Genomic DNA, 57,481 nt, shown 5'->3' on the forward strand with positions numbered 1-57,481 from the left:
AAAGTTTCCTTTGCAACTTCAACCACTTGCGCTTCCGATCTCTCGTTAGCGGGAGGCGAATTCTACAGCGTTACTCGCTGCTGTCAACACCTCTTTTTCTCCGCTTTCGACCGAGAAGATCGAACCGCCAAAAGAGCCACACAACACCGCTCTTTCAACTCCTTCTGGGCTTCGATGAACTGAAGCAACTCGCCGTCGAAAACTGCGTAACTCTTTGTTTACCAAGGAGTTTTCCGTTTCGACTGCGCCGGAAGTGGGGCGAATTATAGACTTCCAGAATCTGCCGTCAACACCTAATTATGCTTTTCTTTCAGAAGATGTCTTTTTAGCTATTAAACGTGGAATTCGACGAGCGACAGGCGGTAACCGCAACACCAATAGCAGTGCGCCTATAGAGGCATAGACAGCCCACTCCTTCAGATCTGCACGCACGATCCACAACATATGCAGCAAGCCAAGACCGAGAACCCCATAAGCCAGTCGATGCAGTTTCTTCCAGCCAGCCCCCAGCCGACGTTGACTGTAGCGGTTGGAGGTTATCGCCAACGCCAGCAAACAAAGGAACCCCAGCACACCGACAATAATGTATGGCCGCTTGCGTAACTCGACCCCCAGCTGCGACCAATCAAAGCCAAGAATGAACGCTATATAGCCACTCAGATGGAGAACTACATAAGCGAAGCACCACAAACCCAGCTGCCGTCGGACAGCAATCCACCCCGCCCAACCGGTGAGCTTCAGCAACGGCGTGAAACTCAATGTAATAAGCAGCAGTACAAGCGTCCCCAACCCCAACCGATCAACCAGCACCTTGCCCGGATCCGGCCCCAGCACATCCGCCCAAGCCTGATAGAGCCAGAGCAGCGGCCATACCGCAGCAGCGATGAAGACACTCACTCGCCAGAACGGATATCGCATCAGTAGTTCTTCCGCAGATCGAGCCCTGTATATAGAGAAGCAACTTCGTCCGAGTAGCCGTTGAACATCTGCGTGTCACGCACATTGGGCTTGAACAGACCGCTCGGTAAACGACGCTCCCGAGCCTGCGTCCAGCGCGGATGATCGACTGTCGGATTTACGTTGGCATAGAAGCCGTACTCGTCCGCAGCAATGCTTTGCCAGGTGGTTTTCGGTTGCTCGCTGACCAGACTGATCCGCACGATGGATTTGACGCTCTTGAAGCCGTACTTCCACGGCACCACCAGGCGCAGAGGCGCGCCGTTCTGGTTAGGCAACTCACGCCCGTACATGCCCACTGCAAGAATCGCCAACGGATTCATCGCCTCGTCCAGACGCAGCCCTTCTACATAGGGCCAGTCGATCAGGGCAAAACCAGAGCGCTGCCCTGGCATGGTCTTAGGGTCCTGCAGCGTTTCGAGGCGAATGAATTTTGCCTTGGAGGTTGGCTCAACAACATTGAGCAACGCAGAGATGGGAAATCCGATCCATGGAATGACCATCGACCAGGCCTCTACACAGCGAAGACGATAGATGCGCTCCTCCAGCTGATAGGGCTTCATGAAGTCCTCCAGCGCATATCGCCCCGGCTTACCCACCTCCCCGTCCACCACCACGCTCCACGGTTCGGTTTTCAGAGAACCGGCGTTGGCGGCCGGATCACCCTTGTCGGTACCGAACTCATAGAAGTTGTTGTAGTGGGTCGCGTCCTTGAACGGCGTGATCGCCTCATCCTTGACGGTGACCGCCCCCCACTTGGTAGAAGGCAGTTTTTCGGCAAACCAGGACGGCGCGTTACCCGCCTCGACATCCGCGTATCGCGCGGCATCGTCAGCACTGGCCCAACGCGGCAAGCTGCTCACAGCCAAGCCGGCAACGGCGGCGCCCAATACATTACGACGAGATAGATAGAGGGATTCAGGCGTGACATCCGACTCATGGCAGTCGGATGACTTGGGGACTTTGATCAGCATGGCAACTCCGCAGCATTGGAGGACAGATGCACCAATAGACTGCGGAGTATGAGGGAAATTACACGCTTTTGTGCCGACGAAGACGTAACAGGTATTGAACCGGGCCAGACGCTGCATAGGCGAGGAAAACCAGCAGCAGGATGCGCGGCGGATCACTGAACACGACGGCAAACACCAGCACCACGGCAAGGATCGCCACGAAAGGCACACGCCCTTTCAGGTCCAGCTCCTTGAAGCTGTTGTACTTGATGTTGCTGACCATCAGCATGCCGGCAGCCGCAACCATCAGCGCGACCAGGAAAGACATCTTGGAACCCTGAATGCCGTAATCGCTGAACGCCCAGACAATACCCGCAACCACACCCGCCGCAGCCGGACTGGCCAGGCCGATGAAGTAGCGCTTGTCGGCGGTGCCCACCTGGGTGTTGAAACGTGCCAGGCGCAACGCAGCGCCGGCGACATAAATGAAGGCGACCATCCAGCCGACCTTGCCCATATCACCCAAGGCCCAACCAAATGCCAGCAGTGCCGGCGCGACACCGAAGGCGACCATATCGGACAGCGAGTCGTACTCGGCACCGAAGGCACTCTGGGTGTTTGTCATACGGGCAACGCGACCGTCGAGACCGTCGAGCACCATGGCGACAAAAATGGCGATCGCGGCAAACGCAAAATACTTGCTCGCGCCAATCGCATCACCGGCACTCAAGGCACTCTGGGCACTCATTGAATTGATGATGGAGTAGAACCCTGCGAACAGGTTCGCAGTGGTGAACAGATTCGGCAGAAGATAGATACCACGATGCCGGACTTTACGGCCTTCAGCGTCATGCCCTTCTTCGACGTGTTCATCGATGGGCAGCAGGCTTTCGGCGTCAGAAGCCTGGTTTGGCTCTTCGGGACGTTCGCTCATGGACATTACCTTGCAACGGGGTGGAAAGTTTCGACAGGTGTCTGGGACGACGGTTCGGCCACAAACGATGCAGCTTTATACCAGAACCGGCCTCCTAAACGAAAAAACGCGGCCTAGGCCGCGTTTTCCGTACAAGTGTGCGACTTAGTTTTTGGCTTTGTCGACGATCTTGTTGGCACCGATCCACGGCATCATGGAGCGCAGTTGCTCGCCGATGATTTCGATACCGTGAGCGGCGTTGTTACGACGCTTGGCGGTCATCGAAGGATAGCCGGTTGCGCCTTCGCTGATGAACATCTTGGCGTATTCGCCGTCCTGAATACGTTTCAGGGCGTTGCGCATGGCCTGACGGGATTCGGCGTTGATCACTTCCGGACCAGTCACGTACTCGCCGTATTCAGCGTTGTTGGAGATCGAGTAGTTCATGTTGGCGATACCGCCTTCGTACATGAGGTCAACGATCAGTTTCAGTTCGTGCAGGCATTCGAAGTAGGCCATTTCCGGCGCGTAGCCAGCTTCAACCAGGGTTTCGAAACCGGCTTTGACCAGTTCAACGGTACCACCGCACAGAACGGCTTGTTCGCCGAACAGGTCGGTTTCGGTCTCGTCCTTGAAAGTGGTTTCGATGATACCGGTACGACCGCCACCAACGCCGGCAGCGTAGGACAGTGCAACGTTTTTGGCGTTGCCGGAAGCATCCTGATAGATAGCGATCAGGTCAGGGATACCGCCGCCTTTGACGAACTCGGAACGCACGGTGTGGCCCGGTGCTTTCGGCGCGATCATGATCACGTCGAGGTCAGCGCGCGGAACAACCTGGTTGTAGTGGATCGCGAAGCCGTGGGAGAAGGCCAGGGTGGCGCCTTTCTTGATGTTCGGCTCGATTTCGTTTTTGTACAGGGAGGACTGGAACTCGTCCGGGGTCAGGATCATGACCAGGTCGGCAGCCGCAACAGCGGAAGCAACGTCGGTCACTTTCAGGCCGTGAGCTTCGGCTTTGGCAACGGTCGCCGAACCTTTACGCAGGCCAACAGTGACGTCAACGCCGGAGTCTTTCAGGTTGCACGCTTGAGCGTGGCCTTGGGAACCGTAACCGATGATGGCAACTTTCTTGCCCTGGATGATCGACAGGTCGCAGTCTTTATCGTAGAAAACTTTCATGAATTTCCCCTATATATCCAGGCCGTTCAGGCCATTCGCTAATTTGGTTTAGATGCTGAGTACTTTGTCGCCGCGAGCAATACCGGTTACGCCGCTGCGGACGGTTTCCAGGATCGACGCGGTGCCGATGGACTGAATGAAGCTGTCGAGCTTGTCGCTGGTACCGGTCAATTGAACGGTATACACGCTAGCGCTGACATCGACGATCTGCCCACGGTAAATATCGGTAGTGCGCTTGATCTCGGCGCGCTGGGCGCCGGTGGCCTTGACCTTGACCAGCATCAGTTCGCGCTCGATGTGAGCACTTTCCGACAGGTCGACCAGTTTGACCACTTCGATCAGCTTGTTCAGGTTCTTGGTGATCTGCTCGATGATCTCATCGTGACCCACGGTGGTCAGCGTCAGACGCGACAAAGTCGGGTCTTCGGTTGGCGCCACGGTCAGGCTTTCGATGTTGTAGTTGCGCTGCGAGAACAGGCCGACTACACGCGACAGAGCACCGGGTTCGTTTTCCAGAAGCAAGGAAATAATGTGCCGCATGATTAAGTACGCTCCGTCTTGCTCAGCCACATATCGCGCATGGAGCCGTCTTTGATCTGCATCGGATAGACGTGCTCGCTGGTGTCGACTGCAATATCGATGACCACCAGGCGATCCTTCATGGCGAATGCTTCTTCCATCTTCGACTTCAAGTCTTTCGAGTCGGTGATGCGCACGCCGACATGGCCATAGGCCTCTGCCAGCTTGACGAAGTCAGGCAACGATTCCATGTAGGAGTGCGAGTGACGGCTACCGTAGCTCATGTCCTGCCACTGACGAACCATACCCAGAACGCCGTTGTTCAGGATGACGATTTTGACCGGCAAGCCATATTGCAGACAGGTGGACAGTTCCTGAATGTTCATCTGGATACTGCCCTCGCCCGTTACGCAGGCGACGTCGGCATCCGGAAAGCTCAACTTGATACCCATGGCCGCCGGGAAACCGAAGCCCATGGTGCCCAGGCCACCGGAGTTGATCCAGCGGTTCGGCTTGTTGAACTTGTAGTACTGCGCCGCGAACATTTGGTGCTGACCCACGTCGGAGGCAACAAAGGCATCGCCCTTGGTCACTTCGCACAGGGTTTCGATCACGGTCTGCGGCTTGATGACACTGCCGTCGCCCTTGTCGTAAGGGAACAGGCCGCGATCACCGCGCCACTCATCAACTTGCTTCCACCAACTGGCAACGGACTCCTTGTTCGGGGTCTCGCCGATTTCCTTGAGGATCGCGACCATTTCGGTCAGGACGCTTTCCACCGGACCAACGATCGGCACGTCGGCCTTGATGGTCTTGGAGATCGAAGCCGGGTCGATGTCGATGTGAATGATCTTGGCATTCGGGCAGAACTTCGACGCGCCGTTGATGACACGATCGTCGAAGCGTGCGCCGACTGCGAGGATCACGTCAGCATGGTGCATCGCCAGGTTGGCGGTGTAGCTGCCGTGCATGCCGAGCATGCCGATGAACTGACGGTCGGTGCCAGGGTAGGCACCCAGACCCATCAGGGTATTGGTCACTGGCAGGTTGAGCATCTTCGCCAACTCGGTCAGCGGCGCGGAGCCACCACCGAGAATCACACCGCCGCCTGCGTACATCACAGGGCGCTTGGCCGCCAGGAGCATTTCGGCTGCCTTGCGGATTTGTCCGGAGTGACCGCGAACGGCCGGGCTGTAGGAACGCAGCTTGGCTTTTTTCGGGAAGATGTATTCGAACTTCTCGGCCGGGTTGGTCATGTCTTTCGGGATATCGACAACGACCGGACCAGGACGACCGGATTGCGCCAGGTAGAACGCTTTCTTCATGACTTCCGGGATTTCCGACGCGTGCTTGATCATGAAGCTGTGCTTCACGATCGGCCGGGAGATACCGATCATGTCGGTTTCCTGGAACGCATCGGTGCCAACCATGTTGCTAGGCACCTGGCCGGAAATGACCACCATCGGAATGGAGTCCATGTAGGCCGTGGCAATACCGGTAATGGCGTTGGTTGCGCCCGGGCCGGAGGTCACCAGTACCACACCGGCTTTACCGGTGGCACGGGCGTAGCCGTCAGCCATATGGGTCGCAGCCTGCTCGTGACGAACCAGGATGTGGGTCACTTCCGGTTCTTTGAACAGGGCATCGTAAACATGAAGAAGAGCACCACCCGGGTACCCGTAGATGTACTTGACGCCTTCGTCACGCAAAAAGCGGACGAGCATCTCACCGCCAGATAAAAGCTCCACGTTGTTCACCTCTAAAACGCCAGAATACCGCCCACATACAAGAGGACGGGTCTTAATAGGTTTACTTCTCGGCAGAGCATGAGCGACGGTGGTCGCCGACTACGTCAGCACTGACTGAGCAAGTATTGGGATCGTCCCAAGTGTTGCGGGGCTTTCCCACCCAGCGCGAGGTAACGCGTTGCGGGTGTAACAGGTCGGCGCGGATGTGCGCCTCATGATCTGCCGAGTGGGTCTGCTTCTGGCAGTCCCTCTACAGCGGACTTTGGATTCTTCTGTTTCGTCCCCTGCAAGTCAAGTCGTCAATGTGCTTTATTGAAGTAAGCACATGAGAAAGCAAGAAAAAACCGCTAAACAGCAACTGTGTTAGCTTCAATTGCGCAACCCAATACAAGGAAATGGCATGCGAACGTTTTTCCTGACCGCCAGCCTGCTGATCAGCATCAGCCCTTTGTGCATGGCCGCTCAGATTTACACGTGGGTCGATGAACAAGGCGTTACCCACTTCGATGCGCAACCGCCCCAGGGCCGGCAAGCCACGACCGTTGTCACGCCCTCCTCTGCGAACAAGCCGGCTACGCTGCCCCGCAGTAACGCCATTGGCGATCAACAGGCCATCGATAGGACCGTTAAAAAACAGGTCGCCGAGCAGCAAGCGCAGCTAAAGGTATTCTGCGAGCAGGCGCGGACGAACCTGGCTCAACTGCAGAACAATCCGCGGATACGGGAGGATGTCGAGGGTGAGATGCGGCGCCTGACCGACGAGCAACGTCAGGAACGAACTGCTGAAGCGCAAAGACAGATCGCTGAAAACTGCCAGTAGGAGCAGAGCTTGCTCCGGGCGGCGTTCCGACGAAGGCGGCCTAACATTCAAAAGATATGTTGAATGTTAGGCCGCCTTCGCGAGCAAGCTCTGCTCCTACAGAAAGGGACCGGGGTCAGCGGGAGGCGGTGATCAGTTGGTCGAACTCTTTGAGCAGCACCTGCAACTGCCGATCCTTGCCTTGGACATTGCGGCTGGCGAAGACCATTTCCGCCATCTCCTGAATGCCCGAGGCATTGGGCAACGGCAAATCCTGCTCGAGGATCGCTTTCATGCGCGGCAGGAAGATCCATTGCAGCCACTGCTCGAAATCCAGCGTATCGACCGAGAACGGCTCGACACTGGACAGCGCTTCAACCGATGGCGAGACCTCGTCCCACCATCCCTGAACCCGCAACTCGCGCTCGATCAACAACAGCTGCTCGGCAATTTTCGGAAAGCGTGCGTCCATCACAGCGAAACCTTGGCCTTCTGACGGGCCAGTGCAGCGCCAGCGGAATCACCCTGCTTATCACGTGCCTGACCGATCAACTCCCACAGACTGGCCTGAAGTGCCGGACGCCCATTGGCGAGGGTCAGACCACGACGAGCGAACTGCTCGGCTTGTGCCGCATCACCTTGGGCCATGCGAACCTGCGCCAGACGATAAAGCACTTGCGGCTCACGCGGTGCAACACGCTGGGCGCGCTCCAGACTGGAAGAAGCACCGTTGAGGTCACCGCCAGCCTGTTGCTGCTGAGCAGTGGTCAGCAGCGCCAATACCGGACCGTCCAGCTGTTCATCAGCTGACAGACCACCGGCGCTCGACGAAGGAATGCCGCTTGGCGTCGATGGCATGCTGTAGCTGCCCTGATTGATCGGGGCCGACTGGACTGGCGAAGTGTCGATCGGACCCGAAGTGATCGGGCCTGGCGTAATCGGCGAAGTGCTGATCGGTGCCGATGCAACTGCACCGCCACCCGGCACCATCACCACGACGCCGGTGTCACCTTGCGGGATCGCCTGGGTCTGGGATTGCACAGGACGTTTAACCGTCGTTTGACGAAAACCGCCATTGGCCGAAACACGTTCACTGTTGGAAACGGCGCTACCGGAATCCACAACCGGGATCGAACCACGCTGTACGCTGGAGCAACCGCTGAGCAAAGCCACGGCGGCAACCGCTGGAATCAACCATTTGTTCACTTGAAACCCTCTTTGCTTAATTCATCCAGCCCTTGACCCAATCCATCACCGTTTCACCGTTAATAGGGCTTTCGCCACCACAAGCAGCGCCGGGAGGCGGTTCGCTGCCGCGAATATACGGCATCTGTACGGCGCCTGGGCAGTTGGCATCAGAGCCTTGTCCGGTATGTGAATCGACCCAAGCCTGAACCACATTATCCGGCTGCGGCATGTCCAGCGGCAACGGATCGGCCTTGCGCATGAAACTGGTCCAGACCTGCAACGCCCCAGTGGCACCGGTAAACGGTGTCTTGCCGTTGTCATCACGACCCAGCCACACCACCGCCAGCAAATCCTGACTGAAGCCGGCGAACCAGCTGTCTCGCGAATCGTTACTCGTACCGGTCTTGCCCGCCAGCGTCAGGGTTTTCGGTAACACGTTGTAAACCGAACTGCCGGTGCCTTCGCGCATGACCCGCTGCATGGCGCTCTGGATCAGGTAAATGGACGCCGGATCGAAACGCTGCTGAATCTGGAACGGATACCGCTTGAGCGGTTCGCCTTCCGCCGTCAGCACGCTACGAATCCCGCGCATCGGCGTATTGAAGCCACCGTTGGCGAGGGTCTGGTACATGGTCGCCACTTCGATCGGGGTCATGCCGCCGGCACCCAGCAGCATCGACGGGAATGCCGGAAACTCGCGACTGACACCCAGGCGCGCCAGCGTCTTCAAGACATTCGGCACGCCCACCGCCAACCCGAGACGCGCGGTCGACAGGTTGTAGGAGTGCGCCAGGCCCTGATAAAGGAAAACAGTGCCATGGGAGCGGCGATCATAGTTTTGCGGTTTCCAGACCTGCCCGTCCGCGCCTTTTACCGAGAAGGATTCGTCTGACAGCCAACTGGTCAACGTGTACTGGCTAGGTTTCTCAAGGGCTGTCAGATAAACCGCCGGCTTGATCAACGAACCGATCGGTCGCACAGCATCCAGCGCCCGGTTGAAACCGGCGAAGCTCGCCTGGCGACTGCCGATCATGGCCTGGACCTCACCGGTTTCCGGGTTGGTCACGACCATCGCGGCTTCAACGTCATCGGAACCTTTACGGCCGGACAAGCGCTTGAACGTATCGTTGACCGACGCTTCCGCTTTCATCTGCAAAATAGGATCGAAACTGGTGAAGATCCGCAGGCCTTCTTCGGTCAAGTCTTCGTCGCGATAGTCTTCGCGCAGTTGACGTTTAACCAGGTCGAGAAACCCAGGGAACGAACTGTCGGCCAGTTTGCCGCGCGTCGTCACGCCCAAAGGCATTTTCTTCGCCGCAGCGACCTGCTCGGCGGTGGCGACGCCTTGCTGCTCAAGCACATCGAGCACCAGGTTGCGCCGCTCGAGCGCCCGCTCCGGATTGCGACGCGGGTTGTAATAGGACGGTCCCTTGACCATGCCCACCAGCATCGCGACTTGATGCAGTTTCAGTTCGGACAACGGCTGCCCGAAGAAGAACTGGCTGGCGAGGCCGAAACCGTGCACCGCGCGCTGGCCATCCTGACCGACGAACACTTCATTGAGGTAGGCCTCAAGAATCTCCCGCTTGTCGTAATGCAGCTCAAGCAGCATCGCCATCATGGCTTCGGTGAGTTTGCGGCTCAGGCTGCGTTCGCTGGTCAGGTAGAAGTTCTTGACCAACTGTTGCGTCAGGGTACTACCGCCCTGGGTCATCTTGCCGCCAGAGGTGTTGACCCAAATGGCGCGGACAATCGACTTCGGCGACACGCCCCAGTGGCTATAGAAGTCCCGGTCTTCTACAGCGACCAGGGTTTCCAGCAGATACGGCGGCACCTGATCGATGTTGATCAGAATGCGGTCTTCGAGATTCTTCGGATAAATCCCGCCGATCAGCAGCGGTTCCAGCCGCACCACAGAAAGCTTCGAACCGTTGGTCGCCGAAAGTTCGGCCACGTAGTCGCCGGAGAAGCGCACGCGCACGGGCTGGGCGTTCTCCATGCCTTCATAGAACTGGAAACCACGGGTATTCAAGTCAACGGTGTTGCCGTTAACCGCTGCTGCGCCGGGGCCGTTGCTCACGCTTTCGCGGCGATAGCCCAGGGCGTCGAGTTCGGTGAGGAAGTCTTCCTTGCTCAGCTTCTGGCCGGTGAACAGCTCGAGCGGGCGCGCATACACCTTGGCCGGGATAGTCCAGCGCTTGCCGGAGAACTTCTCCTGGACAATAGCGTCGAGGTAAACCGCGAACCCGGCGAGCACCACAAGGCCGACCAGACTGAGTTTAAGGGCCCAGCCCAGCCAAGGGCGCAGGCCCCTGGAAGGTGGTTTTTTGGGGGTACGGGGGGATCGAGTACGAGTCATGGCGCCGGATTATACGCACTTTATTCATACTCAACAGGAGCCCGCCGAGGTTTGCGTCGGGCGGACTTGCGGCCATAATGGCGGCCGTGAATTTTCCCAGACTCTGAAGGAACGCCTGTGAGCCAGTCCCTGATCGCCGCCCTGCAAAACCCGGCCCTCTACCCGCACCCGGTAGACGGGTTTCAGCTCATCGAAACCCACATCTCCTGGGTCATTCTCACAGGCGCTTTCGCTTATAAAGTGAAGAAGCCAGTCAACTTCGGCTTCCTCGACTTCACCAGCCTCGATGCCCGTGAGCATTTCTGTGGTGAAGAACTGCGCCTGAACCAGCGCCTGACCAATGATTTGTATCTCGAAGTATTGCCGATTACCGGCAGCGCCGAAGCGCCACAACTGGGCGGCGACGGTCCGGTCATCGAATACGCGCTGAAAATGCGTCAGTTCCCACAGAGCCAACTGCTCAGCACGCTGCAAGCCAACGGCGAATTGACCACCGCGCACATCGACGAGATGGCCGCACAGATCGCGCAATTCCACCTCACCGCACCAAAGGTGCCTGCGGAACACGAAGCCGGCACGCCGGACAGCGTCATGGCGCCAGTGCGGCAGAACTTCGAGCAGATCCGCCCGTTCCTGAGTGACAAGGCAGACCTGCTGCAACTCGATGCCTTGCAAGCCTGGGCCGAAAGCAGCTTCGAACGCCTCAAGCCACTGTTTGCCCAGCGTAAGGCTGAGGGGTTCATCCGCGAGTGCCACGGTGATATCCACCTGGGCAACGCCACCGTGATCGATGGCAAGGTCGTGATCTTCGACTGCATCGAATTCAACGAGCCGTTCCGCTTCACCGACGTCTATGCCGACACCGGCTTCCTGGCGATGGACCTTGAAGACCGCGGCCTGAAGAGCCTGGCCCGTCGCTTTATCAGCCAATACCTGGAGTTGACCGGCGATTACCAGGGCCTGGAACTGCTGAACTTCTATAAAGCCTACCGTGCGCTGGTTCGCGCCAAGGTCAGCCTGTTCAGCATGCCGGCCGAGGCCGACCCGGTGCAGCGCGCCACGACCCTGCGCCAGTACCGCAACTATGCAAATCTGGCGGAAAGCTACAGCACCATTCCTTCGCGCTTCATGGCCATCACCCACGGCGTTTCCGCTGTTGGCAAAAGCCACGTGGCCATGCGTCTGGTGGAAGCGCTGGGCGCAATTCGCCTGCGTTCCGATGTCGAGCGCAAACGCCTGTTCGGCGAACAAACTGTCGCCAACGATCCGCAAGCCGGCATTTATAGCGCCGACGCCAGCGCCGCAACCTACACTCGCCTGCATGAAATCGCCGCGGTAATCCTGCGCGCCGGTTTCCCAGTGGTGGTCGATGCCACTTACCTCAAGCGCGACCAGCGTGACGGCGCGGCGAAAATTGCCGAAGCCACCGGCGCGCCGTTCCTGATCCTTGATTGCAACGCGCCACAAGCGGTGATCGAAAGCTGGCTGGCCCTGCGCCAGGCAGACAAAAAGGATCCATCCGACGCCAATCTGGCCGTTATCGAAGCGCAGCAAGCCAATCGTGAAGCCCTGACGCCAGAAGAGATTCTGTGCAGCAAACGCGTGCAGACCAATGAAAGCGGGACCCTCGACACCGTCGTTGCGCAAATTCGCCAACGCCTGCCGGGCCTGTAAGAAAGTATTTCAGCCGTGGAGCCTTCGCTGGCTTCACGGCTGTCAAATAGTGGCACTATACTGGCGTCATAAAACCAACAGGTGATGTGACATGAGCCAGCCGAAACTTCTCGACACCCCGCTTTATGCCTTACTGCACAAAGACGACATCACAGGTTTCAACAACGAACGTCCAAAAGACGGACCTATCGACATGGTCGGTGGTGACTTCCGAGGCCTGGACCTGCGTGAACTGAATGCCGACGGCATCGACTTTACCGATGCTTACTTCCGCTCTGCCGACTTGCGCGGCATCGATTTCAGCAACTCAAACCTGGAAGGCGCAAGCCTGGCCCACGCGCAGATCTCCGGCGCCTACTTTCCACGAGAGCTGAGTGCCGACGAAATTCTGATGTCGATGAATTTCGGTACACGCCTGCGTTATCGAACCCGTTAAAAACGACCGATAACTGACATGTCCAGTGCTCAGCCTTGGCGCCCCCCCGCCTTGCGCTGGACTGTGGGTGTTTTCAGCTTGAGAACTTGACGCCCTTCCGCCTTTTCCTACCTTGCTCGCGTATTTTTACGCTGCACATCGGAGTCGCTTCTTAGAAGCATTTGCTCCGAAACCGACCAAACAATCACGCTTTTCCTACTGATGGCTACACTCCTCAGAAGCTTGCCCACGCACCGTTCGGCCGTCGCAAGGAGGCTTGATGAATGATGAACTGCAGCACCTGAAGAATCTTGGCAAGACATCGGCGCAGTGGCTGCATGCCGTGGGCATCCACAGCGCCTCAGACTTGCGTCGCCTGGGGGCGGTGGATGCCTATCGGGCTGTGCGCACGCGCGGGTTCCGGGCATCCAAGGTGTTGTTATATGCGATCGAAGGCGCGCTGATGGATGTGCATTGGAACGACATCCCCGCCGAGCGCAAGGAAGCCCTGAATAAACAGTTGGAAGCGATCTCGTCACGCCACAAGAATTGAACGGGAGCGAAGGAGAGTTTCTCAGCCTCACTCAAGGCAATCCGAAGATCGCCCACAGCCTGATCGAGAGCGTGGACCGACGCATTGACCTGCTGAACAAGCACACCACGCAGCTGAGCTCATCAGGAATGTAGTCTGAAGCCCAATGATTTCAGGGCTTCTCGCCAAGCAACTGACAATTTTCGAGGAAATGAAAAATCAGCGGTTGACTTGGTAATGAGAATCGCTATGATTATCACAACTGGTCGCGAGACTGGTCGATATTTGAAAAGCCCTTGGTTCGGACTCTCAGATATCTCCTCATCAGGCTAATCACGGTTATTTGACCCGGCTCTTGCCGGGTCTTTTTTTGCCTGTGCAAAAGTCCCCTGGCAAAACCGATCCCCTGTAGGAGCCGGCTTGCCGGCGATAGCGGTGGGTCAATCACTAAATGCGTTGACTGATACATCGCTATCGCCGGCAAGCCGGCTCCTACAAGGGATCGGTTTAGCCGTGGCTTAGGGTTTTGATTTTGGCTGGCCCTTGCGCATCTCTGCACAGTAATCCGGCGTCGGCGTGGCAGGCGTGTACCAGACGTAATCGGCCATCGCCGCTGTGACTTCGCCGCCCTGCTGCGCCAGCATTAAAACCACGGGGGCTTCGGGCGCTCCCAGATCAAGCGCATGGATCGGCACACCGACATCCTTTCGCGCGTGGTAAGCGCCGGCGAACAGCAATGCAGGAGTGGGTGCAGCCAACAGCCGCTCGGCCATGCGCCGGTCACGTTGCTGCTGGACGGCGAGCATCGCCGGCATTTGCGATTCGGGCAGCAGGCCGCAATGGGAACCGCTGATCTGTGCCAGCAACTCATCCTTGACCGACGTGGCATTGGAGCGAGCGCCGCTTAATGTCGGCGGCCGGGCGTAAAAAGCACGCACCTCAACAGTGTCCAGATTGGCAGCCAGCAGCGGATACGGTTGAGCCAGGGCGAAACGAACGATCGGCCCATACAGATTCCAGTCCCACCCAGATTGCCAGGCTAATGCACCTGGCAAATCCGAGGGCAGCGTCGAGGCGTGGCGAACGTCATCGACGCGCAGCTGTTGATCCGGCGTGAGCATTTCCAGCAGCAGGCTGCCTTGCGGGCGTCGTTCTCCCAGCGCCTGCAATAACCAGCGTTGCAGTTCATGGTGATCGCGATTGTCATGCTGCTCCCCCACGATCAATCGCGACGGCTTGGCCAGACGCGCCAGCAGCTCCTGCGCCGTCAGCGTCTGACCACTGCGCAAGTCGCGAATCTCGCCGGTGACCGGCGGCGTCGAAACATGCTGACAAGCACTCAGCATCAGCACCGCCAGAATCACCATCACACGCATGCCCACACCCTCTATCAATGACTCAGCGGGCGATGATCAGCGGATGCCCACGCTCCGGGTGCTGCTGCACCAAGACGTCCAGCCCGAATACCGCCTTGAGCGGTTCCGGACGCAACACTTGCTCCGGGGTATCGAGCGCGACCGGCCGCCCGCCTTCGAGCAGTAACAGGCGATCACAATAGCGCGCCGCCAGGTTCAGATCATGCAGGATCACCAACACGGACGCGCCGCGATCGGCGAACTCGCGCACCGCTTGCAAGGTGGTGTGTTGATGCAGCGGATCAAGCATCGAAGTCGGCTCGTCGAGCAACAGCGTTTGCCCCGCCTCGCCCGGCCAGAGTTGCGCCAGCACCCGCGCCAGATGCACCCGCTGGCGTTCGCCGCCGGACAACGCCAGATAGCTGCGACCACTCAAATGCCCGGCATCGGCGGCCTGCAATGCGGCGGCGACGATTTCGTCATCGCGGACCCGGCCGGTCTGGTGCGGCAAGCGCCCCATGCCGACGACTTCCTCGACGCGAAAGGCGAAGTTCAAGGTCGATACTTGTGGCAATACCGCCAGGCGTTGCGCTCGTTGCGCGCCAGTCCAGTCACGCAACTCGCGCTCATCGAGCCACACGCTGGCATGATCAGCCTGCAACTCGCCGCACAAGGCGCCCAACAACGTACTTTTGCCCGCACCGTTAGGCCCCAGCACGCCGAGGACCTCTCCCGGTTTGAGCTCAAGCGTAATATCCATCAGGACAATCTTGCGGCCTCGGCGGATGTGCAGATTTTGCGTTCGCAACATCAGGCACGCCCTCGCAGCAATAGATAAAGAAAGACCGGCGCACCGATCATCGCGGTGACGATTCCGATCGGCAACTCCGCCGGCGCCAAGGCCAGTCGCGCCACCAGATCCGCGAACAACAGGAGACTGGCGCCCGCCAGCACCGAGGCCGGCAGCAACACCCGATGATCGGGACCGGCCAGCAGACGCACCAGATGCGGCACCACCAGCCCGACAAAGCCGATCATCCCCGCCGCTGCCACCGCCGCGCCGACACCCAACGCCGTGCAAAGCACCAACTCACGCTTGAGCTTTTCGACGTCGATGCCCAGGTGTCCGGCCTCCGACTCGCCCAGCAACAACGCATTCAACGCCTTGGCGCGACGCGGCAACCACAGCGCCACGCCGGCACTGATCAACAGTAACGGCCAGAGTCGCGAATAACTGGCACCGTTCAGACTGCCCAGATTCCAGAAGGTCAGCGTTCGCAAAGTCGTGTCGTCTGCCAGGTAGGTAAACAGCCCCACGATCGAGCCGGCCAGCGCCGTCAAAGCGAGACCCGCCAACAGCATGGTTGCGACATCGGTTTGCCCGTTGCGCCGACCCAGTCGATACACCATCGCTGTCACGCCGAGCCCGCCGAGAAACGCGCACAGCGATAAAAGGTACGGCCCGAGGAATTCCGGCAACCCACCAAACGCCGCGCCGCCGACAATTGCGATGGCCGCGCCTAATGCCGCGCCACCAGAAACGCCCACCAACCCCGGATCGGCCAATGGGTTGCGAAACAAGCCCTGCATCGCCACACCCGACAATGCCAGCACACCACCCACCGCCAATCCCAACAAGGTACGCGGCAGGCGAATCTGCCCGAGGATCAGCTCGGCCTGCTCCAGTCCGTCAGGCGCAAAAGGCAGGCCGATCATGCGTAACGCTGCACGCAAGGTATCGAGCAACGGCAGGCTCACCGGACCGAGCGCCAACGACAGCCAGATCGCCAGCAAACACAGCAGGCTCAGGCCGATGAACAACGCCCGGGGTTTTACCAGGACGGTCATTGAGCAGCAGTGCCGGGATAGAAACCGTCACTGATTTTTTTCAACGCCTCGGGCAACCGCGGGCCAAGCCCACCCACCAGCAACGTTGGATCGAGCTCCATGACGCGCCCGTCCTTGGCGGCGCGGGTGGAAGACAGAATCGGGTTTTCCTTGAACAGCGCTGCGCGCGCCGCTTCACCGGTCAATGCGCGGTCGGCGAACACCAGCACCTCGGGGTCCAGGCTGATCAAGGATTCATTGGAAAAAGGTTTGTAACCGGTGTGCGTCGCCAGGTTGTGCCCACCGGCCTTTTGAATCATCCAATCAGCCGCGGTGTCCTTCCCAGCGATAAGAGGCTTGCCGCCCGCATGACCGAGCAGCACCAGCACACCCGGTGAGGGCTGCGTCAGCTGCGCATTGGTGACCCGAACCTTTTGCTGATCGAGTTGCTGTTGATAGCCCTGGAACAGTTGCGCAGCCTTGTCCTCGGCGCCGAGCAATTTGCCCAACTGCTGCAAGTTCGCGTGCAACGTCGGCAGGTCCGGCTGAGCCGAGAACAGTTCGACTTGCACCCCCGCCGTGCGAATCTGCGAAATCACCGGCGGCGGCCCCATTTCTTCGGTGCCGACCAGGATCTGCGGGCGTAAGCTCAAGATGCCCTCCGCCGACAGCTGCCGCTGATAACCGATGCTCGGTAACGCCTTAAGCGATTCCGGGTGCTGGCTGGTGGTGTCGACACCGACCAGTTTCGATTCGCCGCCGAGCGCGCTGACCCACTCCGACAAGGCCCCACCGGCGCTGACCCAGCGTTGTGGCAACTCGGCCGCTGCGGCGTGGTGGCTGACGAGAAGTCCGGCACAGAGCGCAGCAACGCGGGTACTCAGGCGCATAAACAGCTTCCTTTAATGGTTTTCCCAGGCATTGAAGTGACAGGCCAAGTATCCTCGGCATCCGGCACCTGCACCCGACGGGCGAAGCGGCCATTTGATAATTGTTTGCATTTGAACGTCAAGCTCGGACATATCCAGTCACGAGCCGCCGCACTTGAGGATAGACATGAAGTTTCTTTGCGCAGGCGCTGAGCTGGCCGAATCCAGCAGCCGCGGTTTCGAGATCGACGGCGAGAAGCTATTCGCCGTACGCCGGAACGATCAGGTCTACGTGTATATCAACCGTTGCCCGCACCGTGGCGTCGGGCTGGAATGGACACCCGACCGGTTTCTCGACCCCAGCAACAGCCTGATCCAGTGCGCCACCCACGGCGCACTGTTCCTGATCGAAGATGGCGAGTGCGTCGCCGGCCCATGTGCCGGGCAATCCCTGACCACCATTGAATGTCGCGAAGACGCTCAAGGAATCTGGGTCAGCCTCTAACCGTTGAGCAACACCTCAAGACGCCGCTCGACCCGCATTTCCTCGTGGGTCAACCGCACGCCGTAAGCCAGGACTTCAACACCGCACGCCACCGCCTCTCGCAAAGCAGCCGCGTAGGCCGAATCGATTTCCTCAGCAGGACGCACGGCATCGATGCCGGTGAGGTTCACGCAATACAACTGCACCGCACGAATCCCGTCCCGCGCCAGATGCGCCAGTTCCCGCAAATGCTTGGCACCACGCTGGGTGACCGCATCGGGAAACGCCGCCACCGATGAGCCATCGAAGCCCAACGTGACACTTTTGACTTCCACATACGCCGGCCCGCTTGGGTAATCGAGGCGAAAGTCGATGCGACTGTTCTCCTGCCCGTAGGCCACTTCGCGTTTCAGTTCGGTGAAGCCGTTGAGCTCAGTAATGACGCCGCCCCGCAGTGCTTCCTCAATCAAACCGTTGGCGCGCCCGGTGTTCACGCAGAACAAGCGACCTTGAGGGGTCTCGCCGATTTCCCAAGTGCCGGGTAATTTGCGCTTGGGATCATTGGAGCGACTGAACCAGACCTGCCCGCCCTCCACCTGACAATTGAGCATCGAGCCGGTGTTCGGGCAGTGAATGGTCAGCAACTCGCCGTGAACGGTTTCGATATCGGCGAGAAAACGCTTGTAACGTCGAATCAGTCGACCTTCTTCGAGGGGAGGATTGAACCGCATCAGCCTTGCCAGCTCTTCAAGCCGCGAGCGATGCGTTCGACCGCTTCCTGCAAACGCGGAAGGCTTTGTGTGTAGGCAAACCGCACGTGATGGCCGGCCTGAAAACGCCCGAAGTCGAGGCCCGGCGTAATCGCCACGTGCTCGGTTTCAAGGAAATGCCGGCAGAACGCGAAGGCATCTCCTCCGAACTTGCTGATATCGGCATACAAATAGAATGCGCCTTCGGGTTCAACGGCGATGCCGAAACCCAACTCTCGCAATGCAGGCAGCAGGAAATCCCGGCGCCGACCAAACTCGGCGCGACGCTCTTCAAGAATGGCGATGGTCGCAGGCTCGAAACAGGCCAGCGCAGCATGCTGGGCCATGCTCGGGGCGCTGATGTAGAGGTTCTGTGCGAGTTTTTCCAGTTCGCCGACCGCCGCTTCCGGCGCCACCAGCCAACCGAGTCGCCAGCCGGTCATGCCGAAATACTTTGAAAAACTATTCAGCACGAAGGCGCTGTCATCGACTTCCAGCACGCTGGCGGCATCGGTGCCGTAGGTCAGGCCGTGATAGATCTCGTCCACCACCAGATGGCCATGCCGCGCCTTGATTGCAGTCGACAGCCCCGCCAGTTCGTCGCGGGTCAGAATCGTCCCGGTCGGATTGGCCGGCGACGCCACCAGCGCGCCGACGCTGTCGTGATCCCAATAACGCTCGACCAGATCCGGTGTCAGCTGGTAACGCACCTCCGGACCGACAGGAACAAGCTGCGCCGCGCCTTCCACCAACCGCAGGAAATGCCGGTTGCAGGGGTAACCCGGGTCCGCCAGCAGCCAGTGTTTGCCCGGATCCACCAGCAAGGCACTGGCCAGCAGCAACGCACCGGAACCGCCGGGGGTGATGAGGATTCGCCGCGGATCGATGTTCAAACCGTAACGCTGCTGATAGAAGCTGGAAATGGCCTCACGCAGCTCGGGAATGCCACGGGCGGCGGTGTAACGGGTTTTTCCCGCCGTCAGCGCGGCCTGGCCGGCCTGGATGATCGGCTCGGCGGTGGTGAAATCCGGTTCGCCGATTTCCAGGTGGATAACGTCGTGGCCGGCAGCTTGCAGTTCATTGGCCCGCGCCAGCAGCGCCATGACATGGAACGGTTCGATCGCGCGACTGCGGGCACTGTAGGACTGAGCCATTAGCCTTCCTTCAACAGGGTAAAAAAACCGATTCTACCCAAGCGCAGGAACGAGCGAGAACCTAAAGCGGTCAGACGCGTTAAGACCCTGGCCACAAACGACCCATGCGAGTGCGCAAGGTTTGACTAAAATCATTAATTGATCAGGTCTCCAGCACCACCGGTCAAGGCTTTGCAATCATTTGCAAGCCCTTCGGGCCACTACCTCGACATCCGGGAGTAGCGCGGCCCGATTTGATCTGGTAAGTTCGCCCGCTTGCAGCCGCAGGGCCGGCAGGTGTCGGTGATGGAGCAATCCTGCGCAGATGGATTACAAGAGTAGAGGCGGTCCATTTCATGCCCACCCAAGCAAAGCAGCAAAATCAGTCGATCAGCGGCTTCGAACCCTACAAAGAAGTAAAGGGCGAGGAGTACATGGGCAAACCCATGCGCGCTCACTTCACCAAGATCCTGAACAAGTGGAAACAGGACTTGATGCAGGAAGTCGACCGCACGGTTGATCACATGAAAGACGAGGCGGCCAACTTCCCTGACCCGGCAGACCGTGCCAGCCAGGAAGAAGAATTCAGCCTTGAATTGCGCGCCCGTGACCGCGAGCGCAAGTTGATCAAGAAGATCGACAAGACGCTGCAATTGATCGAAGACGAAGAATATGGCTGGTGCGAGTCCTGCGGCGTCGAGATCGGCGTCAAGCGACTGGAAGCACGCCCTACCGCCGACATGTGCGTTGACTGCAAGACCCTGGCGGAAATCAAGGAAAAGCAAGTCGGCAAGTAATTGCGACTTGAACGAAGAACGGAGCGTGCGAACGCTCCGTTTTTGTTTCTGATATTTGCTGATGTTTATTGCGTCTTCGGAATCGCCTTCGCGAGCAAGCTTCGCTCCTACAGGAGATTGCGCCGGCCTTTGTAGGAGCGAAGCTTGCTCGCGAAGACGGCTTCAAGCCATGCTCGAAACGATTGGACAGCCTGAAATCGCCTTATGACCGCCATCGCCCCCGCCTATATCGGACGCTTCGCCCCTACGCCAAGCGGCCATCTGCATTTCGGTTCGCTGGTCGCAGCGCTGGCCTCGTACCTCGACGCGCGCTCGGTGGGCGGGCGCTGGTTGATGCGCATGGAAGACCTCGATCCGCCACGGGAAGAACCCGGTGCCCAAGCGGCCATTCTCAAGGCGCTGGAAAGCTACGGTTTCGAATGGGACGGCGAAATGGTCCGACAGAGCGACCGTCACGATGCCTACGCCGAAGTGCTCAATCGCCTGTTCAATCACGGCCTGGCCTACGCCTGTACGTGCTCGCGCAAACAACTGGAGCCGTATCACGGCATTTATCCGGGTTTGTGTCGCAATGCAGGCCATGGCACTGAAGATGCCGCCATTCGCTTGCGCGTGCCTGAGCTGGAATACCACTTCATCGACCGCGTGCAGGGCGAGTACCGTCAACACCTGGGGCGGGACGTCGGTGATTTCGTGATCCGCCGCCGCGACGGGCTCTACGCCTATCAACTGGCGGTGGTGCTTGATGATGCCTGGCAAGGCATCACCGACATCGTCCGTGGCGCCGACCTGCTGGACTCCACGCCACGCCAGCTCTATCTGCAAGAACTACTGGGTTTTTCGCAACCGCGCTATCTGCACATCCCGCTGATTACCCAGCCTGACGGCAACAAGCTCGGCAAGTCCTACCGTTCGCCGCCGCTGACCGAAGACCAGGCAACACCGTTATTGCTGCGCGCATTGCGCGCACTTGGGCAAAATCCCGGCACAGAGCTGGCGTACGCCACACCACGGGAAGTGCTGAACTGGGGCATTGCCCACTGGGACGCGCTGAAGATCCCGCGCACACTCAACCTGCCCGAAGCGCAACTACAGTGATCAGACTTGCAGTGGCGCGCCCATCCGTTACCATCGCCGCACGTTTTCGGGCACGCGCATAAAAAAGAGAGGCCGGGATGTACATCTATCGCTTGGTCCTGCTCCTGGTAGTGGGGATTTACCTGTTTTCCCCGGCCATCATGGATTGGTGGATCGACGCCACTGGCGCCTGGTATCGCCCGTATCTGCTCTGGCTGATTCTGATCGTCGTGACCTTCATCCTGCAGAGCCAAAAAGATGCCGATGAGCTTTAGCCTGACCCAGATGATCCTGATCAGCGCCGCGTACCTGGCGGTGCTGTTCGGCGTCGCCTGGATCAGCGAACGGGGCATGATCCCCCGGGCGATCATTCGCCACCCCCTGACTTACACCCTGTCGCTGGGCGTTTACGCCAGTGCCTGGGCGTTTTACGGCACGGTGGGCCTTGCCTATCAGTACGGCTACGGCTTTCTCTCCAGCTACCTTGGGGTTTCCGGGGCATTTCTGCTCGCGCCGGTGTTGCTGTATCCGATCCTGAAGATCACTCGCACGTATCAACTGTCGTCGCTGGCCGACCTGTTCGCGTTTCGCTTTCGCAGTACCTGGGCCGGCGCACTGACCACGATCTTCATGCTGATCGGCGTGCTGCCGTTGCTGGCCTTGCAGATTCAGGCCGTGGCGGACTCCATCGGCATCCTCACCCGCGAACCGGTGCAACATCGCGTGGCCCTGAGCTTTTGCGCGCTGATTACGCTGTTCACGATTTTCTTCGGCTCGCGCCACATCGCCACCCGCGAGAAACACGAAGGCCTGGTGTTTGCCATTGCCTTCGAGTCGGTGATCAAGCTGATCGCCATTGGCGGCGTTGGCTTGTATGCGCTGTACGGCGTGTTCGACGGCCCGCAACAGCTGGAACTGTGGCTGCTGCAAAACCAGACCGCCCTCGCCGCGCTGCACACGCCATTGCAGGAAGGCCCGTGGCGCACGCTGTTGCTGGTGTTCTTCGCCTCGGCGATTGTGATGCCGCACATGTACCACATGACCTTTACCGAAAACCTCAACCCGCGCTCGCTGGTCAGCGCGAGCTGGGGCTTGCCGTTGTTCCTGCTGTTGATGAGCCTGGCGGTGCCGCTGATTCTCTGGGCCGGCCTGAAACTGGGGGCCACGACCAATCCGGAATACTTCACGCTGGGCATCGGTATTGCCGCCAACAGCAAAGCCTTGGCGCTGCTGGCGTATGTCGGCGGGCTATCGGCCGCCAGCGGGCTGATCATCGTCACCACCCTGGCCCTGTCCGGGATGGCGCTGAACCACCTGGTGCTGCCGCTCTATCAGCCACCGGCCGAAGGCAACATCTACCGCTGGTTGAAGTGGACACGTCGGGCGCTGATCGTCGCGATCATCATGGCCGGTTACGGCTTCTATCTGCTGCTGGGCGCAGAGCAGGACCTGGCCAACCTCGGCATCGTCGCGTTTGTGGCGACGTTGCAGTTCCTGCCGGGCGTGCTGTCCGTCCTGTACTGGCCGACCGCCAACCGCCGTGGCTTCATCGCCGGTTTGCTGGCAGGGATTCTGGTGTGGCTGGTGACCATGCTGTTGCCGCTGGTCGGCAACCTGCAAGGTTTCTACATTCCGCTGCTGAACATGATCTACGTGCTGGACGACACCAGTTGGCACATGGCGGCAATCGCCTCGTTGGCCGCCAACGTGCTGATGTTCACCCTGATTTCGCTGTTCACCAACGCCAGCCCCGAAGAAGCCAGCGCCGCCGAAGCTTGCGCCGTGGACAACGTGCGTCGCCCGCAACGCCGGGAATTGCACGCTGCCTCGCCCCAGGAATTCGCCACGCAACTGGCCAAACCCTTGGGCGCCAAGGCTGCGCAGAAAGAAGTTGAACAAGCGCTGCGCGATCTCTACCTGCCGTTCGACGAGCGCCGGCCTTACGCCTTGCGCCGCTTGCGCGACCGGATCGAAGCCAACCTCTCCGGCCTGATGGGCCCGAGCGTGGCGCAGGACATGGTCGAGACCTTCCTGCCTTATAAGGCCGGCGGCGAAAACTACGTCACCGAAGACATTCACTTCATCGAAAGCCGCCTCGAGGATTACCACTCGCGCCTGACCGGCCTGGCTGCCGAACTCGATGCCCTGCGCCGCTACCACCGCCAGACCCTGCAGGAATTGCCGATGGGCGTTTGCTCGCTGGCCAAGGATCAGGAAATCCTCATGTGGAACAAAGCCATGGAGGAGCTGACCGGAATCGCCGCGCAGCGTGTGGTCGGTTCGCGCCTGAGCACCATCGCCGATCCGTGGAAAGAGCTGCTGCAAGGCTTCATCAATCTGCCGGACGAGCATTTGCACAAGCAACATCTGGCCCTTGATGGCCAGACCCGCTGGCTGAATCTGCACAAAGCGGCGATCGACGAACCGCTCGCGCCGGGTAACAGTGGTTTGGTATTGCTGGTGGAAGACCTCACCGAAACGCAGATGCTCGAAGACAAACTGGTGCACTCCGAGCGCCTGGCCAGTATCGGCCGCCTCGCTGCGGGCGTGGCCCATGAAATCGGCAACCCGATCACCGGCATCGCTTGCCTGGCGCAGAACCTGCGCGAAGAACGCGAAGACGATGGCGAGCTGAAGGAAATCAGCGGGCAGATTCTGGAACAGACCAAACGCGTATCGCGCATCGTCCAGTCGCTGATGAGTTTCGCCCACGCGGGCAGTCATCAGCACAACGACGAGCCCGTCTGTCTGGCCGAAGTGGCCCAGGACGCCATTGGTTTGCTGGCCCTGAACCGACGCAATTTCGAAGTGCAGTTCTACAACCTGTGCGACCCCGATCACTGGGTCGAAGGCGATCCGCAGCGACTCGCCCAAGTACTGATCAACCTGCTCTCAAACGCCCGTGACGCCTCGCCTCCCGGCAGCGCGGTGCGGGTAAAAAGCGAAGCCGGCGAACACACGGTCGACCTGATCGTGGAAGACGAAGGCAGCGGTATTCCATCGAGCATCATGGATAGGTTGTTCGAACCTTTCTTCACCACCAAGGATCCTGGCGAAGGCACCGGTCTGGGCCTTGCACTGGTCTATTCCATCGTTGAAGAGCATTATGGACAAATCACCATCGACAGCCCGGCTGATGTTCAAAGCCAACGCGGCACCCGTATCCGGGTGACCTTGCCGCGTCATGTCGAAGCGACGTCCGCTGTGAACTGAGACCGTCGAGAGTATCGAATCAATGCCGCACATTTTGATCGTCGAAGACGAAACAATTATCCGCTCCGCCTTGCGCCGCCTGCTGGAACGTAACCAGTACCAGGTCAGCGAAGCCGGTTCAGTGCAGGAAGCACAAGAACGCTTCACCATTCCCACGTTCGACCTGATCGTCAGCGACCTGCGTTTGCCTGGCGCGCCGGGCACCGAGTTGATCAAACTCGGCCAGGGCACGCCGGTGCTGATCATGACCAGCTACGCCAGCCTGCGCTCGGCGGTCGACTCCATGAAGATGGGCGCGGTGGATTACATCGCCAAGCCTTTCGACCACGACGAAATGCTCCAGGCCGTCGCACGCATCCTGCGTGACCGGCAATCGGTACAGGCCAGCGGTGAACCTGCCGTCGGCAAAGCCGGCAATGGCGCGGCGAAACCGGGTGTCGACAACAGCAACGGCGAAATCGGCATCATCGGTTCGTGCCCGCCGATGCAGGATCTGTACAGCAAGATCCGCAAAGTCGCGCCGACCGACTCCAATGTCCTGATCCAGGGCGAGTCCGGCACCGGTAAAGAACTGGTGGCCCGCGCCCTGCACAACCTGTCCAGGCGCGCCAAGGCACCGATGATTTCGGTGAACTGCGCGGCGATTCCGGAAAGCCTGATCGAGTCCGAACTGTTCGGCCACGAAAAAGGCGCGTTCACCGGTGCCAGCGCCGGGCGTGCAGGCCTGGTGGAAGCGGCTGATGGCGGCACCTTGTTCCTCGACGAAATCGGCGAACTGCCACTGGAAGCCCAGGCCCGCTTGCTGCGCGTGTTGCAGGAAGGCGAAATTCGCCGGGTCGGTTCGGTCCAGTCGCAGAAAGTCGATGTGCGCTTGATCGCCGCGACTCACCGGGACCTCAAGAGCCTCGCGAAGATCGGCCAGTTCCGTGAAGACTTGTATTACCGCCTCCACGTGATCGCCCTGAAACTGCCGGCCCTGCGTGAGCGCGGTGCCGACGTCAACGAAATCGCCAATGCCTTCCTGGCGCGGCAGAGCGCGCGGGTCAACCGCACCGACCTGAAGTTCGCCGCGGACGCCGAGCAGGCAATTCGTCATTACTCCTGGCCGGGCAACGTGCGCGAACTGGAAAACGCGGTGGAACGCGCGGTCATCCTGTGCGAGAGCCCGGAAATTTCCGCCGAGCTGCTGGGCATCGACATCGAGCTGAGCGACCTGGAAGACGACGAGTTCATCGGCCTGCCCCCGCAACAGGGCAACGGCGCCGGCAACAACAATCATGAGCCGACCGAAGACCTGTCACTGGAAGACTACTTCCAGCACTTCGTCCTCGAACATCAGGACCACATGACCGAAACCGAGCTGGCACGCAAACTGGGCGTCAGCCGTAAATGCCTGTGGGAACGCCGCCAACGCCTGGGCATTCCGCGGCGCAAGACCGGGGTGGCCAGCGAGAGCTGAGCGGGTAACACATGATTGTGTGAAGAAACTGTTACCCCAGTTTTTTTCACGTAACAGAAACCGGGGCTTACGGTAACGAAGCCCCGGTTTTTTTTGGCCTCGAAAAAGCCCATCAAGTGACGTAACCCCTTGTTTTGCTAGGCTTCGCAAAAGTTGGCACGCACCCTGCTATATGTTTGGTACAAGAACAATAACAAGCAATGTACAAGACAATAAAAATAAGACGTATCGACTCACGCACAATAAAAACAAGACGGCATGAGGCGTAGCTAACTGATTCTTTTGGAGAGGCGTTGTATTTGGGGCTTGCCCCACGACCAGGCCGAGAACAACAAAAAACTGTCTTGAGACAGAGCCTGAACTGGTTGGATCGCAAGATCACTGCAGCACAGCGACCAAAGCAATCCGTTTGCTCTTGGCTCCCGATTGGGAGGGTCATGAAGGAAAACTTCATGACGCGGGCACTCAACAAAAACAAGAAGCCCGAAACCAATAACAAAAATAGAACATGCAACTACTTCTTGGGGAGCTTCGGCTCCCCTTGTAGTTTCTGGCGTTTACGCCCGTGCCAGACACGCCCTTCAAGCGCTTGCGCAGCTTCCTACACCATCCCCCGACTAAATGCTAGAATCCCCGCCCATCATGCGGTCATTCTTCGTTTTGGCCGAACATTCCTTCAAACAGTGCATCCCATGCTGAAGAAGCTGTTCCAGTCATTCCGTTCTCCCAAGCGTCATACGCAACACATCCGCAGCACGCCTGAAGTGCTTAACAGCGGCCAACACTCGCTGCAAAAGGCACAATTCAGCCGTTACGCGGTGAATATCGTCGAACGCCTGCAGAACGCCGGTTACCAGGCTTACCTGGTCGGCGGCTGTGTGCGTGACATGATGCTCGGCATCACACCGAAAGACTTTGACGTCGCCACCAGTGCCACCCCTGAACAGGTGCGCGCCGAATTCCGCAATGCGCGAATCATCGGCCGCCGCTTCAAACTGGTGCATATCCACTTTGGCCGCGAAATCATTGAAGTCGCGACCTTCCGCGCCAATCACCCGCAAAACGATGAAGAGGAAGACAGCAACCAGTCTTCCCGCAACGAGAGCGGGCGCATTCTGCGCGATAACGTCTACGGCACGCTGGAAGAAGACGCGCAACGCCGCGACTTCACCATCAACGCCCTGTATTACGATCCGGTCAGCGAGCGCATCCTCGACTACGCCAACGGCGTACACGACATCCGCAACCACCTGATCCGCCTGATCGGCGATCCGAAACAACGCTACCAGGAAGACCCGGTGCGGATGCTGCGCGCCGTGCGTTTCGCCGCCAAGCTGAATTTCGGCATCGAAAAACACAGCGCCCTGCCGATCCGCGACCTGGCACCGATGCTGCGCGAGATCCCGTCGGCCCGTCTGTTCGAAGAAGTGCTCAAGCTGTTCCTCTCCGGCCACGCCGCGGACACCTTCGAGATGCTGGTCGACCTGCAGCTGTTCGATCCGCTGTTCCCGGCCAGTGCCGAGGCGCTGGAATACAACCCGACGTACACCCACACCCTGATCAGCGAAGCGCTGATCAACACCGACCTGCGCATCAAGCAGAACAAACCGGTGACCCCGGCGTTCCTGTTTGCGGCCCTGTTGTGGCCTGCCCTGCCGGCTCGCGTGCTGCGCTTGCAGGAACGTGGCATGCCGCCGATTCCGGCGATGCAGGAAGCGGCGCACGAGCTGATTGCCGAACAGTGCCAGCGGATCGCGATTCCAAAACGCTTCACCATGCCGATCCGCGAGATCTGGGACATGCAGGAACGCCTGCCGCGCCGCAGCGGCAAACGCGCCGACCTGCTGCTGGACAACCCGCGTTTCCGCGCCGGTTACGACTTCCTGCTGCTGCGCGAAAGCGCTGGCGAACAGACCGATGGCCTGGGCGAATGGTGGACGGATTATCAGGACGCCAACGACAGCGAACGTCGTGACATGATCCGCGACCTCAGTGGCAAGGAAGACGGCACTGGCGCACCACGCAAACGTCGCCGCAGCGGCGGTGCCAAGCGCAAACGTGCAGCCGGCGCACCGAGCACCACGGGCGAGTAAGCATGGAACGCATCTACATCGGCATGGGCAGCAACCTGGCTGACCCCGCCGAACAATTGCGCAGCGCCGTCGAAGCGCTGGCGCGGTTGCCGCAGACCGAACTGGTCGGGGTTTCCGGGTTTTATCAGAGCGACTCGCTGCTGCCTGGCCAACCGCGTTACACCAACGCGGTCGCCGCCCTCGACTGCACGCTTGCCCCGCTGGAGCTGCTCGATGCGCTGCAAGCCATCGAGAACGGACAGGGCCGCGAACGTCTTGAGCGCTGGGGGCCACGCACGCTTGATCTCGACATCGTGCTGTTCGGTGATCGGCTGATCGACGAGCCACGCCTCAAGGTACCCCACTACCATATGCAGGAACGCGCGTTCGTTCTGTATCCGTTGGCCGAATTGGCGCCAGTGGATTTGCGGTTGGCCGATGGCCGCAGTCTGAAAGAACTACTCGCAGCCTGCCCGTTCGTCGGGTTGGAACGCCTCCCCCCGAATTAACGCACATCCCCTGTGGGAGCGAGCCTGCTCGCGATAGCGGTGGATCAGTCGGCATCAATGCTGAATGACACACCGCTATCGCGAGCAGGCTCGCTCCCACAGGGGATTTGTGTTGTGCATAAGATCTGCAGGTGCTGAATCGCATCAGTTACTTCGGTAACACCCCACGCGTAACAATGCGGTAACACACGCAATTGACTTCCCGAGTTCTCCTCACGACTATAGGCGTCCCGCTGCCGCCAACACGGCGTTAAAGGGCGCAATCCAGGCCTTAAAAGCACGACAACAGACCGTGCGCCTGTATTTAACGAAGAATCACGCGCGTTACTCGCAGTAGTTTCCACAGCGCCTGAATGAGGAACTTTTCATGCCAGCCATCACCCTGACCACTCTGCAAGGTCTCAAGCAAAAAGGTGAAAAAATCACCATGCTGACCTGCTATGACGCGACCTTCGCCCACGCCTGCAATGAAGCCGGCGTCGAAGTGCTGCTGGTGGGCGACTCCCTCGGCATGGTTCTGCAAGGTCACGACAGCACCCTGCCGGTGACCACCGCCGAGATGGCTTACCACGTCGCCGCCGTCAAACGCGGTAACACCGACGCGTTTATCCTCGCCGACCTGCCCTTCATGGCCTACGCCACTATCGAACAAACCATGACCAACAGCGCCCAGTTGATGCAGGCCGGTGCACACATGGTCAAGGTCGAAGGTGCGCTGTGGCTGGCGGACTCGATCCGTCTGCTGGCCGAGCGCGGCATCCCGGTGTGCGCGCACATGGGCCTGACGCCGCAATCGGTGAACATTCTGGGCGGTTACAAAGTCCAGGGCCGTGGCGAGAACCAGGCACGACAGATGCGCGCCGACGCCATCGCCCTGGAACAGGCCGGTGCCGCCATGCTGCTGCTCGAATGCGTGCCGAGCGAACTGGCTCAGGAAATCACCCAGGCAGTGGGGATTCCGGTGATCGGCATCGGTGCCGGCAGCGGTACCGACGGCCAGGTCCTGGTGCTGCACGACATGCTTGGCCTGTCGATCACTGGCCGAGTGCCAAAGTTCGTGAAGAACTTCATGAATGGCCAAACCAGCATTCACGCGGCCCTGAGCGCTTATGTCACTGAAGTCAAAGCGGCGACTTTCCCTGGTATCGAACACGGATTCTCTGCATGAACACCGTAAAAACCGTACGCGAATTGCGGGCCGCCGTGGCCCGCGCCCGCAGTGAAGGCAAGCGTATCGCCTTCGTACCGACCATGGGCAACCTGCACAGCGGTCATATCGCGCTGATTACCAAGGCCTCCCAGCGGGCGGACTTCGTGGTCGCGAGTATTTTCGTCAACCCGCTGCAATTCGGCGCCGGCGAAGACCTCGACAAGTACCCGCGCACCCTGGCAGCGGACCAGGAACAACTGCTCGAGGCCGGTTGCCACTTGTTGTTCGCGCCCGCCGTAGAAGAAATGTACCCCGACGGCATGACCGGCCAGACCCGCGTCAGCGTTCCACAACTGTCCGAAGGCCTGTGCGGCGCCAGCCGTCCGGGGCATTTCGAAGGTGTGGCGACGGTAGTCAGCAAACTGTTCAACATGGTTCAGCCAGACCTGGCGATCTTTGGCCAGAAAGATTTCCAGCAACTGGCCGTGATTCGCGCGCTAGTGCATGACCTGAACATGCCGATCCAGATCATCGGCGAGCCGACGGTTCGTGCGGCCGATGGGCTGGCATTGTCATCGCGCAACGGCTTTCTCAGTGAAGAACAACGGGCCGTGGCGCCGGTTGTGTATCGCACGCTGACCTCGATTGCTGATGCCATTAAACAGGGTGAGCGCGATTTTCCGGCGTTGATCGCCGCACAGACCAAACAGCTTGAAGCTGCGGGTTTGCGTACCGACTACCTGGAAATCCGCCATGCGCTGACCTTGCGCCCGGCGACGGCGGAAGATCGGGACCTGGTGATTCTGGTGGCGGCGTTCCTCGGCACCACGCGGTTGATCGACAACCTGCACCTGAACCTCGACACACCCGCCTGAACACCTCAACTCCTCTGTAGGAGCGAAGCTTGCTCGCGAAGGCATCGCGTCATTCGACATCTGCATCGACTGACACGGCGCCTTCGCGAGCAAGCTTCGCTCCTACAGGGAGTTGCGTTGCCTCGCCGCTGTATTGCTGCCCACAATCGCTTCGGGCAAACTGCCCGCCGTTCGATTCCGACCTGGGAAAACACTCATGCACGCCATCATGCTCAAGGCCAAGCTGCATCGCGCCGAAGTCACCCACGCAGTACTCGATTACGAAGGTTCTTGCGCCATCGACGGCGAATGGCTGGACTTGTCCGGCATCCGCGAATACGAACAGATCCAGATCTACAACGTCGACAACGGCGAACGCTTCACCACCTACGCCATTCGTGGCGAAGAAGGCTCGCGCATGATCTCGGTCAATGGCGCCGCCGCCCACAAGGCCAAGGTCGGTGACCGTGTGATCATCTGTGCTTACGCTCACTACAGCGAAGCCGAGCTGCTCAACTTCAAGCCGCGCATGCTCTACATGGCACCGGGTAACGAGCTGAGCCACACCAGCAATGCCATTCCGGTTCAGGTCGCCTGACCGAACCTTCTCTTCCGTTTGTCGGACCGTTCCCTGCTTCATGTACAAAAAAGTACCGGGAACGGGTCAGACAAAGTCAAGACAGATCGCAGCGCGAGGTTTACTGTATTCGCCCTGTGCCATGAAATCGTGTCGACGCAGTTGACCGGACGCCCACCCACGGCGCTCCGGGATTTTTAGTGTTCAAAAGGCCGTTCAAGTAAAAAGGAAACCCGCAGCGATGGCGTACTACCGCACTCCTCAAGACGTGACCGCTCTGCCCGCCTGGCAGGCGCTGAATGACCACCGCCAAGCCATGCAGGATTTCAGCATGCGCGAAGCCTTCAATGCCGATCCGCAGCGCTTTACCCAATTCACCCTCAGCAGCTGCGGCCTGTTTCTCGACTACTCGAAGAACCTGATCAACGCCGAGACCCGCAATCTGCTGGTGGGCCTGGCCAATGAAGTTGACCTCAAGGGCGCGATCAAGGCGCTGTTCGAAGGCGAAATCGTCAACTCTTCCGAAGGACGCCCGGCCCTGCACACCGCGCTGCGCCGCCCAGTGGGCGAGAAGCTGTCGGTCAACGGCGTCAACGTGATGCCCGAAGTACACAAGGTCTTGAACAAGATCACCGACCTCGTGGGCCGTATCCACGACGGTCTGTGGCGCGGTTACACCGAGAAGCCGATCACCGACGTGGTGAACATCGGCATCGGTGGCTCGTTCCTCGGCCCAGAGCTGGTTTCCGAAGCCCTGCTGTCCTACGCCCAGAAAGGCGTGCGCTGCCATTACCTGGCGAACATCGACGGCACCGAGCTTCATGAACTGACCATGAAGCTGCGCGCCGAGACCACGCTGTTTATCGTTTCGTCGAAGTCCTTCAACACCCTCGAAACCCTGAAAAACGCCCAGGCCGCTCGCGCCTGGTACCTGGCTCAGGGTGGTTCGGAAGCCGAGCTGTATCGTCACTTCATCGCGGTCTCGAGCAACAACGCCGCCGCCGTGGCGTTCGGTATCCGCGAAGAAAACATCTTCCCGATGTGGGATTGGGTTGGCGGCCGTTATTCGCTGTGGTCGGCCATCGGTTTGCCGATTGCCCTGGCCATCGGCATGTCGAACTTCAAGGAACTGCTGTCCGGTGCCTACACCATGGACCAGCATTTCCAGAGCGCGCCATTCGAACAGAACATGCCGGTGCTGCTGGCGTTGCTCGGTGTCTGGTACGGCAACTTCTGGGGCGCGCAGAGCCACGCGATCCTGCCGTACGACCACTACCTGCGCAACATCACCAAACACTTGCAACAGCTGGACATGGAATCCAACGGCAAGAGCGTGCGCCAGGACGGCACGCCGGTGTCCACTGATACCGGTCCGGTGATCTGGGGTGGCGTGGGCTGCAACGGTCAGCACGCATATCACCAATTGCTGCACCAAGGCACCCAACTGATTCCGGCCGACTTCATTGTGCCGATCGTCAGCTTCAACCCGGTGTCCGATCACCACCAGTGGCTGTACGCCAACTGCCTGTCGCAAAGCCAGGCACTGATGCTCGGCAAGACCCGCGCAGAGGCCGAATCCGAGCTGCGTGACAAAGGCATGGCGGAAGCCGACGTGCAGAAGCTCGCGCCGCACAAGGTGATCCCGGGCAACCGTCCGAGCAACACCCTGGTGGTCGAACGCATCAGCCCGCGTCGTCTCGGCGCACTGGTGGCGATGTACGAACACAAAGTCTTCGTGCAAAGCGTGATCTGGGGCATCAACGCCTTCGACCAGTGGGGCGTGGAGCTGGGCAAAGAGCTGGGTAAAGGCGTCTACAACCGCCTGGTCGGCAGCGAAGAAACCCCGGCTGACGATGCTTCTACCCAAGGGCTGATCAACTATTTCCGCGGTCGTCACCGCGGTTAATCTGACGCCACTCCTACAGACGGTACTAACCTTGTAGGAGCCGGCTTGCTGGCGATAGCGGTGTGTCATTCAACATTTTTGTCGACTGATACGCCGCTATCGCCAGCAAGCTGGCTCCTACGAGGGTCGCGTAGCTCCCCTCTTGTCGCAAAAACAAGAAGAAGGAACCGTCATGTTCGATATCAGCACGTTCCCCAAAGCCGATGCCGTCCGCCGGGCCGCACACCTCAGTCAAGACGACTACAAGCGCCTGTATCGTCAATCCATCGAGCACCCCAGTGAGTTCTGGGCTGAACAGGCCACACGCTTCCTCGACTGGAGCACACCGTGGAAAACCGTCCAGCGCTATGACCTGAAAACCGGCGAAGCCAGCTGGTTTGCCGGCGGAAAATTAAACGTCAGCTACAACTGCATCGACCGCCACCTGGAAAAACGCGGCGATCAGATCGCAATCCTCTGGGAAGGCGATGACCCCGCCGAATCGGCCCAGATCACTTACAAAAAACTGCATCACAACGTCTGCCGCCTGGCCAATGTGCTCAAAAACCGTGGCGTGAAGAAAGGCGACCGCGTGTGCATTTACATGCCGATGATCCCCGAAGCCGCCTACGCCATGCTCGCCTGCACGCGAATCGGTGCGGTGCATTCGGTGGTGTTTGGCGGTTTCTCCCCGGACTCGGTGCGCGACCGCATTCTCGATGCCGACTGCCGCACCGTGATCACCGCCGATGAAGGCGTGCGCGGCGGCAAATTCGTACAGCTCAAGCAGAAAGTCGACCAGGCGCTGAAAAGTTGCCCGAACGTCAGCACCGTGATCGTGGTCGAGCGCACCCAGGGCGATGTCGACTGGGTCGAAGGCCGAGACCTCTGGTATCACCAGGCCCTGCGCGACGTCGACGACAATTGCCCGCCGGAACCCATGGACGCCGAAGACCCGCTGTTCATCCTCTACACCTCCGGCAGCACCGGCAAACCCAAAGGCGTGTTGCACACCACCGGCGGTTACCTGCTGCAAGCAGCGATGACCTTCAAATACGTGCTCGACTACCGCGACAACGAAGTCTTCTGGTGCACCGCCGATGTCGGCTGGGTTACCGGCCACAGTTACATCGTCTACGGCCCGCTGGCCAACGGCGCGACCACGCTGATCTTCGAAGGTGTGCCGAGCTACCCGAGCAGCTCGCGCTTCTGGCAGGTGATCGACAAGCACCACGTGAACATCTTCTACACCGCCCCCACCGCCCTGCGCTCGCTGATGCGCGAAGGCCCCGAACCGCTGAAAGAAACGTCCCGCGCGAGCCTCAGATTACTCGGCAGCGTCGGTGAGCCGATCAACCCGGAAGCGTGGGATTGGTATTTCAACGTCGTCGGCGAGCAGCGTTGCCCGATCGTTGACACCTGGTGGCAGACCGAAACCGGCGGCATCATGCTCAGCCCGCTGGTGAGCGCGCAGCGGATCAAACCCGGCTGCGCCACGCAACCGATGTTCGGTGTGCAGCCGGTGTTGCTCGACGAAGTGGGCAAGGAAATCAAAGGCGCCGGCAGCGGCGTGCTGGCGATCAAATCCAGCTGGCCGGCGCAGATCCGCAGTGTCTACGGCGATCCGCAACGGATGGTCGATACCTATTTCAAACCGTATCCCGGCTACTATTTCACCGGCGACGGCGCGCGGCGCGACGAGGACGGCGACTACTGGATCACCGGGCGCATTGACGACGTGATCAACGTTTCCGGCCACCGCATCGGCACCGCCGAAGTGGAAAGCGCGCTGGTGCTGCACGACAGCATCGCCGAAGCGGCGGTGGTCGGTTACCCTCACGACGTCAAAGGCCAGGGCATCTATGCCTTTGTCACGCCCATGAACGGTACCGACCCCACCGATGAACTGAAGAAGGAATTGCTGGCCCACGTCAGCAAGGAAATCGGCAGTTTTGCCAAACCGGACCTGATCCAGTGGGCCCCGGCCTTGCCGAAAACCCGTTCGGGCAAGATCATGCGACGGATTCTGCGCAAGATCGCCTGCAATGAGCTGGACAGCCTGGGCGACACCTCGACGTTGGCCGACCCTAGCGTGGTTCAGGATCTGGTGGATAAACGCCTGAACCAATAACGTGTGCACGCCTTGCCCTTGTAGGAGCCGGCTTGCCGGCGATAGCAGTGTGTCATTCAACATTTTTGTCGATTGATAGGCCGCTATCGCCGGCAAGCCGGCTCCTACAGGGGTAATGTGTGATGCCAGATCTTTTTTTTCAGCAATGAGTCGCCATGGAATTCATCCGCAGCCGCATCGAAACCCAGGTCATGAGCCTCACCGGCCTGTCCCTCGGCAAGCTCGACCTGGAAAACCCCAAGGGTGATCCCGGCCTGTTCGGCCCTGATTCGGTCAGTTGGCAAGTCCACGGCGACTTCAGCAGCATGCTCATCGGCGGCATCAGCGCGTTGATGCTGCAAGCCCTGCACCCCTTGGCGCTGGCCGGGGTCTGGGACCATTCGAATTTTCGCGAGGACATGCTCGGTCGCCTTCGCCGCACCGGGCAGTTCATTTCCGGCACCACCTTCGGCTCGCGTAAAGATGCTGACTGGCTGATCGAGAAAGTCCGCACCATCCACCTGCAAGTGACCGGCACCGCGCCGGATGGCCGGCCTTACGCCGCCAGTGATCCAGATCTGCTCACCTGGGTGCACGTGGCCGAAGTCAGCAACTTCCTCGCGGCGCATTTGCGTTATCGCAACCCACACCTTTCGCTGGCCGATCAGGACCGTTACTACGATGAAATCGCCTTGGTCGCCGAACGCCTGGGCGCGCGGGACGTACCGCGTTCGCGACAGGAAACGGCCGAATACCTTGAGCGCATTCGTCCGCAATTGCTGTGCGACGAGCGCAGTCGCGAGGTGTTGCGACTGTTGTTGAACGCACCCTCCCCGAGCCGTCTGGCCAAGCCGTTCGGTGGGTTGATGATGCAGGCAGGCATTGATCTGCTGCCGGATTGGGCCAGCGACATGCTGGGGGTGCGCCAAAGTGCCCTGCAACGCAAACTGATCCGCGCCAGCGTCAACCGCAGCGCACCGATGCTGCGCTGGGCCGTGCGTAATGGCTCGGTGCATCGGGCGAAGCGACGGATGGGACTGCCGACCTAATCCCCTTGTAGGAGCGAGGCTTGCCCGCGAAGAACGATAACGCGGTGTATCCGCCAGACCGTGCGGCATTCTTCGCGGGCAAGCCTCGCTCCTACAAGTCCTCTCGTGCGCAAGCTGTTAAACTCCCGCGCCAAATTCCCTCCCCTGCAAGGCGCCCAGCATGTCTTCCTTGAATCAGGCGCTGTGCGCCGCCCTCGAACATCGCCAGGACCTGCTTGCCGAACTGCATCAGCAAGGCACCGATTGCTATCGCCTGTTCCACGGCAGCCAGGAAGGCGCCGGCGGCCTGACCATCGACCGCTACGGCCCACAATTGTTGGTGCAGAGCTTTCATCAGGCGCTGGAGCGCGACGCCCTGCTGCAAGTGCATGAAACGATCAACCAACATCTGGGCCTCGACACCCTGCTGGTCTACAACGACCGCTCCCGGGGCAACTCGCGCATCGACCGTGAAGACACGGTCTACCGAGCCGACGAAGCCGCCCTGCAAGACTTGGTCGGTCACGAATGGGGCCTGAATTACCGGGTTCGCGGCCGCCACGCCGGCCAGGATCCGCTGCTGTTTCTCGACCTGCGCAACACCCGTGGCTGGGTCAAGGATCACAGCAAGAACAAAAGCGTGCTGAACCTGTTTGCCTACACCTGCGGCGTCGGCCTGAGCGCTGCGGCCGGTGGCGCGAGCGAGGTGTGCAACCTGGACTTCGCCGAGGGCAACCTGGCGGTCGGTCGCGAAAACGGTCTGCTCAACCCACAGTTGCCGACCATGCAATTCATCCAGTCCGATTATTTCCCGGCCATTCGCCAACTCGCCGGCCTGCCCATCAGCCAGCGTCGCGGGCAGAAACTGCCGAACTATCAACGCCTGGAACAACGTCAATACGATCTGGTTTTGCTGGACCCTCCGGCCTGGGCCAAGAGCGCTTTCGGCACCGTAGACCTGCTTCGCGACTACCAGAGCCTGCTCAAGCCCGCGCTGCTGACCACCGCCGACAATGGCGTGCTGATCTGCTGCAACAACCTGGCAAAAGTCAGCATGGACGACTGGCGCGAACAGGTTTTGCGCTGCGCCGAGAAGGCCGGCCGCCCGGTGCGCGAATGGACGGTGATGAAACCGGGCGCCGATTTCCCGTCCATGGATCAACAGCCGCCGCTGAAAACACTGATCCTGCAGCTCTGAATCACATCAGATAAATCTGAAAAATCCTGGGCTGAGCGATTACTTCGGAACCGGATTGGCGTGCCATACTCCAAGGCACTCCGATTCAGACAGATGAAGCCGCACATGCCCAAAGGATTGATCCGCGCTATCGGCGCCTTGTTGACTGCTCTGGCCCTCTACAGCCTGCTGGGGTTTCTGATTTTACCGGGCATCGCATTGCGGGTGGCCAACCAGCAACTGGCGAACTATGCGACGACGCCCGCCACTATTCAGCGAATCGAACTCAACCCGTTCAGCCTTGAAGTCACCCTGTGGGGCCTGATCATCGGCGAACCGGGCAAGGAACAGGTCGGTTTCGAACGGCTTTACGCCAACCTGCAGATCGACAGCCTCTGGACCAAGGCGCTGCACCTGTCCGATATCGAACTGGACAAGCCGAAGACCGAAATCCTTTTCGGCAAGGACGGCAAACTCAATTTGCTTGGTCTGTTCAAACTGCCGGCGAGCGAGCCGACGCCGGCCGACCCGAACGCCAAACCGTTTCCGTTGCGCGTAGAGCGGATCAAACTGGCCGGCGGTGCCGTGCATTTCAAGGATGACCGTCCCAGCGAAGCCATCGAGTTCCTCTACGACAAACTCGATTTCGAGCTGAACAACCTCAGCACTCTGCCCGATGACAATGCCGACATGACCCTTGTGGCCATCGGCCCGAACGGTGGGCAGATCGACTGGACCGGTAACTTCAGCCTCATCCCGATCGCCTCCGAAGGTAAGCTGAAAATCACCGACGGACAGATGAAAACCTTTTGGCCCTATGTGCGTGACGCGCTGCCGCTGGTGCTGGAAAACGGCGTGTTGAACCTGAGCACCGACTACAAACTCAACCTGTCCAAGGAAACCGAGCTGCTGCTGAACAACGTCGCAGTGAGCGTGGCGCCCTTCGCCATCAAGGCTCCGGACGGTCGGCCACTGGCGAAACTCGAACGCCTGGACGTAACTGAAACCACGGTCGACCTGGCCAAGCAGCAAGTTGTCGTCGGCAAGATCCGCAGCAACAAACTGGAAACCTGGGCGGCACTGGAAGCCGACGGGCAACTCGACTGGCAGAAGCTGTTCGCCAGCCAACCGTCCAAGGCCGCCGCCAAGGCCAAAGCCGAGCCGGCCAGCACGCCAGCGGCCGCCGACTCGCCAAAGCCAGAACCGACGCCGCCGAGCAAACCTTGGCAAGTGCTGTTGAAAGATGTGCAGTTGCGCAATTACCAGGTGCACCTGGCTGACCGCAAAGCGCAACCCGCCGTGACGCTGGATTTGAACCCGCTGAACCTGGACCTGCAAAATTTCGACAGCCTCAATGGCTCGCCTTTTACCCTCAAGCTCGACACCGGGGTGGGCAAGCAAGGCAAGATCACCGCCGAGGGCGAGGTCAATCTCGCTCCCGTCAGCGCCAAATTGAACGTGCAGACCAAGGACATCGACCTGCGGGTCGCCCAGTCCTACATCACCCCGTTCATTCGCCTTGAACTGCGCAGCGGCATGCTCGGCAGCGATCTGGCGGTCAACCTGAAAAGCACCGAGCCGTTGGCGTTCAGCGTCACAGGACGGGCGCAGATCGATCAACTGCACACCCTCGACACCCTGAAAACCCGCGACTTTCTCAAGTGGCAGCAGGTGGTGGTCGAAGGCCTGAATTATCAGCACGGCGACAGCCTGTCCATCGACAAGGTCAACCTGTTCCAGCCCTACGTGCGTTTCATGATCAACGATGACCGCACCACCAACATCGATGACCTGCTGATCCCGCAACCGCCCGATTCCGGCGCCAAAACCGCTGCGGCCAAACCCGTCAGCCAGGACAAGCCGCTGGGCATCCACATCGGCGGCATTGCCATCAATGACGGTTCGGCCAACTTCGCCGACTTCAGCCTGACCCCGAACTTCGCCACCGCCGTGCAACAGCTCAACGGCCAGATCGGCACCATCGACAGCCGTCAGGCGAAACCGGCGACCGTCGACATCAAGGGCAAGGTCGATCGTTACGCGCCGGTGACCATCAAAGGTTCGGTCAACCCGTTCGACCCGATGGCCAGCCTCGACATCGCCACCAGTTTCAAACGGGTGGAACTGACCACGCTGACGCCCTACTCCGGCAAGTTCGCCGGCTACCGTATCCGCAAGGGCCGACTCAACCTCGACCTGCATTACCTGATTACCAAAGGCCAGCTCAAGGCTGAAAACAAAGTGGTGGTCGAGCAATTGCAACTGGGTGAAAAGGTCGACAGCCCCGACGCTGTCAGCCTGCCGCTGAAACTGGCGATTGCCCTGCTCAAGGACGTCGACGGCAAGATTTCCATCGAGCTGCCAGTGAGCGGCGACCTCAACAATCCGCAGTTCAGCGTCATGCCGATTGTCTGGCAGACCCTGCGTAACCTGATCGTCAAAGCCGCCGCCGCACCGTTCAAAATGATTGGCGGGCTGGTCAGTGGTGGTTCGGAAGACCTGGGTACGGTGTCGTTCGCGCCGGGCTCGAGCGACCTGAGCAAGGACGCCGAGGGTTCGCTGGTCAAACTGTCCAATGCGCTCAAGGAACGTCCGGCCCTGCGCCTGGAGATCGAAGGCACCGCTGCCGCCAGCAGCGATGGCCCGCTGATCGCCGAGCAACGCCTGGAACGGGAATACCAGTACAACTACTACAAAATGCTCCAGCGTCGCGGCGACAAGGTGCCGGCGCAGGCCTCGTTGCTGCAAGTACCGGACGGCGAGAAAGGCCCGCTGCTGGAAGGCATCTACCGCACCCGCCTGAAAACCCAGCCACCCGCCGAATGGAAGGACTTGGGCAAGGAAGAACGCACCGCCAAAATGCGCGCAGACGTGATCAAGTTCTGGAGCACCAGCGACGTGCTCTTGCGCCAGCTGGGCCAGGATCGCGCCAGCAGCATCAAGGATTATCTGGTCGACAAGGGGCAGTTGGCCGATGACCGCGTGTACTTCATCGATGCCAGCCTCGGCGAAGCAGAAAGTGACGGTCGGGTGGTAACGCCGTTGCACCTGGATGCCGAGTGATGATCAGTCGGTTGCTGATCAGCCTGACACTGGCAATGGCGGCCAGTCAGGCCTCGGCCGCAGATACCCTGCGCTGCGGCAGCCAGTTGGTCAGCGTCGGCGACCGGTCCAGCGAAGTACTGCAAAAATGCGGTGAGCCGGTCAGTCGAGACCTGTTGGGCTACAAGCGCAGCGCCAACCGCCGGGAAGAATTCCAGGTCGAGGAATGGACCTACGGGCCCAACGGCGGGATGTATCAATACCTGCGGTTTGAAGGCAATCGCTTGAAGCAGATCACCAGCAAACGCGGAAACTGAATACACCCTATAACCCATGTGGGAGCGAGACCGGCTTGCCGGCGATAGCGGTGTAACAGTCAGCAAAGATGTTGAATGTTATGGCCTCATCGCGAGCAGGCTCGCTCCCACATGGGTTTTGTGGTGGCCCGGAATAGAACAGGCCCCGGACACGAATGTCCGGGGCCTGTAATGGCCACATCCTTGTAGCCGTCGCATGAACTCTCAAGTTGCGGCAGACGCATGACTCGGCTCGTCTACCGCGTCTTCTCCCGTTCAGGCGAGAAGTCTTGCCTTACTCGGCTTTCAGGCCGTCAGCGGAGACCGCCTGGACGCCTTTGATTTTCTTGGCGATGGCCACGGCGGTGGCTTTCTGAGCGTCAGTCACCGCGACAGTGGACGACAGGGATACAACACCTTTGTTGGTTTCGACTTTGATATCGGTACCAGGAATGCCTTTTTCGGTCACCAGGTCAGCTTTGACTTTGGTGGTGATCCAGGTATCGGAAGTGGCTTCTTTAGCCTTGGTCACTTCACCGGCAGCCAGCACCATTGGGGCTTGGGTAGCCTGGGTTTGAGCGAATGCAACGTTGGCCATGGTCAGGGTCAGCGCGGTAGCAGTAGCGGCAGCGATAGCGAACTTCTTCATACGAGTAACTCCTGTTTTTTCATAAAGTCTGCTGCGTGTCTTGTCAGCAGGGTTACTGGGTATAGTGCGAACGCTGTGCCAACTTTGAAACAGTTACTAACCCCTTATAAATCAACAACTTAAAAAATCGACTGATTTTCGGAATCATGCAAATTGCATGACTTCGACATTCTCTACATGCAAGTTGCAGGTTTTAACGTGGGCCTAAGGCCATGAATTTGTGAGGTTTTCCAAATCTCACCAAGAAACGCAGCGAACCTGGAGTTCCCCCCCCCCAAAAATGCCCCATCCGACGATGGGGCATTCTTCTATCTAGCCGTTTTCAGCATTAAGTTGCCGAGGCTGTGCAACCAGGCGGTGCGTAATCGGCAGTCACGCCGGTCGCGCACGACCAGCCTGCAGTGGCGCTGCGAGTCAGCGTGATGGTTTTACCTGCCACAGGGGCCGGTGCTTTCTGCAGGGTGCAGACAATGGTGCCAGCGCCTGAGGCAACCGTGCCGGTGACAGCAATTGCACAGTTCTGCGTCGTTGTGCCGGCGCCCGTCAGTGTGGTGGGTTCTGCAGTGCCGGCATTCATCAGGTCTTCAAACGAAACCTTCAATGCTGAAATTTCCGCCAACCCCGCCGTCACTTTCGCCCGAGCCTGATACTTCGAATAAGCCGGCAACGCAAACGTCGCCAGAATCCCGATGATCGCCACCACGATCAACAATTCGATAAGCGTAAAACCTTTCTGAGCACTCATAGACAAGCTCCATGCATGAGTCGAAATCTCATGATCTGAACCAGTCTCAGCACAGCCCATGCCAAGCCCGTTACCCCCTGTTAGCGGGGCGCGAGAACGACGCAAGGCCTTGTCCTGCCCTCAGGATCCGCACTATCTGACACTTTTTGTCACCAGAGCAGCGCTGGTTTGGCGCCACCCGTTGACTAGGCTATAAGTCATGAACTGTCTGCGTCCGGTATCCCCATGAATGACATCGCCCTTAGCGGTCTGGCCAAGCAGTTGGTGCTTGCCGAGCTGCTCACCGACCAAAGCGCGCAACAGGCGTATCAGCAAGCCCAACGCCACAAAATCTCCCTGGTCAGTTATCTGGTGCAGAACAAACTGGTGAAAAGTCGCCAGGTCGCCGAGATCGCCTCGGAGCATTTCGGCATGGCGCTGCTCGACCTCAACTGCCTGGACAAGGAAACCCAACCCAAGGGCCTGGTCAGCGAAAAACTGGTTCGCCAGCACCACGCCCTGCCCCTCTGGCGGCGTGGCAACAAGTTGTTCGTGGGGGTTAGCGACCCCACCAATCACCAGGCCATCAACGACATCCAGTTCAGCACCGGGCTGAACACCGAAGCCATCCTGGTGGAGGACGACAAGCTCAGCGATGCCATCGAGAAGTTCTTCGACAACCATGCCAGTGGACTGGAAGACATGGCCGACATCGACCTCGATGGCATGGACATCGAGTCGATCGATGACCACCAACAGGACGCCATCGCCGGACAGGATGCCGACGACGCGCCGGTGGTGCGCTTCGTTCACAAGATGCTGCTGGACGCGATCAGGAGCGGCTCTTCCGACCTGCATTTCGAGCCCTATGAAAAAACCTACCGCGTGCGGATGCGCACCGACGGCATGCTGCGTGAAGTCGCCAAGCCGCCGATTCAACTGGCCAACCGCATCGCCGCCCGCCTGAAAGTCATGGCCAGCCTCGACATCTCCGAGCGACGCAAACCCCAGGACGGGCGGATCAAGATGCGCCTGTCGAAGAGCAAGTCCATCGACTTCCGGGTCAACACCCTGCCGACCCTGTGGGGCGAGAAAGTGGTGATCCGGATCCTCGACCCATCCAGCGCGCAAATGGGCATCGACGCCCTCGGCTACGAGCCGGACCAGAAAGACCTCTACATGGCCGCGCTGAAGCAGCCGCAAGGGATGATTCTGGTGACGGGCCCCACGGGGTCGGGCAAGACCGTGTCGCTCTACACCGGCCTGAACATACTCAACACCGTGGACATCAACATCTCCACCGCCGAAGACCCGGTGGAGATCAACATGGAAGGCATCAACCAGGTCAACGTCAACGCCAAGCAAGGTCTGGGTTTTGCCCAGGCGCTGCGTTCATTTTTGCGGCAGGACCCGGACGTGATCATGGTCGGCGAGATCCGCGACCTGGAAACCGCCGAAATTGCCATCAAGGCCGCCCAGACCGGGCACCTGGTGCTGTCGACCCTGCACACCAACAGCGCCGCTGAAACCCTGACCCGCCTGCACAACATGGGCATTCAGGGGTTCAACATCGCGACGTCCGTCAGCCTGATCATCGCCCAGCGCCTGGCACGCAAACTGTGCAGCCAGTGCAAGAAGCCCATCGATATTCCCCGCGAGGCATTGATCAAGGAAGGCTTCCCAGAGGAACGGATTGGCACATTCACGATCTATGAGCCGGTCGGTTGCGATCAGTGCAACGGCGGCTACAAGGGGCGCGTGGGGATTTATGAAGTGGTGAAGAACACAGCAGGCCTGCAACGGCTGATCATGGCCGAAGGCAATTCGCTGGAAATCGATATCCAGATGCGCAAGGACGGCTTCAACGACCTGCGTACTTCCGGGCTGATCAAGGCCATGCAAGGCATCACCAGCCTTGAAGAAATCAACCGGGTCACCAAGGACTGAACATGGCGGTCAAAGCAGCAAAAATCAGTGTGTACGCCTGGGAAGGCACCGACAAAAAAGGTACGAAAATAACCGGCGAACTCAGCGCTCAGAACCCGGCGCTGATCAAGGCGCAACTGCGCAAGCAAGGCATCAATCCCGGCAAGGTGCGCAAGAAATCCGCCTCGTTTTTCAGCCTTGGCCAACGCATCAAGGCGAATGACATTGCCCTGTTCACCCGGCAGATGGCGACCATGATGAAAGCCGGCGTACCGCTGTTGCAATCGTTCGACATCATCGGCGAAGGCTTCGAAAACCCGGCCATGCGCAAACTGGTGGACGAGGTGAAACAGGAAGTCGCGGCGGGTAACAGCTTCGCGGCAGCCCTGCGCAAAAAACCGCAGTATTTTGATGAGCTCTACTGCAATCTGGTGGATGCCGGCGAACAGGCCGGCGCGCTGGACACCCTGTTGGAGCGGGTCGCGACCTACAAGGAAAAGAGCGAAAGCCTCAAGGCCAAGATCAAGAAAGCCATGACTTATCCGCTGGCGGTGGTGGTCGTCGCGATCATCGTCACCGGGATTCTGCTGGTCAAGGTGGTGCCGCAATTCGAGTCGGTGTTCAAAGGTTTTGGTGCGCAACTGCCGGCGTTCACGGTGATGGTCATCGGCCTGTCGCAGTTCATGCAGGATTGGTGGTGGCTGATGCTTGGCGTGCTGATCGCGGCGATATTCGGTGTGCGCCACGCCTTCAAGACATCGCAAGGCTTTCGGGACCGGACAGACACCTGGCTGCTGAAACTGCCATTGATTGGCGCATTGATGTACAAGTCCGCCGTGGCCCGTTACGCCCGTACGCTGTCGACCACTTTCGCCGCGGGTGTGCCGCTGGTCGAGGCGCTGGAGTCAGTGGCGGGCGCGACCGGCAACATCGTGTTCAAGCGGGCGGTGCTGCGTATCAAGCAGGACGTTTCGACGGGGATGCAGCTGAATTTCTCCATGCGCACCGCCGGCGTCTTTCCGAACATGGCGATCCAGATGACGGCCATTGGCGAAGAGTCCGGCGCACTGGACGACATGCTCGACAAGGTCGCCAGTTTCTATGAGGCGGAAGTCGACAATATGGTCGACAATCTCACCAGCCTGATGGAGCCATTCATCATGGTGGTGCTGGGTGTTATCGTCGGCGGCCTGGTGGTTGCGATGTACCTGCCCATTTTCCAACTCGGCAATGCGATCTGACATGCCCTTGAACGAAATCCTGACCGTGTACCCGTTGGCGTTTGTCGTCATTGCACTGCTGGTCGGCTTGCTGGTCGGCAGCTTCCTCAATGTGGTGATCTGGCGCCTGCCGAAAATGCTCGAGCGTGAGTGGCAATTGCAGGCCCGGGACATTCTCGGTTTGCCTGGCGAAACACCGCCGGCGACCTACAACCTGATGCTGCCCCACTCCGAGTGCCCGCATTGTGGGCACCGGATTCGCGCCTGGGAAAACATCCCGCTGCTCAGTTACGTGTTTTTACGTGGACGATGCTCAAGCTGCGCAACGCCCATCAGCAAACGCTACCCCTTGACCGAACTGGCCTGCGGCCTGCTGTCGGCGTTCATTGCCTGGCATTTCGGTTTCGGCTGGCAAGCCGTGATGGTGCTGGTCCTGAGCTGGGGCCTGTTGGCCATGAGCCTGATCGACGCCGAGCATCAACTGTTGCCGGATGTGCTGGTGCTACCGCTGATGTGGCTGGGACTGGTCGTCAACAGCTTCGGATTGTTCGTGCCGTTGCACGAGGCGCTGTGGGGTGCAATTGCGGGCTACATGGCGCTGTGGTCGGTGTTCTGGCTGTTCAAGCTGATCACCGGCAAGGAAGGCATCGGCCACGGCGATTTCAAGCTGTTGGCCATGCTGGGCGCCTGGGGCGGCTGGCAGATTTTGCCGCTGACCATTCTGCTGTCATCCCTGGTGGGCGCGATTATCGGCATGATTTTGCTGAGCCTGCGCAATGCGAAAACCTCGACCCCGATCCCCTTCGGTCCCTATCTGGCGATTGCCGGCTGGATTGCATTGCTCTGGGGTGGTCAAATAACCGGCTTCTATTGGCAGTTTGTCGGTTTGAAATGAATACCCCTGTGGATAAACCCTGGATTCTCGGCCTGACCGGTGGCATCGGCAGCGGCAAAAGCGCGGCCGCCCAGCACTTCATCGACCTGGGCGTGCACGTGGTCGATGCCGATCATGCGGCGCGCTGGGTGGTGGAGCCGGGCCGCCCGGCGCTGGCACAAATCGCCGAACATTTTGGCCCCGGCGTGTTGCAAGCCGACGGGCAACTCGATCGCGCAGCGTTGCGCAAACTGATCTTCGAAGTGCCTGAGCAACGCCTCTGGCTCGAGGCGCTTTTGCATCCGCTGATCGCCAGGGAAATCGCCGATCACCTAGGCAAGGCACAATCGCCTTACGCGATTCTGGTTTCGCCGTTGCTGATCGAGTCCGGGCAGTACGCCATGACCCAGCGAGTGCTGGTGATCGATGCGCCCGAACAACTACAGATCGAACGCACCCTGCAGCGTGACCAGACCAGCGAACAACAGGTCCAGGCGATCCTCAAGGCGCAATCCAGTCGCCAGGATCGCGTGAGCCATGCCGACGATGTGGTGGTCAACGACCGCGACCTCGCCTGGCTGCACAGCGAGGTCGAACGCCTGCATCACTTTTACCTTACATTGCGTGGAGGCCAGTCATGAGCCAGATCCCAACCGTCGAATGCCCAACCTGCGGCGCCCCTGTGGAATGGACCCCGGAAAGCACATTCCGGCCGTTCTGTTCGGACCGCTGCAAACTGATCGACCTGGGGGCGTGGGCATCGGAAGAGCACAAGATTCCAGTGGCACCCGATGCCGAGGACGAGTTGTTCAGTGGTGATTTCGACCCACGTCACTAAGTGACGGTTCAGGGCCGCATGAAGCCGTAGTCCTGACCGTCATCGAGGTTCTCGGCGAGAAACTGCAACTCATCGGCCAGATCCTCGACACTGCGCACGGCCTTGCTCTGCTGCACCACCGCGCTGAGCAAGGCGCGCAGGCTCAACCCCGGATCAAACCCGACTTCCTGCGCTGCATCCAGACTGTGGCGCAACTCCTGCCTTGCCCATTCGTAGACACTCATTTTCGATGCTCCTGAAGGTTTTTCGGAGCATGGATTCGTCGACGTTTTTTGGATTTGATGTGGATCAAGATTTCGGATCGTCGTCCTTCCAGGGTGCCGAAAGATAGCGTGTGCGGTTGAAGGTCTCCAGCCATTCGGGGCTGAACACCACCAGTGCGCTGACGACCATGCCGTTGATGAAGGCTTCGGGAAAGATGATCAGCCACAAGTAACCGACAAAATCTTCCAGCCAGTAAGGCATGACGAACAGCTCGTTGAACCACAGCAGCCACAGGGCCAGCAGCAGGCACAGCAAGGCCGACAGCGCCGCTGCGAAGAAACCGGAAACGAAGATATACACGAAGGGATTACGCGGCTGCGCGCGCTCGACCAGGATTGCGCAGCACTCGGTGACCAGCACGGGCAGCAGAATCAACAAGGCGCCGTTCACGCCGACGGCGGCGAGGTCCTGGCGTCCGAGCATTACCAGGCCTGCTTGTGCGACCAGTCCGCCGACGATCGCCAAGGGCCAGTCCAGGAGCAGGGTTACGGCGGTCATGCCGATGAAGTGATAGGACACGCCGGTGTCGAAATCCCGGCGTACCAGCCACAGCATGAATAGCGCGAACACGGTGCCGAACAACAGATGCTGGCGGCGGCTGTCGCTGAACAGCTCGACCCACGGGGCGCGTGCGATGGCCCAGATCAGGGCCGGGACGTAGATCAGCCAGCCGACGGTGAGGGTTTCGGGGGACAGCAGCTCGGCGCCGATCATGGCTGGGTGGGCTCCCTTGTCTTTGCCGGAATGGGGTGGGGTATCAGTTTACACCGGTGTTTGGTTGGTCTTTGTTTGGGGGGCATATCCGTTTCTGTGGTTATGGCGGCTATTGGTTTCGCCCTTACGGCGAGTCACTTGGAAAAGCCCCAAGTAACCAAGGGCTCTTGCCCCTTTCGTTCGGTGCCTCGCCTAGGCTCGCCATGCCCTCGCTCCGGTCCTGCTCCGTGGGCCCGCCGCCATCCATGCCGGGTTGCCCACTGCGCAGAACCTCCACTCGGCCTCTCGAGGGGGCGCTCAGATCAAAAGCTGAAGGCGAGCTAACGCTCGGCCTGATGAGTGGTGAAAAGCAAAAGCAAACGCAGATCCCTGTAGGAGCCGGCTTGCTGGCGATGGCGGTGGGTCATCCAACATATTTGTTGACTGGACGGACGCCATCGCCAGCAAGCTGGCTCCTACAAGGGCAATGCAGATGTGTTTGGATAAATACGATCAACTGTAGGAGCCGGCTTGCTGGCGATAGCGGTGGGTCAGTCACCCTCCTTTTCGACTGGACGGACGCCATCGCCAGCAAGCTGGCTCCTACAGGGAAAATGCGTATATGTTTGGATAAATACGATCAACTGTAGGAGCCGGCTTGCTGGCGATAGCGGTGGGTCAGTCCCCCTCCTTTTCGACTGGACGGACGCAATCGCCAGCAAGCTGGCTCCTACAAGGGAAATGCAGATGCGTCTGGATGAATACGATCAACTGTAGGAGCCGGCTTGCCGGCGATAGCAGTGGGTTAGTCACCCTCCTTTTCGACTGGACGGACGCCATCGCCAGCAAGCTGGCTCCTACAAGGGCAATGCAGATGCGTTTGGATGAATACGATCAACTGTAGGAGCCGGCTTGCTGGCGATAGCGGTGGATCAGTCACCTGTTTATTGATTGGACGGATGCCATCGCCAGCAAGCCGGCTCCTACAGGGGAATGCGTAAATGTCCGAAATTAGTGCGGCCACCACAATGCGAGAGCACGTGCACGACCGAAGAGCCAGGTCGGCTTTCAGGCCGCCTCGGCGGCTGTGGCGGTAGTCGCCCCCTCGAGAGGCCGAGCGCAGGTTCTGCGCAGTGGGCAACCCGGCATGGATGCCGGGTTAGCCGCGCACGGCCAAGGATGGCCGATCGCGGCGGGCCCACGGAGCAGGACCGAAGCGAGGGCATGCCGAGCATTAGCGAGGCACCGAACGAAAGGGGCAAGAGCGCTTTAGTTACTTTCGCGCTTTTCGAAAGTGACTCGCCGTAAGGGCGAAACCAATAGCAGCCATAAACCCAGAAACGGATATGCCCCCCCATTGTTACGTTTCCTGCAAAGCTGAATCAGCCCCAGCCCCCTTTATCCATCACCACCAAGGACTAAACTTCAAGCATCAAAACCAACACCGAGCGCACAAAAATGAAAACCCTGAGCACCCTGTTTCTGACCCTGATCGCCACCTCAGCCATGGCCGCCAGCGAGCCCGCCACCACCCCGTACGACCCGGCGCTACCGCTGGACATCGCCAAGGTGGTTTCCGTCACCGACACCGCAACCGCCTGCGACGTCGTGCCGGCAACCATGGTCTACATCGACCATCAGGGCCAGACCCATCGCGTGACCTACCAAGTCATGGGCAACTGCACAAGCAACCTGTAACACCAGGCATCACACGATCAGCCGTTTCGCCTGCAACGCCAAATCATGCAGGCCGGCCAAACGCGCCATGATCCGCTCGACCACCTCGACCCTGGCCACCGCACCGCTTTGCAATTCCCCCATCGAATGCAAAGCCACTCCAGCCTTTTCCAGCCCCAGACGGGTGGAGCCGGATAACTGCTGAATCCCCTGGCGTGCATGCTCCGCCGACTGTTCCAGCCCCGTGGCGATTTGCCGAATCTGCGCACTGGAGTCCGCAGCCTGACGCGAGAGATTGCGCACCTCATCGGCGACCACCGCAAACCCTCGGCCATGACTGCCCGCCCTCGCCGCCTCGATTGCCGCGTTGAGCGCCAGCAAATTGGTCTGACGGGCGATGTCCTGGATGCTGCCGACAATCGCGCCGATGCGCATCGACTGACTGCCGAGCTCATCGAACACCTGATCCAGACGCTGCATGTAGAGGTTCAGGTCCTCCAGCACACTGGCCGAAGACTGCATGCTCTGCGCACTCGCCTTGACCCGATCGCCGGCCGTGCGCGCCAGTTGATTGGCAAAGCGCATGTCTTCCTCGGTTTGCAACACCGACTCGGTCAATTGCTCCAGCTTGACCTGCAAGCCGATGTTGTAAGGCAGTTGTTCTTTCTCAATGGTCATAGCAGCGTCCAGGTGTAACTGAGGATCAGGCGGTTTTCGTCGATATCACTGCGGTAGTTGGAACGGGCCATCACGTTGCGCACGCGAATCCCGAGGCCTTTGAGGCTGCCGTTTTGCAGCACGTAGCCGAGGTCGAGATCACGCTCGCGATCCTTGCCCTCGAACCCTTGCCCTGTGTCGACGTTATTACCGGAAATGTAACGCACGGTGCTGGTCAGCCCCGGCACACCGAGGGCGGCGAAGTCGTAGTCGTAACGCGCCTGCCAGGAGCGTTCGTCGGTAAAGGCAAACTCGTAGGTCGGCACTTCGTTGCCCAGCGGCGAGATGTTGGCGAAGACACGCGGGAATGCGCTGTCACCGAACATCCCCTGATAACCGACATAAAACGTGTGACCACCGCGCTTGGCCGACAGCAGCGAGAAGAACGCCTGGTTATCAATGTTGCCCAACAGCTTCTTGCCGTCTTCGCGCGAATCGTAATAACCAAGGTTGGCGCCCAGGGTCCAGTCGCCCATCGGCTGGCTGTGCTTGAGACCGAGAAAACGCTGGTTGTAGATATCTTCCAGTTGCCCGAACCAGGCGCTGACCGAGCTGCGTTTATCGTTGAAGGCGTAATCGGCGCCGGCAAAGTTGAAGCCATCACTGCTGACCTGGCGCTGCGGCACGTGGCCGAGCATGGCCTGCATTTTCTCGTCGCCCGCCTCGTTGCGCAGGCTGGTCGTGTTCAAGTGACCGCCTTGCAAAGTCAGGCCATTGATCTCATTGGAACTGATGCTTGCACCTTGGTAACTGGGCGGCAGCAGGCGGATATCACTGAACGCCAGCACCGGCAGGTTGGGTTGCAACTCCCCGACCTTCAGCTCGGTTTTGGAGTAACGCACCTTCAGCGCAGCTTCGAGACGGCTGTAATCATCTGCCGCGCGCCCGTCATCCTTGACCGGCAGCAAACCGGTATTGACCCGATCCGGGCTGCTGTCGAGTTTGAGGCCGAGCAGGCCGATCACATCCACACCAAACCCGACGGGGCCCTGGGTGTAGCCGGATTTGACGTTAAGGATGAAGCCCTGCGCCCACTCTTCGGACTTCGATTGTTTGTTCGCCCCGACGATGTCGGAGAAGTCCCGGCTGAAGTAGTAATTGCGTGCCTGCAAGGTGGCCGTGGTGTCTTCGATAAAGCCGCCCTCTGCCGCCATCGTACCGGTGGAGAAACCGGAGACGAGCGCCATGGACAACACGGAACCGGTTGTTGGAAGAATCTGTTTCATCGTTTTTTCTCTTATTTTTATTGATCGACAGTTGGAAGTGCTTCAGCCGCCACGCTTTCGCGACGGGCGTTTAACAACACATGGGTGACCATGCCGAAAATCAGTCCCCAAAAAGCCGCGGACAAACCCAACAACGACATGCCCGAAGCGGTGGTGAGAAAGGTCACCAGCGCGGCTTCGCGATCACTCGGCACCGCCATTGCGCCGGCCAGTGCCCCGGCAATCGCGGCGAACAGCGCCAGCCCGGCCAACGCCGCGATCAGCTCTTTGGGGAATGCCGAAAACAGCGAAACCAGGGTGGCGCCGAAGATGCCCAGCAGCAGGTAACACAGCCCGCCGACCACCCCGGCCACGTAGCGCTTGCCGGGGTTTTCATGGGCCTCGCGACCGGTACAAATGGCTGCGGTGATCGCGGCCAGATTCAGCCCGTGGCAACCGAACGGTGCCAACAGCGCCGTGCCCAACGCACTGCTGGCGATGATCGGGCCGGACGGCGTCGCGTAACCGCTGGCCCGCAACACCGCCATGCCGGGCACGAACTGGCCGGTCAGCGCCACCATCACCAGCGGCAAGGCAATGTTCAGCGTCGCGCTCAGGCTGAACACGGGCGTGATCCACACCGGTGTGGCCAACCCGATCACCAGCGCTTCGCTGTGTAAATCACCGCCGAGAAACGCCACCGAGCAGCCCACCAGCAGCACCATCACCACCGCATAACGCGGCATCAGCCGTTTGCAGATCAGGTACGTGGCAAACATCGCCAGCACCAGCAACGGTTTGCCCTGCAACGAGACAAACAACCCGGTACCGAAACTGAACAGAATCCCCGCCAGCATCGCCGCCGCAACAGCCGCCGGCAGTTTGCCGATGATCCGGTCAAACGCCCCCGACACCCCGACCAGGAAAATGATCAGGCTGCTGACCAGGTACGCGCCCACCGCCTCCGGCATCGAGATCCCCGGCAACAGCGCCACCAACAATGCCGAGCCCGGCGCCGACCACGCGATGATCACCGGCACGCGGTAACGCAGGCTCAAACCGATACCGAGCACCGCGCTGCCGATGGAAATCGCCCAGACCCACGACGACAACACTTCCCGCGACAGGTGTGCGGTCTCGGCCGCCTGGAAAATAATCACCAACGGGCCGGCATAGGAAATCACCGTGGCGATAAATCCGGCGACGGCCGCCGACAGGGAAAAATCCCGGACAAACGTTTTCATGAAGCTTCGCCGACAGACCCGTCTGGCGAACCGTTGCGCAGGCCCGACAGCGCTTGCTTGTGACTGCGCTGACTGCTGATCGCAAACACGGTCATGGCAATCGCGGCCACCGCGCCGGGCAAGGCAAACGCCATGAAGTTGAGTTGCAGCGGCAGGCTGATCCCGAGCAAGGCACCACCCAGCAGCGGCCCGACAATCGCACCGTTACGTCCGATGCCCGAGGCCCAGCCCAGACCGGTCGAGCGAATGGTCATGGAGTAGAACTGCGCGGCGCAGGCGTACAACAGAATCTGCGAGCCGATGGTGGTGGCGCCGGCGATGGCGATCAGCAGGTACAGCAGCGGCATCGGGCTGTTGAAACCGAGCAAGGTGATCGACACGGCGGCCACGGCGAAGAACACCGCCAACACCCGCGGCAGATTCAGTTTGTCACCCAGCACGCCGCCACCGACCGCACCGAAAATGGCGCCGAAGTTGAGCACCAGCAGGAACGACAGGCTCGAACCCAGGCTGTAACCGGCGTTGGCCATCAGTTTCGGCAGCCAGGAACTCAAGGCGTAAACCATCAACAAGCAGCAGAAAAACGCCAGCCACAACATCAGCGTGCGCAGTGCGCGCCCCTCGCGAAACAGTTGCAGCACGGGGGTGCCGGTGCCCTTCACTTCGCTCATGTGCAGTTGATCGCCGGACTGCGCGACGTACGCCGGGTCGACCCGTTGAAGAATGGCGCGCGCCTCTTCATTGCGTCCCTGACGCAGCATAAAACCCACCGACTCGGGCAGGAAGTACATGATCAGCGGCAACAACACCAACGGCAGCACCGCGACGTAAAACACCGACTGCCAGCCGAAGCTCGGGATCAGCACGATGCCCAGTCCCGCCGAGAGCATGCCGCCCACGGAGTAGCCGCTGAACATGATCGCCACCAGCGTGCTGCGGATTTTCTTCGGCGCGTACTCGTTCATCAGCGCCACGACGTTGGGCATCACCCCGCCAATGCCCAGGCCGGCGATGAACCGGCACAGGCCGAACTCGGTGGGGTTGCGGGCAAAACCGTTGAGCACGGTAAAACCGCTGAAGAGCATCACACAGATGGTGATGGCTTTCTTGCGGCCGATCTTGTCCGAGAGCGGGCCGAAAAACAGCGCGCCGAACATCATTCCAAACAATGCGTAACTTCCCAGCGCGCCGGCCTGCAAGGGACTGAGCCCCCACTCCTTCATCAGCATCGGCAACACCACGCCGTAAATCACCAGATCGTAACCGTCGAAAATGATGATCAGGGCACACCAGAACAGCACCATCCAGTGGAAGCGGTTGAATCGAGCGTTGTCGATAACCTCATGTACGTCGATCTTGCGCATGGCATTCATCTCTTGTTGTTGTTTTATTCAGAACGTCGGTAAAGCGGCTAACGTCCCGTAAAGCCGAGGGTAAAGCTGCCAGGCGCGGGGCAATATCCGCTTTGCGCAGATCGCTATCCGTTTTGTGCAGGGCCCTGAAACAGGCGCGGGATGGGGCAATGGCGTGACAGGCTTTTGCTCTTCTCCGACAAACTGTCTTCTTTGCGAACGCATTTGAACGCTAAGCTTGGGCCTATGGATGACTCAGATTACTTACGCCTGCTGACCATTGCGGCCGAGCAAGCCAACGCGTTTCTTTCCAATGCCCGCAAATGGGAGCGTGAGCGTTGGGTGTGCCAGCGCCTGCTGCAAGGGCTGAACATTCCTTACCGCACCGACGAATTCGCGCCTGCCGGGGAGCCGCCGGACGTGCTGTTTCGCGAGGCGAATTTCGAAGTGTTTTTCGTGCTCGACGAAGGCCGGCGCCTCAACGATGAGTGGCGCGATGAACTGCAACGCCGACGCAGTGCGTTTTCGCTGAGTTCGCTGGTGCGTCGCGAAGCCAAACCCCGGCGCATTCCGGCCAATGAATTCCTGCTGAGACTGGCGCCGACCTTGCGCAAAAAAGCGCACAACTACAAAGAGCGCGGCATGGACCTGGGCGAACTGGACATCATCGCCTTCGCCAGCCTCAAGCGCGAAGTGCTCGACCTCAATAGCCATTTCCCACCGCCCACCGAATACTTGCGCCAAGGCTGGCGCTCGTTGTCGCTGGTAGGACCGACCTTCGCCCGTGTTTTATTTGCGCATCCCGACGCCCCGGATTTCCTGCGCAGCAACCTCGGTCGCAGCATCGTCTTCGATGTCGGGATCAGCCTGTGAGTCCATTGCAGGAACTGATCGCTGAAATCCCGCAAACCGGCCGCGTACGCTGGATCGGCGTGCGCCCGCAGCCACACGTGCCGATGATCGAACTGGAGGCCGTGGAGGCACGACTCGAGGCCGGGTTGACCGGCGATCGCGCCCGCCCCGGCGTGCGCAATGCGCGGCAGGTGACGTTGATTCAGTGGGAGCATCTGGCGGTGATCAACTCGCTGATGGGCCGCTCGGAAGATAATCCGCTATTGCCTAATGATTTGCGGCGCAACCTCGTTATCAGTGGGATCAACCTGTTCAGCCTCAAGGGTCGCCGTTTCAAAATCGGCCAGGCGATTTTCGAAACCACCGGTTGGTGTCAGCCCTGCGCGCGCCTGCAAAACAACCTCGGCCCTGGCACCTTTCAGGCCGTTCGCGGACATGGCGGAATCACCGCCCGAGTGTTACAAAGTGGAATCATTCGCCTGGACGATACGGTCAGCGTCGAGCCTGTTCCAGCGAGCGGCTATGCTCCGTTCAATGCGGGCTGATGTGTTACACCGCCGCCCGCATGTAGCTTCCCCACATTCAGCAACGTCTACCCCTGACGAGGCCCGATATGACCAGCCGCCTGAACCCCGACGACCAAAAGCATGTCGAAGAGTACCTGCACCTGTCCCAGCACCGAGTCGAGCGCCGGCCTTTCCGGCCGTGGATGCTCCTGGTGGTGGTGCTGGCAGTGACTATTGGCCTGGGCCTGTTGAGCCGATTTATCAGTTACCTGACGCTATGAGCTGCATCGCGCTCGCTCGGGTAATTGCACCGATTTCTTTTAGCCTTGCGAGATATCCCCATGACTCATCGTATTGTCATCGTTGGCGGCGGCGCCGGCGGTCTGGAGTTGGCTACCCGTCTGGGTAAGACTCTGGGCAAGCGCGGCACGGCCAGTGTGATGCTGGTCGACGCGAACCTGACCCACATCTGGAAACCGCTGTTGCATGAAGTGGCGGCCGGTTCCCTGAACTCTTCCGAAGACGAACTCAACTATGTTGCCCAGGCAAAATGGAACCACTTCGAGTTCCAGCTGGGGCGCATGAGCGGGCTTGATCGGGCACAGAAGAAAATCCAGCTGGCCGCCACCTATGACGAAGCCGGCCTGGAACTGGTGCCGGCGCGTGAAGTGCCGTACGACTCGCTGGTGATCGCCGTCGGCAGCACCACCAACGATTTCGGCACCCTGGGCGCGGCGCAACATTGCCTGTTCCTCGACACACGCAAACAGGCCGAGCGTTTCCACCAGCAACTGCTCAACCATTATTTGCGCGCGCACGCCGGGCAGACGGATGTGGTGCAGCGGATCAGCGTGGCCATCGTCGGCGCTGGCGCCACAGGCGTCGAGCTGGCCGCCGAACTGCACAACGCCGCACATGAACTGGCGGCTTACGGTCTGGACCGGATCAAACCGGAGAACATGCACATCACCTTGATCGAAGCCGGTCCACGGGTGCTGCCTGCATTGCCGGAACGCATTGGCGGGCCTGTGCATAAAACCCTGGAGAAACTCGGGGTCAATGTCATGACCAACGCAGCCGTTAGCGAAGTGACCGCCGACAGCCTGATCACCGCCGACGGCAAAGTGATCAACGCCAGCCTGAAAGTCTGGGCCGCCGGGATTCGTGCGCCGGGTTTCCTCAAGGACATCGACGGTCTGGAAACCAACCGCATCAACCAGCTGCAAGTGCTGCCGACCCTGCAAACCACCCGCGACGAGAACATCTTCGCCTTCGGTGACTGCGCGGCCTGCCCGCAACCGGGCACCGATCGCAATGTGCCGCCGCGTGCCCAGGCGGCACATCAGCAGGCGTCGTTGCTGGCCAAATCGCTGAAGCTGCGGATCGAAGGCAAGGCTTTGCCTGTGTACAAGTACACCGACTACGGCTCGTTGATTTCGCTGTCGCGTTTTTCGGCTGTGGGTAACTTGATGGGCAACCTGACCGGCAGCGTGATGCTCGAGGGTTGGCTGGCGCGGATGTTTTATGTGTCGCTGTACCGCATGCACCAGATGGCGCTGTATGGCGCGTTCCGCACGGCGATGTTGATGCTGGGCAGCAAAATTGGCCGCGGGACCGAGCCGCGCCTCAAGCTGCACTAATAACCATCCCCTGTGGGAGCGAGCCTGCTCGCGATAGCGGAGTGTCAGTCACCACATGAGTTGGCTGACACACCGCTTCGCGAGCAGGCTCGCTCCCACATTTGATCTCCACTGACTTGGAGATCCGTGTCTTACTGTACCTCCCCCCGCGATTTTCCCCCTTCGCTTACAAACTCCCCCTTGCGCGACACAGCAGCG

At 59.7% G+C, this 57,481-nt stretch carries 53 protein-coding genes and 2 pseudogenes; 32 read left to right on the forward strand and 23 right to left on the reverse strand.

Annotation, left to right across the window (positions count from 1 at the left end; all coding sequences use genetic code 11):
- Positions 1-297: 297 nt before the first annotated feature.
- The 6 genes from msrQ to IB246_RS23455 all read right to left on the reverse strand — a co-directional run bounded on the left by msrQ (position 298) and on the right by IB246_RS23455 (position 6,272).
- Positions 298-918: a protein-methionine-sulfoxide reductase heme-binding subunit MsrQ gene (gene msrQ / locus IB246_RS23430; RefSeq protein ID WP_008036424.1), complete on the reverse strand. Its 621-nt coding sequence runs from the start codon at positions 916-918 to the stop codon at positions 298-300.
- Positions 918-1,931 carry a protein-methionine-sulfoxide reductase catalytic subunit MsrP gene (gene msrP, locus IB246_RS23435; protein WP_008036422.1) on the reverse strand — a complete coding sequence of 338 codons (1,014 nt, stop codon included), beginning with the start codon at positions 1,929-1,931 and terminating at the stop codon, positions 918-920. Before msrP ends, msrQ begins: the two co-directional genes overlap by 1 nt.
- Positions 1,932-1,989: 58 nt before the next feature.
- Complete coding sequence (pssA, locus tag IB246_RS23440; RefSeq protein WP_008033154.1) at positions 1,990-2,844, reverse strand: CDP-diacylglycerol--serine O-phosphatidyltransferase; 855 nt, start codon at positions 2,842-2,844, stop codon at positions 1,990-1,992.
- A gap of 144 nt (positions 2,845-2,988) precedes the next feature.
- Positions 2,989-4,005 carry a ketol-acid reductoisomerase gene (gene ilvC, locus IB246_RS23445; protein WP_003228216.1) on the reverse strand — a complete coding sequence of 339 codons (1,017 nt, stop codon included), beginning with the start codon at positions 4,003-4,005 and terminating at the stop codon, positions 2,989-2,991.
- Between the two features lie 48 nt (positions 4,006-4,053).
- Complete coding sequence (gene ilvN, locus IB246_RS23450; protein WP_003205610.1) at positions 4,054-4,545, reverse strand: acetolactate synthase small subunit; 492 nt, start codon at positions 4,543-4,545, stop codon at positions 4,054-4,056.
- Positions 4,546-4,547: 2 nt separating this feature from the next.
- Entirely contained in the window at positions 4,548-6,272 is a 1,725-nt protein-coding gene (locus IB246_RS23455) for an acetolactate synthase 3 large subunit (protein WP_008033158.1), read from the reverse strand.
- Between the two features lie 400 nt (positions 6,273-6,672).
- Here IB246_RS23455 and IB246_RS23460 point away from each other — a divergent pair, with 400 nt between their 5' ends.
- Positions 6,673-7,092 carry a DUF4124 domain-containing protein gene (locus tag IB246_RS23460; protein ID WP_008036416.1) on the forward strand — a complete coding sequence of 140 codons (420 nt, stop codon included), beginning with the start codon at positions 6,673-6,675 and terminating at the stop codon, positions 7,090-7,092.
- Positions 7,093-7,207: 115 nt separating this feature from the next.
- On the opposite strand, the gene IB246_RS23465 is transcribed toward IB246_RS23460, so the two are convergent.
- From IB246_RS23465 to mrcB, 3 genes are read right to left on the reverse strand one after another with little or no spacing between them, the layout of a single operon-like run.
- Positions 7,208-7,543: a YqcC family protein gene (locus IB246_RS23465; RefSeq protein ID WP_008036409.1), complete on the reverse strand. Its 336-nt coding sequence runs from the start codon at positions 7,541-7,543 to the stop codon at positions 7,208-7,210.
- Positions 7,543-8,277, reverse strand: a complete 735-nt coding sequence (locus tag IB246_RS23470; RefSeq protein ID WP_008036407.1) for a tetratricopeptide repeat protein — start codon at positions 8,275-8,277, stop codon at positions 7,543-7,545. Before IB246_RS23470 ends, IB246_RS23465 begins: the two co-directional genes overlap by 1 nt.
- A gap of 16 nt (positions 8,278-8,293) precedes the next feature.
- A complete protein-coding gene (gene mrcB, locus IB246_RS23475; RefSeq protein WP_008036406.1) occupies positions 8,294-10,618 on the reverse strand; it encodes a penicillin-binding protein 1B in 2,325 nt (774 codons plus the stop codon).
- Between the two features lie 117 nt (positions 10,619-10,735).
- Here mrcB and IB246_RS23480 point away from each other — a divergent pair, with 117 nt between their 5' ends.
- The 4 genes and pseudogenes from IB246_RS23480 to IB246_RS28765 all read left to right on the forward strand — a co-directional run.
- Positions 10,736-12,292 carry an AAA family ATPase gene (locus IB246_RS23480; RefSeq protein WP_008036398.1) on the forward strand — a complete coding sequence of 519 codons (1,557 nt, stop codon included), beginning with the start codon at positions 10,736-10,738 and terminating at the stop codon, positions 12,290-12,292.
- Positions 12,293-12,383: 91 nt separating this feature from the next.
- Positions 12,384-12,728: a pentapeptide repeat-containing protein gene (locus IB246_RS23485; RefSeq protein ID WP_008033166.1), complete on the forward strand. Its 345-nt coding sequence runs from the start codon at positions 12,384-12,386 to the stop codon at positions 12,726-12,728.
- A gap of 259 nt (positions 12,729-12,987) precedes the next feature.
- Positions 12,988-13,260: a TfoX/Sxy family protein gene (locus IB246_RS23490; RefSeq protein WP_007971093.1), complete on the forward strand. Its 273-nt coding sequence runs from the start codon at positions 12,988-12,990 to the stop codon at positions 13,258-13,260.
- 14 nt (positions 13,261-13,274) lie between these two features.
- A pseudogene (locus IB246_RS28765) lies at positions 13,275-13,394 on the forward strand (cAMP-binding protein); the annotation flags it as partial.
- Between the two features lie 363 nt (positions 13,395-13,757).
- On the opposite strand, the gene IB246_RS23495 reads toward IB246_RS28765, so the two are convergent.
- The 4 genes from IB246_RS23495 to IB246_RS23510 are packed head-to-tail and all read right to left on the reverse strand — an operon-like array spanning position 13,758 to position 17,311.
- On the reverse strand, positions 13,758-14,615 hold the full coding sequence (locus IB246_RS23495) for a ChaN family lipoprotein (RefSeq protein WP_008036396.1): 858 nt from the start codon (positions 14,613-14,615) through the stop codon (positions 13,758-13,760).
- 22 nt (positions 14,616-14,637) lie between these two features.
- A complete protein-coding gene (locus IB246_RS23500; RefSeq protein ID WP_008036387.1) occupies positions 14,638-15,405 on the reverse strand; it encodes a heme ABC transporter ATP-binding protein in 768 nt (255 codons plus the stop codon).
- Positions 15,405-16,388 carry a FecCD family ABC transporter permease gene (locus IB246_RS23505; RefSeq protein ID WP_177318156.1) on the reverse strand — a complete coding sequence of 328 codons (984 nt, stop codon included), beginning with the start codon at positions 16,386-16,388 and terminating at the stop codon, positions 15,405-15,407. Before IB246_RS23505 ends, IB246_RS23500 begins: the two co-directional genes overlap by 1 nt.
- A gap of 50 nt (positions 16,389-16,438) precedes the next feature.
- Positions 16,439-17,311: a heme/hemin ABC transporter substrate-binding protein gene (locus IB246_RS23510; RefSeq protein ID WP_008036385.1), complete on the reverse strand. Its 873-nt coding sequence runs from the start codon at positions 17,309-17,311 to the stop codon at positions 16,439-16,441.
- Positions 17,312-17,477: 166 nt separating this feature from the next.
- On the opposite strand from IB246_RS23510, the gene IB246_RS23515 reads away from it, so the two are divergent.
- Positions 17,478-17,795 carry a Rieske (2Fe-2S) protein gene (locus IB246_RS23515; protein WP_008036384.1) on the forward strand — a complete coding sequence of 106 codons (318 nt, stop codon included), beginning with the start codon at positions 17,478-17,480 and terminating at the stop codon, positions 17,793-17,795.
- On the opposite strand, the gene sfsA is transcribed toward IB246_RS23515, so the two are convergent.
- Positions 17,792-18,505, reverse strand: a complete 714-nt coding sequence (sfsA, locus tag IB246_RS23520; RefSeq protein ID WP_008036383.1) for a DNA/RNA nuclease SfsA — start codon at positions 18,503-18,505, stop codon at positions 17,792-17,794. The two genes, IB246_RS23515 and sfsA, sit on opposite strands and share 4 nt — an antisense overlap.
- A complete protein-coding gene (locus IB246_RS23525) occupies positions 18,505-19,677 on the reverse strand; it encodes a pyridoxal phosphate-dependent aminotransferase (RefSeq protein WP_008036382.1) in 1,173 nt (390 codons plus the stop codon). Before IB246_RS23525 ends, sfsA begins: the two co-directional genes overlap by 1 nt.
- A gap of 335 nt (positions 19,678-20,012) precedes the next feature.
- Between IB246_RS23525 and dksA the strand changes: the two genes are divergently transcribed.
- The 16 genes from dksA (at position 20,013) to IB246_RS23605 (ending at position 40,923) form a co-directional block, all read left to right on the forward strand.
- The gene (gene dksA, locus IB246_RS23530; protein WP_007902025.1) at positions 20,013-20,453 is read left to right on the forward strand and encodes an RNA polymerase-binding protein DksA; all 441 of its coding nucleotides are present in this window, start codon (positions 20,013-20,015) and stop codon (positions 20,451-20,453) included.
- A 204-nt stretch (positions 20,454-20,657) separates the two neighbouring features.
- Positions 20,658-21,551: a tRNA glutamyl-Q(34) synthetase GluQRS gene (gluQRS, locus tag IB246_RS23535; RefSeq protein WP_008036380.1), complete on the forward strand. Its 894-nt coding sequence runs from the start codon at positions 20,658-20,660 to the stop codon at positions 21,549-21,551.
- Positions 21,552-21,628: 77 nt separating this feature from the next.
- Positions 21,629-21,805, forward strand: a complete 177-nt coding sequence (locus tag IB246_RS23540) for a hypothetical protein (protein ID WP_003176118.1) — start codon at positions 21,629-21,631, stop codon at positions 21,803-21,805.
- On the forward strand, positions 21,789-24,743 hold the full coding sequence (locus IB246_RS23545) for a sensor histidine kinase (protein WP_008033180.1): 2,955 nt from the start codon (positions 21,789-21,791) through the stop codon (positions 24,741-24,743). The genes IB246_RS23540 and IB246_RS23545 overlap by 17 nt, the downstream gene beginning before the upstream one ends.
- Before the next feature lie 22 nt (positions 24,744-24,765).
- Positions 24,766-26,202 (forward strand): sigma-54-dependent transcriptional regulator, encoded by a 1,437-nt coding sequence (locus tag IB246_RS23550; RefSeq protein ID WP_008036379.1) that lies wholly within the window; start codon positions 24,766-24,768, stop codon positions 26,200-26,202.
- Between the two features lie 692 nt (positions 26,203-26,894).
- Entirely contained in the window at positions 26,895-28,295 is a 1,401-nt protein-coding gene (locus tag IB246_RS23555) for a polynucleotide adenylyltransferase PcnB (RefSeq protein WP_008033187.1), read from the forward strand.
- Between the two features lie 2 nt (positions 28,296-28,297).
- Positions 28,298-28,783 (forward strand): 2-amino-4-hydroxy-6-hydroxymethyldihydropteridine diphosphokinase, encoded by a 486-nt coding sequence (gene folK, locus IB246_RS23560; protein ID WP_008036378.1) that lies wholly within the window; start codon positions 28,298-28,300, stop codon positions 28,781-28,783.
- A gap of 367 nt (positions 28,784-29,150) precedes the next feature.
- Entirely contained in the window at positions 29,151-29,951 is an 801-nt protein-coding gene (panB, locus tag IB246_RS23565) for a 3-methyl-2-oxobutanoate hydroxymethyltransferase (protein ID WP_008036377.1), read from the forward strand.
- Positions 29,948-30,808, forward strand: a complete 861-nt coding sequence (panC, locus tag IB246_RS23570; protein WP_008036375.1) for a pantoate--beta-alanine ligase — start codon at positions 29,948-29,950, stop codon at positions 30,806-30,808. The genes panB and panC overlap by 4 nt, the downstream gene beginning before the upstream one ends.
- Before the next feature lie 196 nt (positions 30,809-31,004).
- The gene (panD, locus tag IB246_RS23575) at positions 31,005-31,385 is read left to right on the forward strand and encodes an aspartate 1-decarboxylase (protein WP_003228271.1); all 381 of its coding nucleotides are present in this window, start codon (positions 31,005-31,007) and stop codon (positions 31,383-31,385) included.
- A 220-nt stretch (positions 31,386-31,605) separates the two neighbouring features.
- Positions 31,606-33,270 carry a glucose-6-phosphate isomerase gene (pgi, locus tag IB246_RS23580; RefSeq protein WP_008033191.1) on the forward strand — a complete coding sequence of 555 codons (1,665 nt, stop codon included), beginning with the start codon at positions 31,606-31,608 and terminating at the stop codon, positions 33,268-33,270.
- Between the two features lie 172 nt (positions 33,271-33,442).
- The gene (gene acs / locus IB246_RS23585; protein ID WP_008042826.1) at positions 33,443-35,380 is read left to right on the forward strand and encodes an acetate--CoA ligase; all 1,938 of its coding nucleotides are present in this window, start codon (positions 33,443-33,445) and stop codon (positions 35,378-35,380) included.
- A 155-nt stretch (positions 35,381-35,535) separates the two neighbouring features.
- Complete coding sequence (locus IB246_RS23590; RefSeq protein WP_008042829.1) at positions 35,536-36,408, forward strand: oxygenase MpaB family protein; 873 nt, start codon at positions 35,536-35,538, stop codon at positions 36,406-36,408.
- Positions 36,409-36,568: 160 nt separating this feature from the next.
- Positions 36,569-37,585 carry a class I SAM-dependent rRNA methyltransferase gene (locus IB246_RS23595; protein ID WP_008042831.1) on the forward strand — a complete coding sequence of 339 codons (1,017 nt, stop codon included), beginning with the start codon at positions 36,569-36,571 and terminating at the stop codon, positions 37,583-37,585.
- 105 nt (positions 37,586-37,690) lie between these two features.
- The gene (locus tag IB246_RS23600) at positions 37,691-40,627 is read left to right on the forward strand and encodes a DUF748 domain-containing protein (RefSeq protein ID WP_050562995.1); all 2,937 of its coding nucleotides are present in this window, start codon (positions 37,691-37,693) and stop codon (positions 40,625-40,627) included.
- Complete coding sequence (locus tag IB246_RS23605; RefSeq protein WP_008033199.1) at positions 40,627-40,923, forward strand: DUF2845 domain-containing protein; 297 nt, start codon at positions 40,627-40,629, stop codon at positions 40,921-40,923. The genes IB246_RS23600 and IB246_RS23605 overlap by 1 nt, the downstream gene beginning before the upstream one ends.
- 274 nt (positions 40,924-41,197) lie before the next feature.
- On the opposite strand, the gene IB246_RS23610 is transcribed toward IB246_RS23605, so the two are convergent.
- Together IB246_RS23610 and IB246_RS23615 are read right to left on the reverse strand one after the other, a co-directional pair.
- On the reverse strand, positions 41,198-41,551 hold the full coding sequence (locus IB246_RS23610) for a BON domain-containing protein (RefSeq protein ID WP_008042835.1): 354 nt from the start codon (positions 41,549-41,551) through the stop codon (positions 41,198-41,200).
- A gap of 328 nt (positions 41,552-41,879) precedes the next feature.
- Entirely contained in the window at positions 41,880-42,296 is a 417-nt protein-coding gene (locus tag IB246_RS23615; RefSeq protein WP_008033203.1) for a pilin, read from the reverse strand.
- A 225-nt stretch (positions 42,297-42,521) separates the two neighbouring features.
- Here IB246_RS23615 and pilB point away from each other — a divergent pair, with 225 nt between their 5' ends.
- From pilB to yacG, 5 genes are read left to right on the forward strand one after another with little or no spacing between them, the layout of a single operon-like run.
- Positions 42,522-44,222 carry a type IV-A pilus assembly ATPase PilB gene (gene pilB, locus IB246_RS23620; RefSeq protein WP_008042839.1) on the forward strand — a complete coding sequence of 567 codons (1,701 nt, stop codon included), beginning with the start codon at positions 42,522-42,524 and terminating at the stop codon, positions 44,220-44,222.
- 2 nt (positions 44,223-44,224) lie between these two features.
- Positions 44,225-45,442, forward strand: coding sequence for a type II secretion system F family protein (locus IB246_RS23625; RefSeq protein ID WP_008042843.1), 1,218 nt, complete (start codon positions 44,225-44,227; stop codon positions 45,440-45,442).
- A gap of 1 nt (position 45,443) precedes the next feature.
- The gene (locus IB246_RS23630; protein WP_008042845.1) at positions 45,444-46,316 is read left to right on the forward strand and encodes a prepilin peptidase; all 873 of its coding nucleotides are present in this window, start codon (positions 45,444-45,446) and stop codon (positions 46,314-46,316) included.
- Positions 46,313-46,936, forward strand: a complete 624-nt coding sequence (gene coaE / locus IB246_RS23635; protein ID WP_008033209.1) for a dephospho-CoA kinase — start codon at positions 46,313-46,315, stop codon at positions 46,934-46,936. Before IB246_RS23630 ends, coaE begins: the two co-directional genes overlap by 4 nt.
- Entirely contained in the window at positions 46,933-47,133 is a 201-nt protein-coding gene (yacG, locus tag IB246_RS23640) for a DNA gyrase inhibitor YacG (RefSeq protein WP_008033210.1), read from the forward strand. The genes coaE and yacG overlap by 4 nt, the downstream gene beginning before the upstream one ends.
- A gap of 8 nt (positions 47,134-47,141) precedes the next feature.
- Here yacG and IB246_RS23645 read toward each other — a convergent pair whose 3' ends face one another.
- Complete coding sequence (locus IB246_RS23645) at positions 47,142-47,357, reverse strand: hypothetical protein (RefSeq protein WP_008033212.1); 216 nt, start codon at positions 47,355-47,357, stop codon at positions 47,142-47,144.
- A gap of 64 nt (positions 47,358-47,421) precedes the next feature.
- Positions 47,422-48,111, reverse strand: a complete 690-nt coding sequence (locus tag IB246_RS23650) for an energy-coupling factor ABC transporter permease (protein ID WP_008042847.1) — start codon at positions 48,109-48,111, stop codon at positions 47,422-47,424.
- 1,437 nt (positions 48,112-49,548) lie between these two features.
- Here IB246_RS23650 and IB246_RS23655 point away from each other — a divergent pair.
- Positions 49,549-49,788: a DUF2790 domain-containing protein gene (locus IB246_RS23655; protein ID WP_008037873.1), complete on the forward strand. Its 240-nt coding sequence runs from the start codon at positions 49,549-49,551 to the stop codon at positions 49,786-49,788.
- Between the two features lie 9 nt (positions 49,789-49,797).
- Here the strand turns inward: IB246_RS23655 and IB246_RS29125 are convergent.
- From IB246_RS29125 to IB246_RS23675, 4 genes and pseudogenes are all read right to left on the reverse strand, one after another.
- Positions 49,798-50,199: pseudogene (locus tag IB246_RS29125) on the reverse strand (methyl-accepting chemotaxis protein); the annotation flags it as partial.
- Between the two features lie 242 nt (positions 50,200-50,441).
- Entirely contained in the window at positions 50,442-51,710 is a 1,269-nt protein-coding gene (locus IB246_RS23665; protein WP_008037875.1) for an OprD family porin, read from the reverse strand.
- 17 nt (positions 51,711-51,727) lie between these two features.
- Positions 51,728-52,933, reverse strand: coding sequence for a benzoate/H(+) symporter BenE family transporter (locus tag IB246_RS23670; protein ID WP_008037876.1), 1,206 nt, complete (start codon positions 52,931-52,933; stop codon positions 51,728-51,730).
- Positions 52,930-54,297, reverse strand: coding sequence for an aromatic acid/H+ symport family MFS transporter (locus IB246_RS23675; RefSeq protein ID WP_008037877.1), 1,368 nt, complete (start codon positions 54,295-54,297; stop codon positions 52,930-52,932). Before IB246_RS23675 ends, IB246_RS23670 begins: the two co-directional genes overlap by 4 nt.
- Positions 54,298-54,531: 234 nt before the next feature.
- On the opposite strand from IB246_RS23675, the gene IB246_RS23680 reads away from it, so the two are divergent.
- The 4 genes from IB246_RS23680 to IB246_RS23695 all read left to right on the forward strand — a co-directional run bounded on the left by IB246_RS23680 (position 54,532) and on the right by IB246_RS23695 (position 57,283).
- Positions 54,532-55,158 (forward strand): DUF1780 domain-containing protein, encoded by a 627-nt coding sequence (locus IB246_RS23680; protein WP_032828736.1) that lies wholly within the window; start codon positions 54,532-54,534, stop codon positions 55,156-55,158.
- A complete protein-coding gene (locus IB246_RS23685) occupies positions 55,155-55,682 on the forward strand; it encodes an MOSC domain-containing protein (protein WP_008037878.1) in 528 nt (175 codons plus the stop codon). Before IB246_RS23680 ends, IB246_RS23685 begins: the two co-directional genes overlap by 4 nt.
- Before the next feature lie 68 nt (positions 55,683-55,750).
- The gene (locus IB246_RS23690) at positions 55,751-55,924 is read left to right on the forward strand and encodes a DUF3094 domain-containing protein (protein WP_008028730.1); all 174 of its coding nucleotides are present in this window, start codon (positions 55,751-55,753) and stop codon (positions 55,922-55,924) included.
- A 60-nt stretch (positions 55,925-55,984) separates the two neighbouring features.
- A complete protein-coding gene (locus IB246_RS23695; RefSeq protein ID WP_008037879.1) occupies positions 55,985-57,283 on the forward strand; it encodes an NAD(P)/FAD-dependent oxidoreductase in 1,299 nt (432 codons plus the stop codon).
- The last annotated feature ends 198 nt before the right edge of the window (positions 57,284-57,481 follow it).

This window comes from Pseudomonas sp. PDM01, from assembly GCF_014852325.1.
GTDB classification, from domain to species: Bacteria; Pseudomonadota; Gammaproteobacteria; order Pseudomonadales; family Pseudomonadaceae; genus Aquipseudomonas; species Aquipseudomonas migulae.

Coding starts and splice junctions, on each gene's coding strand:
- msrQ (WP_008036424.1), bottom strand. CDS start 918: ATGCGATATCCGTTCTGGCGAGTGAGTGTCTTCATCGCTGCTGCGGTA.
- msrP (WP_008036422.1), bottom strand. CDS start 1,931: ATGCTGATCAAAGTCCCCAAGTCATCCGACTGCCATGAGTCGGATGTC.
- pssA (WP_008033154.1), bottom strand. CDS start 2,844: ATGAGCGAACGTCCCGAAGAGCCAAACCAGGCTTCTGACGCCGAAAGC.
- ilvC (WP_003228216.1), bottom strand. CDS start 4,005: ATGAAAGTTTTCTACGATAAAGACTGCGACCTGTCGATCATCCAGGGC.
- ilvN (WP_003205610.1), bottom strand. CDS start 4,545: ATGCGGCACATTATTTCCTTGCTTCTGGAAAACGAACCCGGTGCTCTG.
- IB246_RS23460 (WP_008036416.1), top strand. CDS start 6,673: ATGCGAACGTTTTTCCTGACCGCCAGCCTGCTGATCAGCATCAGCCCT.
- IB246_RS23465 (WP_008036409.1), bottom strand. CDS start 7,543: ATGGACGCACGCTTTCCGAAAATTGCCGAGCAGCTGTTGTTGATCGAG.
- mrcB (WP_008036406.1), bottom strand. CDS start 10,618: ATGACTCGTACTCGATCCCCCCGTACCCCCAAAAAACCACCTTCCAGG.
- IB246_RS23485 (WP_008033166.1), top strand. CDS start 12,384: ATGAGCCAGCCGAAACTTCTCGACACCCCGCTTTATGCCTTACTGCAC.
- IB246_RS23490 (WP_007971093.1), top strand. CDS start 12,988: ATGAATGATGAACTGCAGCACCTGAAGAATCTTGGCAAGACATCGGCG.
- IB246_RS23495 (WP_008036396.1), bottom strand. CDS start 14,615: ATGCGTGTGATGGTGATTCTGGCGGTGCTGATGCTGAGTGCTTGTCAG.
- IB246_RS23500 (WP_008036387.1), bottom strand. CDS start 15,405: ATGTTGCGAACGCAAAATCTGCACATCCGCCGAGGCCGCAAGATTGTC.
- IB246_RS23510 (WP_008036385.1), bottom strand. CDS start 17,311: ATGCGCCTGAGTACCCGCGTTGCTGCGCTCTGTGCCGGACTTCTCGTC.
- IB246_RS23515 (WP_008036384.1), top strand. CDS start 17,478: ATGAAGTTTCTTTGCGCAGGCGCTGAGCTGGCCGAATCCAGCAGCCGC.
- sfsA (WP_008036383.1), bottom strand. CDS start 18,505: ATGCGGTTCAATCCTCCCCTCGAAGAAGGTCGACTGATTCGACGTTAC.
- IB246_RS23525 (WP_008036382.1), bottom strand. CDS start 19,677: ATGGCTCAGTCCTACAGTGCCCGCAGTCGCGCGATCGAACCGTTCCAT.
- dksA (WP_007902025.1), top strand. CDS start 20,013: ATGCCCACCCAAGCAAAGCAGCAAAATCAGTCGATCAGCGGCTTCGAA.
- gluQRS (WP_008036380.1), top strand. CDS start 20,658: ATGACCGCCATCGCCCCCGCCTATATCGGACGCTTCGCCCCTACGCCA.
- IB246_RS23540 (WP_003176118.1), top strand. CDS start 21,629: ATGTACATCTATCGCTTGGTCCTGCTCCTGGTAGTGGGGATTTACCTG.
- IB246_RS23545 (WP_008033180.1), top strand. CDS start 21,789: ATGCCGATGAGCTTTAGCCTGACCCAGATGATCCTGATCAGCGCCGCG.
- IB246_RS23550 (WP_008036379.1), top strand. CDS start 24,766: ATGCCGCACATTTTGATCGTCGAAGACGAAACAATTATCCGCTCCGCC.
- IB246_RS23555 (WP_008033187.1), top strand. CDS start 26,895: ATGCTGAAGAAGCTGTTCCAGTCATTCCGTTCTCCCAAGCGTCATACG.
- folK (WP_008036378.1), top strand. CDS start 28,298: ATGGAACGCATCTACATCGGCATGGGCAGCAACCTGGCTGACCCCGCC.
- panB (WP_008036377.1), top strand. CDS start 29,151: ATGCCAGCCATCACCCTGACCACTCTGCAAGGTCTCAAGCAAAAAGGT.
- panC (WP_008036375.1), top strand. CDS start 29,948: ATGAACACCGTAAAAACCGTACGCGAATTGCGGGCCGCCGTGGCCCGC.
- panD (WP_003228271.1), top strand. CDS start 31,005: ATGCACGCCATCATGCTCAAGGCCAAGCTGCATCGCGCCGAAGTCACC.
- pgi (WP_008033191.1), top strand. CDS start 31,606: ATGGCGTACTACCGCACTCCTCAAGACGTGACCGCTCTGCCCGCCTGG.
- acs (WP_008042826.1), top strand. CDS start 33,443: ATGTTCGATATCAGCACGTTCCCCAAAGCCGATGCCGTCCGCCGGGCC.
- IB246_RS23590 (WP_008042829.1), top strand. CDS start 35,536: ATGGAATTCATCCGCAGCCGCATCGAAACCCAGGTCATGAGCCTCACC.
- IB246_RS23595 (WP_008042831.1), top strand. CDS start 36,569: ATGTCTTCCTTGAATCAGGCGCTGTGCGCCGCCCTCGAACATCGCCAG.
- IB246_RS23600 (WP_050562995.1), top strand. CDS start 37,691: ATGCCCAAAGGATTGATCCGCGCTATCGGCGCCTTGTTGACTGCTCTG.
- IB246_RS23605 (WP_008033199.1), top strand. CDS start 40,627: ATGATCAGTCGGTTGCTGATCAGCCTGACACTGGCAATGGCGGCCAGT.
- IB246_RS23610 (WP_008042835.1), bottom strand. CDS start 41,551: ATGAAGAAGTTCGCTATCGCTGCCGCTACTGCTACCGCGCTGACCCTG.
- IB246_RS23615 (WP_008033203.1), bottom strand. CDS start 42,296: ATGAGTGCTCAGAAAGGTTTTACGCTTATCGAATTGTTGATCGTGGTG.
- pilB (WP_008042839.1), top strand. CDS start 42,522: ATGAATGACATCGCCCTTAGCGGTCTGGCCAAGCAGTTGGTGCTTGCC.
- IB246_RS23625 (WP_008042843.1), top strand. CDS start 44,225: ATGGCGGTCAAAGCAGCAAAAATCAGTGTGTACGCCTGGGAAGGCACC.
- IB246_RS23630 (WP_008042845.1), top strand. CDS start 45,444: ATGCCCTTGAACGAAATCCTGACCGTGTACCCGTTGGCGTTTGTCGTC.
- coaE (WP_008033209.1), top strand. CDS start 46,313: ATGAATACCCCTGTGGATAAACCCTGGATTCTCGGCCTGACCGGTGGC.
- yacG (WP_008033210.1), top strand. CDS start 46,933: ATGAGCCAGATCCCAACCGTCGAATGCCCAACCTGCGGCGCCCCTGTG.
- IB246_RS23645 (WP_008033212.1), bottom strand. CDS start 47,357: ATGAGTGTCTACGAATGGGCAAGGCAGGAGTTGCGCCACAGTCTGGAT.
- IB246_RS23650 (WP_008042847.1), bottom strand. CDS start 48,111: ATGATCGGCGCCGAGCTGCTGTCCCCCGAAACCCTCACCGTCGGCTGG.
- IB246_RS23655 (WP_008037873.1), top strand. CDS start 49,549: ATGAAAACCCTGAGCACCCTGTTTCTGACCCTGATCGCCACCTCAGCC.
- IB246_RS23665 (WP_008037875.1), bottom strand. CDS start 51,710: ATGAAACAGATTCTTCCAACAACCGGTTCCGTGTTGTCCATGGCGCTC.
- IB246_RS23670 (WP_008037876.1), bottom strand. CDS start 52,933: ATGAAAACGTTTGTCCGGGATTTTTCCCTGTCGGCGGCCGTCGCCGGA.
- IB246_RS23675 (WP_008037877.1), bottom strand. CDS start 54,297: ATGCGCAAGATCGACGTACATGAGGTTATCGACAACGCTCGATTCAAC.
- IB246_RS23680 (WP_032828736.1), top strand. CDS start 54,532: ATGGATGACTCAGATTACTTACGCCTGCTGACCATTGCGGCCGAGCAA.
- IB246_RS23690 (WP_008028730.1), top strand. CDS start 55,751: ATGACCAGCCGCCTGAACCCCGACGACCAAAAGCATGTCGAAGAGTAC.
- IB246_RS23695 (WP_008037879.1), top strand. CDS start 55,985: ATGACTCATCGTATTGTCATCGTTGGCGGCGGCGCCGGCGGTCTGGAG.